General features: G+C 39.7%; 41 protein-coding genes (1 of these 41 only partly in view). 17 read left to right on the forward strand and 24 right to left on the reverse strand.

What is annotated here, in order from left to right:
- The 3 genes from BVC88_RS11905 to BVC88_RS11915 form a co-directional block, all read left to right on the forward strand.
- On the forward strand, positions 1–1,882 hold the 3' portion of the coding sequence (locus BVC88_RS11905; protein ID WP_075350961.1) for an alpha amylase C-terminal domain-containing protein. Its footprint begins 128 nt before the window's first position; the window shows 1,882 of its 2,010 coding nt (coding positions 129–2,010); its start codon lies beyond the left edge, outside the window; it ends in the stop codon at positions 1,880–1,882.
- A gap of 94 nt (positions 1,883–1,976) precedes the next feature.
- Entirely contained in the window at positions 1,977–2,777 is an 801-nt protein-coding gene (locus BVC88_RS11910) for an alpha/beta fold hydrolase (protein ID WP_175574409.1), read from the forward strand.
- Positions 2,778–2,924: 147 nt separating this feature from the next.
- Positions 2,925–3,434: a hypothetical protein gene (locus BVC88_RS11915; protein ID WP_075350902.1), complete on the forward strand. Its 510-nt coding sequence runs from the start codon at positions 2,925–2,927 to the stop codon at positions 3,432–3,434.
- Positions 3,435–3,702: 268 nt separating this feature from the next.
- On the opposite strand, the gene BVC88_RS11920 is transcribed toward BVC88_RS11915, so the two are convergent.
- Positions 3,703–4,164, reverse strand: coding sequence for an Lrp/AsnC family transcriptional regulator (locus tag BVC88_RS11920; RefSeq protein WP_075350962.1), 462 nt, complete (start codon positions 4,162–4,164; stop codon positions 3,703–3,705).
- 376 nt (positions 4,165–4,540) lie between these two features.
- On the opposite strand from BVC88_RS11920, the gene BVC88_RS11925 reads away from it, so the two are divergent.
- Positions 4,541–5,803: a cystathionine gamma-synthase family protein gene (locus BVC88_RS11925; RefSeq protein WP_075350903.1), complete on the forward strand. Its 1,263-nt coding sequence runs from the start codon at positions 4,541–4,543 to the stop codon at positions 5,801–5,803.
- 117 nt (positions 5,804–5,920) lie between these two features.
- Here BVC88_RS11925 and BVC88_RS11930 read toward each other — a convergent pair whose 3' ends face one another.
- Together BVC88_RS11930 and BVC88_RS11935 are read right to left on the reverse strand one after the other, a co-directional pair.
- Positions 5,921–6,994, reverse strand: a complete 1,074-nt coding sequence (locus BVC88_RS11930) for an acyl-CoA dehydrogenase family protein (protein WP_075350904.1) — start codon at positions 6,992–6,994, stop codon at positions 5,921–5,923.
- Between the two features lie 76 nt (positions 6,995–7,070).
- On the reverse strand, positions 7,071–8,360 hold the full coding sequence (locus BVC88_RS11935; protein WP_075350905.1) for a prolyl oligopeptidase family serine peptidase: 1,290 nt from the start codon (positions 8,358–8,360) through the stop codon (positions 7,071–7,073).
- Between the two features lie 185 nt (positions 8,361–8,545).
- Here BVC88_RS11935 and BVC88_RS11940 point away from each other — a divergent pair, with 185 nt between their 5' ends.
- Positions 8,546–8,899 (forward strand): DUF805 domain-containing protein, encoded by a 354-nt coding sequence (locus BVC88_RS11940; RefSeq protein WP_075350906.1) that lies wholly within the window; start codon positions 8,546–8,548, stop codon positions 8,897–8,899.
- A 6-nt stretch (positions 8,900–8,905) separates the two neighbouring features.
- Here BVC88_RS11940 and BVC88_RS11945 read toward each other — a convergent pair whose 3' ends face one another.
- From BVC88_RS11945 to lpxK, 5 genes are all read right to left on the reverse strand, one after another.
- Positions 8,906–10,597 carry a GMC oxidoreductase gene (locus BVC88_RS11945; protein ID WP_075350963.1) on the reverse strand — a complete coding sequence of 564 codons (1,692 nt, stop codon included), beginning with the start codon at positions 10,595–10,597 and terminating at the stop codon, positions 8,906–8,908.
- Positions 10,598–10,704: 107 nt separating this feature from the next.
- A complete protein-coding gene (locus tag BVC88_RS11950; protein WP_075350907.1) occupies positions 10,705–11,949 on the reverse strand; it encodes an ABC transporter permease in 1,245 nt (414 codons plus the stop codon).
- Positions 11,950–12,238: 289 nt separating this feature from the next.
- Entirely contained in the window at positions 12,239–12,850 is a 612-nt protein-coding gene (gene miaE, locus BVC88_RS11955) for a tRNA-(ms[2]io[6]A)-hydroxylase (protein WP_175574410.1), read from the reverse strand.
- A 1-nt stretch (position 12,851) separates the two neighbouring features.
- Positions 12,852–14,804, reverse strand: coding sequence for a putative porin (locus BVC88_RS11960; protein ID WP_075350908.1), 1,953 nt, complete (start codon positions 14,802–14,804; stop codon positions 12,852–12,854).
- On the reverse strand, positions 14,801–15,859 hold the full coding sequence (gene lpxK, locus BVC88_RS11965) for a tetraacyldisaccharide 4'-kinase (RefSeq protein WP_075350909.1): 1,059 nt from the start codon (positions 15,857–15,859) through the stop codon (positions 14,801–14,803). The genes BVC88_RS11960 and lpxK overlap by 4 nt, the downstream gene beginning before the upstream one ends.
- Positions 15,860–15,898: 39 nt before the next feature.
- Between lpxK and BVC88_RS11970 the strand changes: the two genes are divergently transcribed.
- The 3 genes from BVC88_RS11970 (at position 15,899) to BVC88_RS11980 (ending at position 18,296) form a co-directional block, all read left to right on the forward strand.
- On the forward strand, positions 15,899–16,999 hold the full coding sequence (locus BVC88_RS11970; protein WP_075350910.1) for a Nif3-like dinuclear metal center hexameric protein: 1,101 nt from the start codon (positions 15,899–15,901) through the stop codon (positions 16,997–16,999).
- Positions 17,000–17,002: 3 nt separating this feature from the next.
- Positions 17,003–17,773: a zinc ribbon domain-containing protein gene (locus BVC88_RS11975; RefSeq protein WP_075350911.1), complete on the forward strand. Its 771-nt coding sequence runs from the start codon at positions 17,003–17,005 to the stop codon at positions 17,771–17,773.
- Positions 17,774–17,882: 109 nt separating this feature from the next.
- On the forward strand, positions 17,883–18,296 hold the full coding sequence (locus BVC88_RS11980; protein WP_075350912.1) for a hypothetical protein: 414 nt from the start codon (positions 17,883–17,885) through the stop codon (positions 18,294–18,296).
- Here BVC88_RS11980 and BVC88_RS11985 read toward each other — a convergent pair.
- Positions 18,280–18,903 carry a histidine phosphatase family protein gene (locus BVC88_RS11985; protein WP_075350913.1) on the reverse strand — a complete coding sequence of 208 codons (624 nt, stop codon included), beginning with the start codon at positions 18,901–18,903 and terminating at the stop codon, positions 18,280–18,282. The genes BVC88_RS11980 and BVC88_RS11985 overlap by 17 nt on opposite strands.
- A gap of 53 nt (positions 18,904–18,956) precedes the next feature.
- On the opposite strand from BVC88_RS11985, the gene BVC88_RS11990 reads away from it, so the two are divergent.
- The 3 genes from BVC88_RS11990 to menD are packed head-to-tail and all read left to right on the forward strand — an operon-like array spanning position 18,957 to position 22,279.
- Entirely contained in the window at positions 18,957–19,379 is a 423-nt protein-coding gene (locus tag BVC88_RS11990) for a hotdog fold thioesterase (protein ID WP_075350914.1), read from the forward strand.
- On the forward strand, positions 19,380–20,600 hold the full coding sequence (locus BVC88_RS11995) for a chorismate-binding protein (RefSeq protein ID WP_075350915.1): 1,221 nt from the start codon (positions 19,380–19,382) through the stop codon (positions 20,598–20,600).
- Positions 20,597–22,279, forward strand: coding sequence for a 2-succinyl-5-enolpyruvyl-6-hydroxy-3-cyclohexene-1-carboxylic-acid synthase (gene menD / locus BVC88_RS12000; RefSeq protein WP_075350916.1), 1,683 nt, complete (start codon positions 20,597–20,599; stop codon positions 22,277–22,279). The genes BVC88_RS11995 and menD overlap by 4 nt, the downstream gene beginning before the upstream one ends.
- 5 nt (positions 22,280–22,284) lie before the next feature.
- Here the strand turns inward: menD and BVC88_RS12005 are convergent, their stop codons facing one another.
- The 4 genes from BVC88_RS12005 to BVC88_RS12020 form a co-directional block, all read right to left on the reverse strand.
- Positions 22,285–23,400 (reverse strand): glycoside hydrolase family 16 protein, encoded by a 1,116-nt coding sequence (locus tag BVC88_RS12005; protein ID WP_075350917.1) that lies wholly within the window; start codon positions 23,398–23,400, stop codon positions 22,285–22,287.
- A 293-nt stretch (positions 23,401–23,693) separates the two neighbouring features.
- Positions 23,694–24,806: a glycoside hydrolase family 16 protein gene (locus tag BVC88_RS12010; RefSeq protein WP_075350918.1), complete on the reverse strand. Its 1,113-nt coding sequence runs from the start codon at positions 24,804–24,806 to the stop codon at positions 23,694–23,696.
- Between the two features lie 144 nt (positions 24,807–24,950).
- A complete protein-coding gene (locus BVC88_RS12015; RefSeq protein ID WP_175574411.1) occupies positions 24,951–25,736 on the reverse strand; it encodes a helix-turn-helix domain-containing protein in 786 nt (261 codons plus the stop codon).
- A 173-nt stretch (positions 25,737–25,909) separates the two neighbouring features.
- Positions 25,910–26,776: a LysR family transcriptional regulator gene (locus BVC88_RS12020; RefSeq protein WP_075350920.1), complete on the reverse strand. Its 867-nt coding sequence runs from the start codon at positions 26,774–26,776 to the stop codon at positions 25,910–25,912.
- Positions 26,777–26,904: 128 nt separating this feature from the next.
- Between BVC88_RS12020 and hutH the strand changes: the two genes are divergently transcribed.
- From hutH to BVC88_RS12035, 3 genes are read left to right on the forward strand one after another with little or no spacing between them, the layout of a single operon-like run.
- On the forward strand, positions 26,905–28,470 hold the full coding sequence (gene hutH / locus BVC88_RS12025) for a histidine ammonia-lyase (protein WP_075350921.1): 1,566 nt from the start codon (positions 26,905–26,907) through the stop codon (positions 28,468–28,470).
- Between the two features lie 9 nt (positions 28,471–28,479).
- The gene (gene hutI / locus BVC88_RS12030) at positions 28,480–29,727 is read left to right on the forward strand and encodes an imidazolonepropionase (RefSeq protein ID WP_075350922.1); all 1,248 of its coding nucleotides are present in this window, start codon (positions 28,480–28,482) and stop codon (positions 29,725–29,727) included.
- A gap of 10 nt (positions 29,728–29,737) precedes the next feature.
- Entirely contained in the window at positions 29,738–31,744 is a 2,007-nt protein-coding gene (locus tag BVC88_RS12035) for a urocanate hydratase (protein WP_075350923.1), read from the forward strand.
- 5 nt (positions 31,745–31,749) lie between these two features.
- On the opposite strand, the gene BVC88_RS12040 is transcribed toward BVC88_RS12035, so the two are convergent.
- Complete coding sequence (locus tag BVC88_RS12040; protein WP_075350924.1) at positions 31,750–32,358, reverse strand: Uma2 family endonuclease; 609 nt, start codon at positions 32,356–32,358, stop codon at positions 31,750–31,752.
- 231 nt (positions 32,359–32,589) lie between these two features.
- Between BVC88_RS12040 and hutG the strand changes: the two genes are divergently transcribed.
- Entirely contained in the window at positions 32,590–33,546 is a 957-nt protein-coding gene (hutG, locus tag BVC88_RS12045; RefSeq protein ID WP_075350925.1) for a formimidoylglutamase, read from the forward strand.
- A gap of 160 nt (positions 33,547–33,706) precedes the next feature.
- Here hutG and BVC88_RS12050 read toward each other — a convergent pair whose 3' ends face one another.
- The 3 genes from BVC88_RS12050 to BVC88_RS21345 all read right to left on the reverse strand — a co-directional run bounded on the left by BVC88_RS12050 (position 33,707) and on the right by BVC88_RS21345 (position 37,520).
- Positions 33,707–36,649 carry an FAD-binding and (Fe-S)-binding domain-containing protein gene (locus BVC88_RS12050; protein ID WP_075350926.1) on the reverse strand — a complete coding sequence of 981 codons (2,943 nt, stop codon included), beginning with the start codon at positions 36,647–36,649 and terminating at the stop codon, positions 33,707–33,709.
- Positions 36,650–36,878: 229 nt separating this feature from the next.
- Positions 36,879–37,304, reverse strand: coding sequence for a hypothetical protein (locus BVC88_RS12055; protein ID WP_075350927.1), 426 nt, complete (start codon positions 37,302–37,304; stop codon positions 36,879–36,881).
- Positions 37,305–37,355: 51 nt separating this feature from the next.
- On the reverse strand, positions 37,356–37,520 hold the full coding sequence (locus BVC88_RS21345) for a hypothetical protein (protein ID WP_175574412.1): 165 nt from the start codon (positions 37,518–37,520) through the stop codon (positions 37,356–37,358).
- Positions 37,521–38,077: 557 nt separating this feature from the next.
- Here BVC88_RS21345 and BVC88_RS21165 point away from each other — a divergent pair.
- Positions 38,078–38,239 (forward strand): hypothetical protein, encoded by a 162-nt coding sequence (locus BVC88_RS21165; protein ID WP_175574413.1) that lies wholly within the window; start codon positions 38,078–38,080, stop codon positions 38,237–38,239.
- Positions 38,240–38,313: 74 nt separating this feature from the next.
- Here BVC88_RS21165 and BVC88_RS12060 read toward each other — a convergent pair whose 3' ends face one another.
- Genes BVC88_RS12060 through BVC88_RS12070 form a run of 3 tightly spaced genes read right to left on the reverse strand, consistent with a single transcriptional unit; the run spans position 38,314 to position 41,053 of the window.
- Entirely contained in the window at positions 38,314–39,657 is a 1,344-nt protein-coding gene (locus tag BVC88_RS12060; RefSeq protein WP_139316564.1) for a hypothetical protein, read from the reverse strand.
- Positions 39,611–40,771: a DUF4221 family protein gene (locus BVC88_RS12065; protein WP_075350929.1), complete on the reverse strand. Its 1,161-nt coding sequence runs from the start codon at positions 40,769–40,771 to the stop codon at positions 39,611–39,613. The genes BVC88_RS12060 and BVC88_RS12065 overlap by 47 nt, the downstream gene beginning before the upstream one ends.
- A gap of 60 nt (positions 40,772–40,831) precedes the next feature.
- Complete coding sequence (locus tag BVC88_RS12070) at positions 40,832–41,053, reverse strand: hypothetical protein (RefSeq protein ID WP_075350930.1); 222 nt, start codon at positions 41,051–41,053, stop codon at positions 40,832–40,834.
- Between the two features lie 387 nt (positions 41,054–41,440).
- Between BVC88_RS12070 and BVC88_RS12075 the strand changes: the two genes are divergently transcribed.
- Entirely contained in the window at positions 41,441–42,211 is a 771-nt protein-coding gene (locus BVC88_RS12075; RefSeq protein WP_075350931.1) for a YdcF family protein, read from the forward strand.
- A 193-nt stretch (positions 42,212–42,404) separates the two neighbouring features.
- On the opposite strand, the gene BVC88_RS12080 is transcribed toward BVC88_RS12075, so the two are convergent.
- The 4 genes from BVC88_RS12080 to BVC88_RS12095 all read right to left on the reverse strand — a co-directional run bounded on the left by BVC88_RS12080 (position 42,405) and on the right by BVC88_RS12095 (position 48,966).
- Entirely contained in the window at positions 42,405–43,706 is a 1,302-nt protein-coding gene (locus BVC88_RS12080) for a type II toxin-antitoxin system HipA family toxin (protein ID WP_075350932.1), read from the reverse strand.
- On the reverse strand, positions 43,700–44,035 hold the full coding sequence (locus BVC88_RS12085; protein WP_075350933.1) for a helix-turn-helix domain-containing protein: 336 nt from the start codon (positions 44,033–44,035) through the stop codon (positions 43,700–43,702). The genes BVC88_RS12080 and BVC88_RS12085 overlap by 7 nt, the downstream gene beginning before the upstream one ends.
- A 203-nt stretch (positions 44,036–44,238) precedes the next feature.
- On the reverse strand, positions 44,239–48,144 hold the full coding sequence (locus BVC88_RS12090; protein WP_075350934.1) for an AAA domain-containing protein: 3,906 nt from the start codon (positions 48,142–48,144) through the stop codon (positions 44,239–44,241).
- The gene (locus BVC88_RS12095) at positions 48,145–48,966 is read right to left on the reverse strand and encodes an SDR family oxidoreductase (protein WP_075350935.1); all 822 of its coding nucleotides are present in this window, start codon (positions 48,964–48,966) and stop codon (positions 48,145–48,147) included.
- Positions 48,967–49,712 lie beyond the last annotated feature (746 nt).

The following is a 49,712-nucleotide window of genomic DNA, read 5'->3' on the forward strand; positions in this document are numbered from 1 at the left end:
CATAACTGAATTTGCCGGCATGCATCATTACTACGGAATTCATTTCGAAGCCTGGCGTAATGGCTGGGTCTATCGGGAATGGGCTCCCGCTGCCAATCAACTCTATTTTATCGGTGACTTCAATGGCTGGAATCTTTCCTCCCATCCAATGCGAAGAAATCCGCGTGGCGATTGGGAAATATTCTTGCCTTACGAGGAATACAAAACTCGCTTTGTTCACAAAGGAAAAGTAAAAGTACGAGTGGAATCTGCCAAATTCACCTTGGATCGGATTCCTGCATACATCACACGGGTAGTCCAAGATCCTGAAAATCATGATTTCGCAGGGCAACTTTGGTTTCCTGAGAAATTCCAATGGAATGATTCTAAGTTTTCTCCCAAATCGAATTTCAAGCAACCGCTAATCTATGAGTGTCATATTGGTATGGCTCAGGAGAAGTTGGGAGTGGGGACCTATTCGGAATTCGAAGAACTCACTTTACCCCGCATTAAAGCAGCAGGATACAATACCATTCAGATGATGGCCATCATGGAGCATCCATATTATGGTTCCTTTGGCTATCATGTATCTAATTTCTTTGCTCCTACTTCTCGATTTGGCACGCCTGAAGAACTTAAATCCTTAATCAATACTGCGCACAAAATGGGAATTGCAGTGGAGATGGACATTGTACATTCGCATGCTGTAAAAAATGTAAATGAAGGGCTCAACGAGTTTGACGGAAGCGAAAATCAATATTTTCATCCCGGCGAAAAAGGCTATCATGAAGGCTGGGATTCCAAACTTTTTGACTACGGTAAATTTCAAGTTCAACAGTTTCTACTTTCCAATATCCGCTATTGGCTGGAAGAATTCCATTTTGATGGATTCCGTTTTGATGGCGTGACCTCAATGATTTACAATCATCATGGACATATCTCCTTTGGAGACGCTGCTGCATATTTCGATGAGGGGGTGGATGAAGATGCCCTTCTTTATTTGCAATTAGCTAATACACTTATTCATGCGGTGAATCCAAATGCAATTTCTATCGCTGAAGAAGTAAGTGGAATGCCAGGGCTTTGCAGAAAAGTCGAAGATGGCGGAATCGGTTTTGATTTTCGATTAGCAATGGGAATTCCAGACTTTTGGATCAAGACACTCAAGCACAAGCTCGATGAGCAATGGGACCTCTTTGAGCTTTGGCATGAACTCACCAACCGGCCGAAAAAAGAAAAATCCATCGCTTACGCAGAAAGTCACGATCAGGCTTTAGTGGGTGATAAGTCCATAGCCTTTTGGTTGATGGATAAGGATATGTATTTCAATATGTCTATCCTTCAACCCAGCTTGGTCGTGGATCGAGGAGTAGCGCTTCATAAAATGATTCGGATGATCACCCTGACATTGGGAGGTGAAGGTTATTTGAATTTTATAGGAAATGAATTTGGCCATCCAGAGTGGGTAGATTTCCCAAGAGAAGGTAATGAATGGAGCTATCAATACGCTCGAAGACAGTGGTCACTCGTAGATGACCCTCTATTACGCTATCAGCAGCTGGATGCTTGGGATAAGGTGATGATCAAGCTAGCCACTGATTATCAGATCCTTGCTTCCCCACCTGCGGTACAACTTCATTTGGATCCTGATAAGAAAATTCTGGCCTACGAACGCGGAGGACTCATTTTTATCTATTCTTTTAATCCAACTGAGTCATTTTTTGGCTTTTCAATTTATGTGCCTAAACCCGGAAGCTACCAAATCATACTAGACTCTGATGAAAAGAAGTTTGGAGGGTTTAAGCGATTAGATCCATCAATCAGCTATGCTACCGATGATTCCCAACACCTCCAACTTTATATTCCTAACCGGGTGGTCATCGTACTCGAGCGAAAAAAATAAATTGGGTAAAACCGTGTCTATTGGTCCGATAAAGGAAAGTATATAAGGAAAAACCATAACAATAAAGAAGTTATGCACAATTATGAAAATGAGAATGTATAAATTATTGATTATCGCCATTTTATTTTTAGTCTCTTGTAAATCACAAGAAGAAAGTAAAAATGATTTCATCTCATTTGACGGAACAAAAATTGCGTATTCTGATAATGGCAATGGCGAAGTTGTTTTACTAATTCATGGTTTCATAGTTGATGGAAATTGGAATTGGGGAAAATCGGAATTAAAAAAACAACTGATTAAACAAGGCTACAGAGTTATTATACCAGATTTAAGAGGAAATGGAGATTCTGATAAACCACAAAATGAAGATGCATATAAAAATAATGCGGAAGTGAAGGATTTAATAGCTCTAATTGACCATTTAGAAGCTGACAACTATATGGCCGTTGGATACTCAAGAGGTGCAATTTTACTTGCAAACTTAGTTACTAAAGATAAGCGAATCACCAAAGCTGTATTCGGAGGAATGGGAATTGGATTTACGAATCCAAATTGGCACAGACGAATTGAATTTGGAAATGTCTTTTCTGGACGGACTGAACCTAATCAAATGACGAGAGGAGCTGTAGAATTTGCAGAAGATCTCGATGTGAACTTTAAAATAATGGGTTATTTACAGGACTATCAACCTGAAACGACGGTTACTGAACTTAATAATATTGAGATGGAGGCTTTGGTAATTTGTGGAGATGAGGATATAGATAATGGAAATCCGAAAGAATTACAAGAACAATTACCGAATAGTAAATTAAGTCTCGTTAGTGGAGACCATATGAGTACACCTTTTTCAATGGACTTCGCCGAATCGATTATTGAATTTCTTAATGAAAAATAACTGTGGCCAGAATCGACTATAGCAAATGCGGACTGACTGCTGAAAATGAAGATATTACAACTAAATAACATTCGGTATGGCGGGCAAAGAATCGGTTTCAAAATCCCGAATTTGCCATGGCCAGGACCGTTTTTAAAATTAAGATTTATGAAAAGGTCCATACTTTTTACTCTCACATTTTTAGCTTGTTCTTCAATTTTTGGACAAAGCCTTGATGAAAAATATGGGAAAGATGTCAAATCACTGGATGCAATAATCGCTGCCTATTATGATGTGATTTCAGGGTCTAGCAATGACCCATGGCAGTTTGAAAGAGACAAGTATATTCATGCTGAAAATGCAGTGATAACCAGATTAGACGAAAATGGAAAGGCTGAATCGCATTCTCTGGAAGCAGAATACGTCCCATTGGCCTTATCACCAAAATCGGATTTTTACGAGATAGAGTTAAAAAGAAAAGTAAATCAGTTTGGGAACTTGGCTCAAGTATGGAGTGCTTTTGAAATCAGAACTGATCCAAATATTGTTTCAGATATCAGAGGCCTGAATAGCATCCAACTTCATTTTGAAAATGGGAGATGGTGGATTGATAGTTGGACATGCGAAATGGAGTCTGATAAGAGCGCTGTAGTTGCGGATTTTTTGAAGAAAGAATAAAACTTTTGCTTGAAAGTAAATTCATATTTTCTGCTTTGACGGCCAACAATTTAGGTGTTCAAAAAATATTGGTAAAATCTTAACCAAAACTTTTTCGCTCCCGGTCAACATCCACTCACGCAAAGGAGAAATGGCAACTAGGATAATCGTGTCAAACCAAATTAAAATTACCAAGGCATATTTACAGAAAAAAAGCCCAATAGAATTACCCCTCCAAAAACCTATATTAAATATTTCATCTTATCAGATTTTATCAATTTTTCAACTCCTAATAAATAGGTAGGATAGTTGAATTTTTGATTTCATGGAGTACGAAGGAACTCTGGATTTTTGAAATATTACTCAAAGCCGCCAGCTTTCCTGATGAGAATAAATGGTAATCATTCAAATCCTTTACAATAAGCTTTAACAGAAAATCATTGGCCCCACCCATAAGGTAGCATTCTAACACTTCGGGGAATTTCAACACTGCATCCCTGAAGGACTCTATGGATTCTAATTTCTGACTTTCCAAAGAGACCGAACAAAATATAACCATGTAGGAAGGAAGCATGGATTGCTCAAGAACCGCAACATACTTTTTAATCATACCACTTTCCTCCAGCCTTCTCACCCGGTCATAAACAGGAGTCTTGGTCAATCCAAGTTTAGAGGCTAGATCCTTTACACTTACTTTCGAATCTTCCTGCAGTAGCTGGAGAAGATTTCTATCGATGTCATCTAATTTCACGTGTTTATATTTTTTTTTAGAGGTCACGTGGAATCTCGCAGAATATAATCATCTCAGTGTGTGACTTTTTAGTCATACTCGATTTCATGTGTTTGTAATTTGATTTTTAATGGCCACATAGCCTGTCCCGTCCCGATACATATCGGGATTGCTTCGGGAAAATCTCGCATGGGTACTTATCACCCAAGGGAATGAACCTTCATCCATGCGGAATTTTATAACGTAATTCTTCCTGATTAAATAAAAAAGGAGAATCAATAAAGTGACTCAACCCTTAATAGCTTAAATATACAGGAAAATTTCCTGAAATATTAATCTAATCAGTTTCTGAATCTAGGACTATGTATTTTTGTCAGGACAATAATACCCTACTATTATGAAAAACAGCCTGCAACCAGAAAGCCAAATGATGTCTTTTGGCTATAAACCAGAACTCTCAGAAGGAGCGATTAAACCACCGATGTTTTTGACCTCAACATTTGTGTTTAAGACCGCTCAGGAGGGAAAATCATTTTTCGAAGTCGCGTACGGACTCCGGGAGAAAAAAGACCAAGAAGATCTAGGTTTGATTTACAGTCGAATCAACAATCCTAATCTTCAAATATTGGAAGAGCGGCTTTGCCTCTGGAACAGGGAAGACGATTGTGCCATGTTCGAAAGTGGAATGGCGGCAATCAGTACTGTATTTTTAGAATTTCTTAAGCCAGGTGATTTGCTTGTCTACAGTATGCCTACCTATGGTGGCACAAGTCATTTCATTGAAGATTATCTCACTCGTCAAGGCGTACAAAGCATCGCCGTAAGGGCAACTGACTCTTTTGAAGAAGTGGTCGCCAAGGTGGAATCGAGTGGCCGGAAGGCGCAGTTAAAACTTATTTATCTGGAAACTCCAGCCAACCCAACCAATGACCTCTTTGATATCAGGCTTTACAAAAAGATTGCGGATCATTTCAGCACGAAAGAAGCCACTGTCTCACTGGCAGTTGACAATACCTATATGGGTCCACTTTGGTCAAACCCAATAGAACATGGAGCAGACCTTGTGATTTATTCCGCTACAAAATTCATTGGTGGACATAGCGATGTGATCGCTGGTGCGGTACTTGGAAAAGCAGAATTGCTTCATCGCTTAAAAGTTATGCGCACGTTTTTGGGAAATATGGCCAGTCCTCATACCTGTTGGTTGCTGATCAGGAGTCTTGAGACCTTGAAAGTAAGACTGGAGCAACAAGCTAGAAATGCCCAGAAGATTGCAGATGCCTTGAAGGATGACCCTCGAGTTGAAAAGGTAAGCTTCCTTGGACATCTAGAACCTGGAAGTAAATCTCATACTATTTATTCTCAACAATACTCCTCAGCGGGTACAATGATCTCTTTTGAATTGAAAGGTGGAGAGGAAGAAGCATTTCGATTCTTGAACAGTCTCAAGTTGATCAAGTTGGCCGTAAGTCTGGGTAGTACTGAAAGTTTGGTACAACTTCCAGCTGCAATGACGCATATAGGAATGAGTAAAGAAGCAAGGGCTCAAATGGGAATCTCGGACAAGCTTATACGACTCTCAGTAGGAATAGAGCATGCTGATGACCTGCTTTTGGATATACTCAATGGGATCAGTCAAAGCTTTACAGAGGTCAAATAAAACCAGGTCTTTAAAAAGATAGAAAAGTTTATTTGACCACGAGCGGAGTCTAGCAAAGCAATCAAGAGATTGGCAGTTTTGTAAGGCTCCGCTCTTATGCTAAAACAAAGGCCCAGCCTAAAATGGAAAAGTCAAGAGCGCATGCTGGCTTACGGTATTAAAGTCCCGCCAGACCCGATTCAGTTCAGTATGAGTTCTTGCAGCTTCTAAACCAGCAAATGGGAAAAGTTTAGCATTCGACAGTCGGCAAGCCTGAGTGAGTTTTCTGCTTATTTTACTGACTTTTTTCAAACCTGATGCAGAGGTCTCTCCTTCTTCAATCAGTTCAGCCCAAGAGCTTTCGATAGCTTGGTAAAAGTCACTTCTCAACGACTGAATCCCTTTCGATTCTTTGACAAAGACCTTTTGAAAATAGTCCAGCTGCTTTTTATCATAGGATCGGATTTCATTCCGCTTCCAAAAACTTTTCTCAATCAATTCCTGAAAATGAATGCTGATTCCTAAGATATTCACTGCTAGCGTTGCCTCGGCAAACTGCAAAAATGGATAGCGAAAGATCGGGTCTGGCAGTTTAGTTTTGTCCGGAAGTATCTCAAAGTATCGGTTAGACGGAACCACCAAATCTTCACATCGAAACGCATGACTACCTGTTGCAATCATCCCCATGTAATTCCAGCTATCCAGAATTTCCACTTCAGATTTTCGAAGTATAAAAGCTTTGATTAGGGGTTTTCCATTTGAATCTAAGATAGGTTTCCCATTTTCAACCAGCTCACAATTAGCCGTGAAATGACTGGCATGCAAAGCTCCAGAGGCATAAGTCCAATTTCCACTAATCCGGAATGAGTCACCTATTTTTTCTGCTTTCCCACCTACGAAGCCACTTCCTGCGAGACAAAGCTTGGGTTCTTTTGCTAGTTCTTCTCGCATTTCATTTTCCATAAAACCAACAAACCATCCTGCTCCAGCACAGAGCGTCACTGTCCAGCCTAGACTTGCGTCATGAGAAGCCAGTTTTTCCTCTTGTAAAAGCCCTTTCGTCAATTCTAAACCTAACCCTCCCATTTTTTTTGGGATAAAAAGCTTAAACCAATTTTGATTGTTGATCTCCTCTAACCACTCATCTGGAAGTCTGCCAATTTGCGCAGCTTTTTTTGCAAATTCTTCACTAAAAATTTCGAGATTTTCCATCAAACAAGTTTACGAAGAGATCAAGAAAAAATGCCCAATACTAAAATGAAAAAAGCCGGGATTTCCGGCTTTTAAATTATTTCTTTTTTCGCTGAGCGGCCATCCACTCCATAATCGTCACCGGCCGACCGTCAAGAAGAACAGGGCTTCCGTCCAACTCTGTTCGAGCCATATTGGAATGCGAATAGATCCAAGACCAGTGACCGCTGTAGTAATAGTCATCTCCTCCATAAAAACCCGTAATATCCGTCACGTGATCGTAAAATGAGAAGTGCACATTCTTGGCACCAGCTTTCTTCAAGCGATCGAAAAGAGGCACAACAGTATCTGCGGGCTTCGTCGTTTGATCATCCTTGGAATGAATAAACCACATTGGTACATTCTTAATTTTTTGGAGCTGTGAATCTGAAATAAATTCATTTCCATAAGCAAGCGCGCTAATAAAGCCTGCTGCGAAATAGTCTGGGTGCTCAAGGATTAATTTAAGAGACATATAACCTCCATTAGAACAGCCACCTACATAGATTCGAGTTGGATCGATTTTAGGGTTTTTAGCCACATAATCTTGAATTAAACCAAAAAGAGCCTCGTTATAAATATCATTAGTTTGCCCACGAGTCATCCCTTCGGCTGCTTGCATCCAGAAAGTTGGGGCCTGAGGAACCAGTACATAGGCTCCTCCGAATAACATCTGGATTTCAGGAGAAGCATAGTTAAATGCCTTATTCCCCATAAGTGCGATGGTAGGATCTGATCCTCCTTCTCCTCCTCCATGTAGCCAGATAATAAGTGGTGCTTTTTCGGGACTTGATTTAGGTGTAAAAGCAGCAAAAGTCAATGTGGTATTGTCCTTTGTGAATTTTCCCTCCAAAGCAAAATCATCTACAATCGGGCGAGACCTCCCTGATTCTTCATTCCAAATATTACCAGTTTTGGTATCCAAAATTGTCATCTGATAGTCAATCCAGAAATTACCGCCTCGACTTCCAGTTCGCATGTATTGAATCGGAGAGCCCAAAGGCATTACAGGGCTCACAGCGAGAACTAATGTCGCATAGCTCCCTTCTGTTACTCTATTACCAAACTCATCCGAAGGATAGCCTAAAATGACAGATCTTTTACCTGCCTTATGACCGGCCGGAATCTCTCCGATATCTGAAGACCGATTAACATAGATCTCAAAATCAGATGCATTCACTTCTTTTATAGACTGATTCATTTTTATCACCACTTTATTGGCAGCTGGCCCCCAATCAAAGCCTTCAATGATTAGATGATAAGTTTGTGGAGCTTGAAACTCAATTGAATTAGCCTGAGCAAATGATAAAAATGGAAGGTAAAGTAGAAGAAATAAATACTTTTTCATGAGGAGAGTTAGGTTTGATAAGATTGATAAGCGTGATAATAATGATCTTAAAAATACAAATCCACTAGAATTATGTAGGAGGTGAAATCCAAAACTTTTTATAGTCAAAATCTAACTTAGAAAATCAAAAAAGAATTAAATCAAGCAAATTTTAAACATTATCGCATTTAACTTGTTAGATAGTTATGAGTTCATTTTTAAAACCTACCGGCAGAATCACGAGAAGACTTTATCTAGTACTTTTCATGATTTTTTATTTTACAAATATTTTGAGTCTTATGTTGATATGGCAATCCTATCATGGCGAAGCCTGGCCAATATTCTTTTCCTTCATCATTATCCTGATCGCTTCGATTATTTTACTCCTTATCCAAGCAATCAAACGACTGCATGATATAGGAATGGACTGGAAATACGCACTTTATTTATTAATTCCACCGCCTGTCAATTTCATTGGTTTTATTTGGCTTGCGTACAAACCAGGGGAAAAAGGATTAAATAAATATGGTCCAGATCCAAGAAAAACAGATATAGTTTAATCGTTTTTAAGATAGCGTGCCTTTTTTCAACTCCTTTACTGCATAATCTACTGCTCTAGCAGTCAATGCCATAAAAGTTAATGAAGGATTTTGCACCCCTGTAGAAGACATTGCCGCTCCGTCTGTCACAAAGACATTAGGAAGTTCATGAAATTGATTGAATCCATTTAGCAAAGAAGTTTTTGGATCCTTGCCCATCCTTACCCCTCCCATTTCATGAATATCAAGACCTGGATTTTGACCACTATCGGAAGTTCTGATGTTTTTGCAGCCCGCTTTCTCGAGCATCTCCTGACCTTGCGTATAAAAATCAGCTAGGACTTTTTCATCATTGTCGTCGTAGCTTACATCAATTTTCAGCAGCGGCATCCCCCATTCATCTTTTTGATCTTTACTTAGGGAAACTTGATTCGTCTCTTTTGGAACGGTCTCCGCCTGGACCATCATCCAGACATGCCATGGGCCCACTTCCGTATTTGCTTGCTTAAGTTCAGCACCTAATGCTGCATCAGCCACTCCATTTCCTCTACCTCTTGAGGCACTAAAGAAAGGCATATATCCACCCTGAAAATCCATATCCTGCTTTTTGACATTGCGGAAATTCGGCATCATCATCGTCGTAGGCCTTCTACCAAAGTAATAGCTGTCTTCAAATCCTTCGAAATCTGCACTCATAGAACCTCGGTAATTGTGAAAAGCCACGAATTTACCAAGCAAACCAGAATCGTTTCCAAGTCCATTTGGATAGCGCTTGGATGTACTGTTGAGCAAAATCAGGTTGGTATTCAATGTAGCAGCATTGAGAAAGATTACTTTCGCAAAGTATTCTGTGGCTTCTTTAGTGACTCTATCGATCACTCGAACACCGGTTACTTTTCCTTTTTCATCGTCAAATATCAATGAATGTACCACTGAATCTGGTCTAAGAGTTAGATTTCCTGTTTTTGCGGCCCAAGGCAAAGTCCCGGAATTACTACTGAAATATGCACCAAATGGACATCCTCGATAGCATTGATTTCTGGCCATACATTGACCTCTTCCTTGTTGGAGGTGGATTTCCTTTGGCTTGGTCAAATGAGCACATCGTCCACCAATGGGATCACGATCTGGATATGCGGCTTTGATTCGTTTCTGTAATTCCTTTTCCACACAATTCAATCCCCAAGCTGGTAAAAATTCTCCATCAGGAAGTGTATCCAAGCCGTCATAGTTCCCGCTGATTCCCACAAATCGCTCTACATGACTGTACCAAGGCGCGATATCAGCATAACCAATTGGCCATTCAATCGAATAACCATCCCGCCCTGGACGCTCAAATTCATAACGACTCCAACGCTGTGTCTGTCGAGCCCAAATCAAAGATTTCCCACCAACCTGATAGCCTCGAATCCAGTCAAATGGTTTTTCCTGCACATAAGGATGCTCTGAATCCTTCGCGAAAAAATGCTGTGTGTCTTCTGCATAGGCATAGCAACGGTTGACTACCGGATCTGCAAGCTTTTGATCCAGAGGAATTTGGTTACGATGGGGCATGTCCCAAGGTGCCGCGGTCATGGTTGGATAATCCTTCAAATGCTGAACATCCCTTCCCCGCTCCAGAACAAGGGTTTTTAAGCCTTTTTCACAAAACTCTTTAGCTGCCCATCCTCCAGAAATCCCGGATCCTATTACTATTGCGTCGTATTCGTGCGTGTTCATATTTGAAAAATAAGGGATTGTTTTAAGACTTTTATAAAAAAATCGAATTAGTAAAAAAGCCCGAGGATATAAATCATCGGGCTTCATATTTTTTAGAAATTCTTTTTTTATTCGTATCGCAAGGATTCGATAGGATCTAGTCTACTGGCTTTGTAAGCAGGAAAATAACCAGAAAGCAATCCTACAACAATACAAATCAAAAAGGCGACAAACATCCATAACCATGGAATCAAAAACCCTCCGGCCCCAATTACCAGCGAAATTAAATTCCCTATTCCTATTCCAAGAATCATCCCGAAAATGCCGCCAAGGACACAAATCATGATTGCTTCAAACAAAAATTGTTGACGGATTTTTAATGGTGTTGCGCCCAAAGCTTTTCTAATTCCAATTTCTCGGGTTCGTTCAGTCACAGATACAAGCATGATATTCATCAAACCTATGGATGCTCCTAAAAGTGTGATAAATCCAATTCCGAAACCTCCAATTCTCAAGTAGCCCGCAACCTCTTCTAGACTTTCAGCTACAGATTGACTCTTTGTCAAATCAAAAGAATCTTCTTGAGCAACACGATCCTGACGGATTTTTCGCATCATCCCAATTGCTTGTCCCATTTCGTAATCAACTCGCTCAGGACCTGAGGCAACACCAGTTACGTTATAATTAAAAGTACCACGCTGATCCAAGCGACTTGCATTTTCAACAGGAATAAGAATCTGACGATCCGCACCGGAATCTGGTCCTACACTTCCTTGCTTCTCCAAAACTCCAATAATGGTATATGGCCTTCCGAAAAATGAAATCTTCTCTCCAATTGCTTCCTCGTTTGATTCAAATAAAAGCTCCTTCAGTTCCTTTCCAATAATAGCAACGCTATTACCATACCTGACTTCGAGATTTCCAAAGTTTCTTCCTTCCTGAAGATCCATGGCCTTTATACTCATGTAATTCTCGTCTACACCTCTAATTCTAACATTTGGGTTAGTTTTTTTCGATCCTCTTTTCACTTCGGAAGAACCCGTCACAGACACAAAAACCGTGGAAATTCCAACGCTGGAGTAGGCTTGTTTAAAGTCCATAACTTCATCATAGGTAAGCTTTGGATAGATCTTTTGAGATTTACCATCAGTGACAGCACGGCCACCACTGAAACCTTTATTTTTTAATTCGAAAGAGTTTGCGCCTAGGCCTGCAAAACTATCTGCAATCTGGGCCTTTATCCCGTCTATGGCTGTGAGCATCCCCACCAACGAAGAAATGCCGATTGCAATAATAGCTCCGGTAAGGATGGTACGAAGTAGGTTTACCTTTATTGAGTTTACTGCTTCTCGAATATTTTCGATCAAATTCATATTATGTTCGGATTAGAACAGATTAATTTCATTTTTTTAGAAAATGCCTTTAATTATAACCAATTCAGCTTGATTTGGCTATTTAAGACACTAATTTTTAACATTCCTTATTTCAAATTTCTATTTGGCTTCTATCAAAGGAACATAAACTTTTTCAACGGATAGAGCAGAAAATGGATCATAACTAGAATCAAATGTCTCGAATTGATCCCTGCTCAACTGCACTTGTGTAAACCTTCCTACCAAATAGTTTTTTTCGAGAAACCGATAGAAGCAATCCCTATATCTTTTAATGCATTCGATCTGCACGTAATCCTATCTCTTCTAGTACTGAAGCTTCGAAAGTGAGCCATTCCTGCCATCGAGCATTAACTTTCTCTACTTCTTGATAGCTTCTAGCCAACTCAATGAAGGTTACATAATGACCAGCTTCTGAAACCATCAATTCATAATAAAACTTCTTTAGCTCCTCGTCTTGAATATTCTTTGAAAGCAACTTGAATCGTTCACAACTTCTGGCCTCGATTAAGGCATTTAGTAACAGTTGCTCAGTCAATTGCTGCATACGATTTCCCCCTTTTTTCACAAAATTGGTGAGTGCGACTACGTATTCGTCCTTCCTTGGAAAACCAAACTTCAATCCTCGCTTTCGAATCTGTTCCATTACCCTTTCAAAATGCCCCCACTCTTCTGCTACAATCGGAGTCAAAGTATCCACAATCTGATCTAGATCATTAAATCTCAAAATCAAGCTGATACAAGATGACGCTGCCTTTTGTTCACAATAGGCATGGTCGGTCAAGATATCCTCGATTTGCATTTCAGCTATCCCTACCCATCTTGGATCAGTTGGAAGCTTCAAGTGAAGCATTTTCTCTTTTGTGTTTTCCTCCCAACCCATCTTAATCAAATAAATACCAAGTAATTCCCAAGTCTATAAATGATTTGTATCCCGTATAATCCGGCGTAACAAAATAACCCTGTTCTCTCATCAAACCACTATTCAAATGATTGTATTTGAATAAAACACGAGTTCGATTGATTCTGAAATCTAAGAAAAAGTCAGCCACAGGATAAGCATATACATTAAAATCATTTTGCAAATAATATTGCTGAGTAGCTGTAAAGTATGCATTTGCATTATAGTCCGAATGATATCGAATATCCACTCCTATCTGTACATAGACATTTTCGTCAAACAGCGGACTATCAAAATAGATTTTTGAGTTGGCATAAACTGAGGGGATTCGAAACGCATCTGCACCATTGCCTGTCACTTCTGTAAAAATAATCTCATTATCCCAACGGAACTTCTTCCCTATTTGGAAGTTTGCAATCAAACCTGGCTGAAGCATAAATGCCTCTCCAAGTGCCTGAGTGGCTTTTCTACTCTCATCAAAATAGACGTAATTATTAATTCTATTTAGTGTTAATGAAGGTCTGATATGTATTTTTTTGAAATCAAGCTTAAGCGTCCCTTTAATCTGATCAACTCCAATGTTATCAAACTGATTAGACCAGTTCAAAAAGTAGCCTTGATATTCTTGCTGCATGGAAGTAGGTTTGTATAGTGCCTTGGTGTATTCCGCATCCACCCATGGTGAAGAAAACAAACCATGCACTCGAAAAGCACCAGGCAATAAGTATTCTCCATCTGCACTAACTGTCCACTTTTCTGAGATTTTACCGATCAATTCTCCTCCGACAAAAACCTCATTGAATGTCTGGTCAGAATCAAAACGAGGATTTCTCATTTTTCCGGAACGGAATTTTGCATAGGCATTATAGTAAAACCCTCCGAAAGTCCCCTTGAAACCAACCTCATTTTTCCATTCGGAAAAGAAATTCTTGTTTTGAGCTGTATCTCTTGCACTAAGTCCATCGATAGGATAATAGAGCGTATCCGAAGTAGTCATATCGGTTTCAAAAATCAAATCCTGATTTTTCCGATCGAATACATGATACAATTGCAGACCATCTTTGACTTTGTATTCGTGGTAAAAATGATAGTCCTGTCTCAAATCACGAGCTTGAGTGTACCTCAGCCAAACCTTGGCATCCTCATAAGTAAAATACAAGGATGTACTGTCTATTTCAGGAGGTATGATACCACCAATCTCATTGACTACGTGTCGCATCCTCGAAAAATTACCCAAAAACCAATATCTCCCATTTTCTGAGCGGTAATTAGTGTGAAAAGAATATGAATTCTGCTCGACCATATTATCGTCTCTGGCCACGGGATTCAAAGTTTTTTTGGATCGAATGGTATGGAATTCAAGCCCAACGTTCCACCTGGGATTGATATTTCTTGCAAATTCGATATCCAGCATATTACGGTTACCACCTCCGAAAAATGCTGACATGTTGGTAAATGGAGATTTTGTATCAAAGTATTTCCTAGTCTCAGGAGCTCTATAATACAAGTCGTAAGCGCTATAACCAGACCTCGTTCCGATCATCTCCGGAATCTGGTAAAATATCGGCGTGGCTGCCGAACCTATATTTCCCAAATCCTGATACTTCCAACCACTTTTGGCAACTGGATCATAATTATGAAAATTATTCAATGCGGTATCCTGCGGAAAAACCTGAAGTCGATTTCGCTTGATATCTTTTTCAAAAAAGTGAAGACTTGTATTCGGACCATAAACCATTTTTGTGGAGTCGTCCAAAAGTGTCCTTCTTCCTTCCAGTTCCTGTTCTTCACCTTCTTGAATTTCCCGATTTTGATTTGGGTTTTGATTGGTGCTGTTGGTAGGCCGTGTAGTTTTAGGTAATGGTCTTTGCGCAAGCGAAAGCTGTATGCTTGCCAAAATCAAAATAAGAAATAAACCGATTACCTTTTTTTTCACTTATGGTGGTCTTTATTAAAGACTTTTTGTTGGATTAGTCCATCCAAAATGGCTTCATCTGTCAGGGACATGGATACCACTATTGGAAGGACAAAAATCGGAATTTCTTGCAGAAAACCTTCGGGAGCATTGGATTTAACTTTTACCGCATCCTTTTCAGTAGTGAGGATTACTGGCTGAACAGGTAAAAAGCTTTGAAAAACAGTCTTGATTTTTTCAAAATCAGATAATGAATAATCATAATGATCAGGATAGCTTAAGGTTGTCATGAGTTGGTATTTCTGAGAAACATATTCCACCAAAGGCCCATCATCTGCTAAACCTGTCAAAAGAATAATTTGTGGAGAAAAATCAGGATCTCCACAGAGAGGAAATGGCACCCCGTATGAAATGGATGAAAAAATGACTGGGGTTTTTGGTTTGATATACCGATTGATCTTTTGCACCAACTCTGATTTATCATGATCACTCAGAGTCTCGGGGGATTTGGTGACAATCACCATATCTCCACGCTTTGCACCTTTCCTACTTTCTCTTAATCGTCCCATTGGAAGCAGAAAATCAGAACAAAAGGGCTTATGATAGGTAGTCAAAATGATATTCAAATCACCTGAGATATACCGGTGCTGAAAAGCATCATCGAGTATTAAAACCCCTGGGGACTCCTCTCCTGCGCTTATCTTTTCTATTGCAGCAAGTCTATCTTCTCCAACAAATACTTCAATTTCATTTTTAAATTTCATAAAAATCTGAAATGGCTCATCACCTATTTGGCTGGGTGTAGACTGAGAGTTTGCAGCTAAAAACCCTTTGGTTTTCCGACCATATCCCCTACTTAAGACTGCTACTTTAGAGCCTGATTTAAGTTTACCTATCAGGAATTCCACCATTGGAGTTTTACCTGTTCCTCCTACCGAGAGATTACCAACTACAATACTTGGTATATTAGACTTCTGACTTTTTTTCCAACCCAAATCAAAAAAAATATTGCGCAGACTTGTGACTAAATCATAAAGCAAAGCAAAAGGATAAAGAAGAAAATCGTACCAGCGCATTCGTCAGATTTAGTATTTTTGACCAAATAAAAGAAAAATATGGGACACAAGATTAGTCAGGTAATTTCATATCTAGAATCAATAGCTCCTCCAGCATATCAGGAATCATATGATAACGCCACATTGATTACCGGAGATCGCAACTGGGAGGTCAATGGCATACTTTGCTCTTTGGATTGTACTGAGGCAGTGGTGGAGGAAGCGATAGCATTAGGTGCAAATATGATAGTAGCTCATCATCCCATTGTTTTTAAAGGATTGAAAAGCTTAACTGGACAAAACTATGTGGAGCGTACGATAATCAAAGCAATCAAAAACGATATTGCTATCTATGCGATTCACACAAATTTAGATCATGTCGCTCATGGAGTTAATAAACGGATTTGCGATATACTAGAGCTCCAGAATGCCAAAATATTGAGTCCTAAAAAGCATTTGATAAGTAAGCTGGTATACTATGTACCTGTTTCAGACGCCCAAAAAACGCTCGACGCAGTTTTCGCAGCTGGAGCTGGTAAAATTGGGGAGTACAAAGAATGCTCTTTTCAAGTTAGGGGAAAAGGAACCTTCACTCCCTCCGAAAATGCCAATCCGACCATAGGCCAAAAAGGAACTCCCACAGAGGTTGACGAGGTAAGAACGGAAGTTTTGGTGGCATCTCATCTCATGACTCAGGTAGTTCTTGCTCTGAAAAAAAATCATCCTTACGAAGAGGTCGCTCACTACATTGAATCGTTGGAGAATGAAAATCAAGAAGTTGGAGCAGGGATGATAGGGGAATTAACAGAAGAGATGAAGGGAGAGGATTTTTTAGATTTTTTGAAAGACAAAATGAAACTCTCAATGATCAAACATACGGAGATACCTAAAAAGAAAGTAAAGAGAATTGCTGTATGTGGAGGAGCCGGAATTTTCTTGCTTCCCGATGCAAAACGAGCAAATGCAGATGTATTTGTAACCTCAGATATTAAGTATCATGAATTTTTTGATGCAGAAGGAAAGCTTATTCTGTGTGATATAGGACACTATGAGAGCGAAATTTTCACAAAAGAATTACTCCACGAGTTTTTGTCACAAAATTTTCCTAATATTGCACTCTATTTGACAAAAGTAGTTACAAATCCCACATCCTACCGATAGTACATGGAAAGTACAGTAGCACAGAAACTCGAAGCTATACATAACCTTCAACTTTTAGACTCAAGACTTGACGCCATCTTAAAAGTACGCGGAGCCCTCCCTGAGGAAGTTCAGGACTTAGAAGATGAAATAGCAGGTTACAATACTCGTTTAGAGAAGTTTAAATTTGAAATTGATTCTTTTGATGATGAGGTGAAAGCCTTGAAAGAGAGCATCAAAGATTCTGAAAAACTGATCAAAAAATATCAAGAGCAGCAAATGAATGTTCGTAATAATCGTGAATACGATGCCATTACGAAAGAGCTTGAGTTGCAGGACTTGGAGATTCAGGTAGCGAAAAAGAAGATCGCTGAAGCAGGAGCAAGAATCGAACAGAAAAAAGTAGACCTTGAAGAGCTTACTGCTATAATGAAAGACCGTCAGAAAGATCTTGATCAGAAGAACAATGAGCTTTCTACGATTATTTCTGAAAGTGAATCCGAAGAGGCAAAAATCAACAATGACCGAGTAAAAGCTACCAAAAAGGTAGATGAGAGATTATTGAAGTCATATGAAAAAATCAGAGAAAATGCTAAAAATGGCTTAGCAGTAGTAATGGTTAAAAGAGGAGCTTGCGGTGGTTGTTTCAACACAGTACCACCTCAAAGACAGGCAGACATTCGTGAGAAGAAAAAATTGATCGTTTGTGAGCATTGCGGAAGAATCCTCGCTGGTGTTGAAGACGAAATCACTCCTGAGGCTCCAGTAAAGAAAAAAAGAACTACTAAAGCTTAATTAAAGCTTTCAAAATATGAAGACCCTCGAATTAATTTTCGAGGGTTTTTTCATTTTTATACCATTCCACATTTGCTATGAACACTTTAAAAAGACTATATTAGACTCTATGAAAAGAGTAGCAATCCTTATAGTCACCCTATTCTGCTCCCTTTCGGTTTTTGCTAGTGAGAATGAAACCAAAACATTTTTGGTAATATTCAAATCCAAGGAATTAAAATCGCACAAGGTATCTCTCAAAGAGATCGAATCGCAATTTTCTTCTGTTTACAAAACAAAAAGCTACGAGGGAAATTCAGAACCTTCAGTAATGATTGATATCCCGGCATGCGATTTTGACGAATGCTTTCTCGGTGATTTCTTGATTTCATTAGGAAAAGGCGAAGAAATTAAACTTCAAGAAATAGCTTTCCGGGTAATTGACATGACCGAAAGTAAAAAAGCACTTGAGCAGAAGTTATTACTCCTTAGCGAAACTCATAAAAAAGTCTCGAAAACAGAGAAGGTCAACCCAAGACCTTAAGGTGTTCCTGAGAATTATTTTTTCGAACCACAAAAGTTCCATCTTCTAATTGCTCTAATAGATACAAGCAAAGATTTTGGTGTTCGAAGTTATCCATATGGCGAAGGTCAAAATTCAAGATAACACTAAGGAAGATTCTCATAGCCCTTCCATGCATACACACTAGTATGGTTTCACCAGGGCCCTCCAAAATGGTTTTAATGCCTGATCTCATTCGCTTTGCTACCATATTTGGGCTTTCCCCTCCAGCAATCGCATAGTCTAGGTTTCCTTGCCTCCATTGATTAAGCATGTGTTTGTAATATTCCCCTTCCTCAGGAGTCATTGGTGTCCCTTCATAGCTCCCCCATGATATTTCATTTAGGTCCACCAAAGCAGTTGAAGGAATACCAAGGTCTATGAAATTTTGAATGGACTGTTTGGTCCGAATCAATCCAGTATGATAAATCTGATCAAAAGGGACCTGCTCATATACTTTAAAAAATGCATTTGCCTGTGCAATACCCGTCTCATTTATTGGAGCGTCTATTCCGCTCCCTTGAACTACACCTTTTAAATTAAAATCTGTTTGTCCGTGCCTTACGAGGTAAATTTTTTTTCGATTCAAGTTTCTCTATTTTTGTTCTGAGCTCAAATAAACCTCATTTAGCCCAAATTTTAATGGTATTTCTTTCAAAGCCTAGTTTAGATGACTTGAATAACCTCGGAAAAGAAACAATGGTTACTCATTTGGGCATTATTTTCACTGGTATTGGAGATGATTACCTTGAAGCAAGCATGCCAGTAGATTCCAGAACCAAACAGCCTATGGGCTTGTTACATGGAGGAGCAAACGTAATTTTGGCAGAGACACTAGGAAGTTTAGCTGCTTCTCTTACTATTGTTCCAGAAAAACAATTTGTGGTAGGTCTGGAAATCAATGCTAATCATCTTAAGTCAGTAAGAGAAGGCAAAGTAATAGGAACTGCCAAGCCAATCCATTTGGGTAAAACAACCCAAGTCTGGGAAATAAAAATTAAAAATACAGCCGGTCAATTGTGTTGCATCAGCAGACTTACAATGGCTATTTTGGATAAAAAATAAATGATCAACTCTCAGGTTGCAATAAATTATACGCTTAGCGAATTATTGGAATTAATCCTCCTGCATGGGTTTCAGTCTGGTGGTTCTTTTGCCATTTGGCGAAAGCCAAAGTCGAATAATCTGGAACTAACTCTTAATGAAAACCCTAAACCTGAAAGGACGTCAATAAATCTGGAAGAGTTGAAACCTGGATTTATCGTACATCCTTTTGCGGACCAAGAGGATCAAAAAGCATTCTTTATCTCAGCTTCTAAATACTGGAGTTTCAAAATTGGAGCTACCATTTCTGATGAAGAACTCCCCTCTTGGTTGGCAAAGTCAACTGAAGATGACACTTCAGAAAAAGCAATCTTTCGTTATAGTTTTTTCTCTGAAAACAATACTAATAAAGCTAAGGATGCTCGGGAATTTGGTGTTGAAAAAAAACATTTCATCAAACTGGTAAAAAAAGGGATCCTTGCAATCAAAGAAGGAACCCTAGAAAAAGTTGTTCCTGCCCGGACTAAATACATTCCTCTTGAAGAAAGTTTTGACTTAGCGAAAAGCCTTTTCAGTATGCTTGAAGCATACCCAAATTCATTTGTGAATTTCTTTCACATTCCCACAGTTGGCACATGGATAGGTGCATCTCCTGAAATTCTGATAGAGACGAAAGGGAATTATTTTCATACCATGTCTCTAGCAGGAACTCAGCCCGCAATCGGAGAAAACCCATTGAAAACGGCAGCTTGGACGCAAAAAGAAATTGAAGAGCAAGCCTTAGTGAGCAGGTATATAGTGGATTGTTTTAAAAAAATTCGACTAAGAGAGTATGAGGAACATGGTCCAAAAACAGTCTTAGCCGGCACTTTACTACACCTCAGATCTGACTTCAAAGTTGACATGAAGGCTACTAATTTTCCTCAGCTTGGTTCAGTAATGCTTCAACTTTTGCATCCTACTTCAGCAGTCTGTGGAATGCCTAGAAAAGCTGCTCATGCTTTTCTCAAAGACTTTGAGGACTTGGATCGATCTTTCTTTGCCGGATTCATCGGTCCGGTAAATATTGAAAATGAAACCTCTATTTATGTAAATCTCCGAACGGCCTCGCTTCAGAATGGATATTCCATTCTTTATGCAGGTGCAGGTGTCACGGAGGAGTCAGATCCGGAAAAAGAATGGGAAGAAACGGAATTGAAGTGTCAAATCATTGGTAAATTCCTACAAAATCATAAACCTTGATTCTCGAACCTATTATAGATTTAGTGGCAGTTTGCCATAAAAAAGGAATTGAAAATGCAATTCTTTCTCCAGGATCAAGATGTGCTCCTCTGACGATTGCTTTTGCAAGACATAAAGGAATCCATACGAGAACGGTATCTGATGAGCGCTCCGCTAGCTTTATTGCACTGGGGATGGCGCAGCAGCTAGAAAAACCCGTAGTATTAGTATGTACATCAGGTTCGGCTGCTATGAATTATTTCCCTGCGGTGGCGGAAGCATTTTTTCAAGAAATTCCTCTTTTGATATTAACAGCAGATCGACCACCCGAATGGATAGATCAATATGATGGACAAACGGTTTACCAGCATGAATTGTATGGTAAGCATGTCAAAAAAAGCTTTCAATTTCCCGATTCCTTTTCTTCGGAAGATCAAGTCTGGCATGCAAATCGAATTATTAACGAAGCTATAAACCTTGCTAAACAATGCCCAACAGGGCCAGTTCATGTCAATATTCCATTAAGGGAGCCTTTTTACCCGGTAGAAAATGAGGAGATCTCATTTCCTGAAAAACCCAGAATTTTCAATAATCCAATTGAAAGTATCAATCTTTCTGATGAATACTTGAAAAAGTTGAAAAATAGGCTTTCATCCTTCGGGAAAATCTTAATTGTACCGGGCCAACAACGGCCCAATTTCGAAATTCAAGCCATCTTAGATGAATTAGCGAAGGAACAAAAAGTAGTTGTAGTTACTGATGTTATCTCGAATCTCCAGTCTGACTATACGATTAATCTGCATGACCATTGGTTAGGTAATAATCAACCAGGAGAAGATTTAAAACCCGAACTGATCATTACTTTTGGCAAATCAATTATTTCCAAGTCACTAAAAATCTTTCTACGAAATTCAGAAGCTTCGCACTGGCATATTCAATCTACCGGTTTAGGGAAGGATACTTTTCAGCGTCTGACACGGATACTTAGCACTTCACCAATTTCATTTTTGAATTGGTTGAAGGAAAATCTCCCAGCTCAGGATGAACAATTCTTTTTCAATTGGACAGTGTTGGAACAAAAAACTCAAAAATCACTTCCAGAAGTATTTAAATCAGTAGAATTTGGAGAATATCCAGCACTTGAATTTATACTAAAAAAAATACCTGCTTCTTCTAAGATACATCTTGCAAATAGTATGACAGTTCGGTACGCAAATTTCTTAGGGAAGAGAACTCAAGAGATCATTTGCAATAGAGGAACGAGCGGAATTGACGGGTCTAATTCTACAGCAGTTGGCTGCACATTTACCACTAAAGAAACTGTCACTCTGATTAGCGGTGACATGGCTTTTTTCTATGATAGAAATGCTTTTTGGCATAATTACACCATGCCAAACCTCAGAATTGTTTTATTGAATAATCACGCTGGAGGAATATTCCGGTTAATTGATGGCCCATCAAAACAACCCGAACTTCAAGAGTTCTTTGAAACCAAACAAAACCTATCAGCACAATTCTTAGCTCAAGAGCATGGCTTCCACTATATAAAAGTTGTTGATAACGAAGAATTAGAATCTGCCATGACCGATTTTTATTCCCCAAGTATTCATCCTAAAATCTTGGAAGTCGAAACTTCAAGCGAAAAGAATGCTTCAATTCTGAAGTTTATCAAATCCAAAATCAAAGAGAATATTACTTAACTATCTTAATTTTCCTGGAAAATCCTCACGTAGTCCACTTTCATTTCTTGAGGGAATGACGTATTTCCATCAGGATTCCCAGGCCATCTACCCCCTACAGCGACATTGAAAATAAAAAAGAAAGGCTTGTGGAATTCTTCCAACCCACTAGGAGTGATATCAATGACATGATACTGTACGTTATCGAGTAACCAAACAATTTTTTGCTTATCCCAGATAATAGAAAACACATGATATTCGTCATTGAAGATTCCTGTGCTCAACTTTGTTTTTCCACCATAGTTTGCATAGTTGCCTGAATTATCCCAATGAACAGTACCGTGCACAGTTCGGTCACGGTCTTCCACTGATCCGCCAACCATTTCCATAATGTCGATTTCACCGCACTTAGGCCAACCTACATCGGAGAAATTTTCTCCCAGCATCCATAGCGCAGGCCACATACCTTGACCTTTAGGCAAGATCGCCCGAATATCTATACGCCCATAAGTGAAAAACTTTTTCCCTTTAGTAATCAATCTTGTAGAAGTGTAACTTTTTCCACCTATCGATTCGCGCTTTGCAGTGATTGTCAGTTTTCCATCGGAAAGAGAAGTATTTTCTTTTTTATAATACTGAAGCTCGTCATTTCCCCAACCACAATTTTGAGGACAACCATCTCCAATCTCGAAAGTCCAGTCATCAGTTAAAGTCGATGAATTAAATTCATCTGCCCATACTAATTTATATCCATCGTAATTCTCTGGGCTTTTGAAACCTGCATCAGGATCCAATCCCAATGCAGCGGCATTCATATTAATGGTTTTAGAATCTACCACAAAAAGCTGCTCATCTGCATGAGCTTGAAGTGTAATGGTATAATCACCCTTTACTTTATATGTATAGGAAGCAGAATTACCATCGACCCTTTGAGTTGTTTCACCTGGAGTTCCAAAGTTGATTTTAAAAAAAACCGCATTGTCTGCAGTAAAATTGGCTTTAACAACTCCATTACCAAGTGATTCAATTTCAAGGATTAAGTTACTTGGTAGTTTAGTTTGCTCATCCGAAGCATTTTCGGAACAAGATGAAATTAAAATTGAGCAAAATAAAAGGCAGTAATAAAAAGTGGATTTTAGCATGAGTTAAGGAAATTTCCTTAATAATACTTTTTTTTTTCGAGTCTGGAAAATATAAAAATTTAACCATAGGAAATTTGAATAAAATCAGACTTAGTGAAATACTAAGCTTGCAATTCCAATTTTGGCTATTGCCTGAACGCTATTAAAAGCAAGTTGGTAATATTTATTTTTTAGCATTCCTTATAGTCTGGGACGCAAATCAAAATATCTCTTGTTTTTAAACTAGAATTTAATAGTTTAAAAACAAGAGACACTTAATAGTTACATAGAAAAGGTTTCTATCCTTTTTGAGACTACTTTTTCTGAAACACACGGATATAATCCACACTCATTTCCTGGGGAAAAACAGAAGTCTCGTCAGGTGATCCTAATGTTCTCCCTCCTACTGATAAACTTAAAAGAAAAAAGAAAGGCTTTTGGAATTCATCCAATTCTGACGGAGTAATATCAAGAGAATGATATTGGACTCCATCTAGTAGCCAAACGATTTTCTGAGCATCCCAGACAATTGAAAAAACATGAAACTCATCATTTAAAATTCCAAAAGGTAAAGTGGTTTCCCCTCTACTAAACTCTTCCCTATTAGAATCATCCCAAAAGGAAGTACCTCTTACAGTGGCATCACCGTTGTCGGTACTTCCACCGACCATTGACGCAACACTAATTACTCCGGACTTAGGCCAACCTACCTCTGGAAGACTTTCTCCCATCATCCAGATGGCCGGTCCAAAACCTTTTCCTTTTGGAAACTTTGCTCTAACATCGACTCTTCCAAAAGTAATAAATTCGTTTCCTTGAGTGGTCATTCTAGAAGACGTATAATTACTTGTTCCCTCATTTTCTTTCTTGGCAGTGATAATAAGATTTCCATCGACCAAAGTGGCATTATCTTTCTTATAATACTGCAACTCTTCGCTTCCCCAACCACAAGTAAGCGGACAACCATCTCCAAGGTCAAAGTTCCAAACATCTGAAAGTTCTGTACCTGAAAACTCATCAGCCCAGACCAAATCATATTCATCATAGCTAGTTGGACTGGTGAAACCTGTATTTGGATCAAGACCTAGAGCAGCCGCATTCATCCGTATCATTTCAGTACCAGAAATAAAATCTTTCTCATTGGTATGAGCTTGAACTTGAAGCGTAAAATCGCCTTTTGTAGTAAAAGTTTTGGTAGCTGAGTTTCCATTTACTCGTACCAGCGATTCACCCGGAGTACCAAAACTTACTTTATAAAAGGCAGCTTTTTCTGCTGTGAAATTGGCTTTTACAACCCCATCTCCAAGATATTCAACTTCAATCGATAAGTTGGTTGGAAGGACAATTTGCTCATCTGAGGAGTTTTCAAAACAGGAAGAAACCAAAAATGAGATAAACAAAAGACAAATAATAGATGTTGATTTCATTAGTTAATTGATTTATTTGCTGAAAAATAGAACTTTTTTTTGGTTGAAAAAATCATTGTCATGAACCTGTTTTTACTGTATTTCATTAACATAAATCAATATTTGAAATCCTTTGATTTTCAAAAAAATATTTTGAAAAATCCACTAGGTAAACTCAGGGGAATTTCTTCCCCCGATTTTTTGAATTAAATAAATCATTAAAGCGATTTGGACTATTTCTCCTAAAGTCCAGGGAATCAACGCTAGAAAAGCTCCTATTCCTGTAAACATCAGAGCTCCTGCCACCATCAGTAAGGCACCCATAATCGTGGCAATGGAGGAAAACTGTTTTTTGTATCCTAAGTATCCCAAACCAAGAAATGCATATAGGAATCCAAATGAACTTACTTTGATCATGTAATAATCTCCCAAATTGAAAGCCGTGGTAAACATGGCGATCAAATCCACCCCATACCAAATCACATTGGCTCCAATCATAATCCAAAGCGCAATTTTTAGAATTCCATTTGGAAAGGATTCCGTCAATTTCACCCAACCCAGCAGGAAAATCACATAGAAAAGGTAAGAGCCTGTTTTAATCCATGCGAAAGCACCTGTATTTATGGAGGGTTCTCCTGCGATAAATTCAGTTTCTAAACCGATCTCAAACATGGAAAGGAAAAAGTAGAGGATGGAAGCTCCGATTGCCGCATACAGAATTGGAGATGGTTTCGCTTTGACTCCTTCCGCATTTTCCTCTTGATTTTCCCATTGATATCCCAAAGCCTCAAACAAGGTCTTGATGGTATAACTTCTTGGGGTCACTTCACCAGCTTCTATTCGCTGTACCGTTCGCACATTCAGATTGCACTTTTCTACAAGTTCCTCCTGAGTCATTCCCTTTGCTTTCCTAAGCTCAGAGATTTTTTTGCCTAATTCTGGTTGTTTCATAAGTAATGTGAGTTTTTGATTAACCATGGCAATTTCTCTGATAGGTATTAAACTTAAGACGAAAAAGGCTCGGATTTAACCCGACATTAGCCCGACAAATTGATCTATGGGCTAAAATAGCCCAATTTGAAAATTTCTCAAGGAGTATGGAATAAGGAATTCTCCGAAAGAGATCAAATCAATTCCAAGACTTGGCCCAAAACTGGATTTCGATTGCTCGTTTTCCAGATGATGGCCAACTCCGTAAACTGTGAAATATTGGGAATTTCCATAAAACGGACGTTTGTTTCGTATCCTTCCTGAATGGAAGTAGGGACGATGGCTACTCCCAATCCATTTTCTACCAGTCTAAAAATGGTCAAGGCATGCACTGACTTATGCTGAATCTTTGGAGAAAAGCCAGCATCACGGCAAATTCCTATAATCTGCTCATAGTAGTAATTGCTGTAATCACTTGAAAAAAGCACGAATGATTCATCTTTGAATTGATCCATAGAAACAAAATCTGATTTTTGAATCGGATGATTTTTTGGCACAACCAAAGAAAAACTATCTCTGGAGACTTTTCGCATCTCCAATCCTTCCGGTACTGAGGCTAGCCGGACAAATCCCAAGTCGAGCCTATCATTTTGCACCATTTCTACTTGAATAGAATTACTTAATTCTTCCAAGTTGACGCTAATCAAAGGCTGGTGTGTATTTAATCGGGATACTAATCGAGGAATAAGTTGATTGGAGGCAGATCCTAAAAAACCAATTCGGAGCTCCCCTATTTTCCCTGCCTGAATTTGACTCAATTGACCTTTTATAGTATCCAAATGATTTAGCACAAAATCAACCTCTTCCTTAAGATAGCTTCCAGCTTTGGTGAGACTGACACTTTTCTGGTCCCGATCAAAAAGTCTCACTTGGAGTTCCTCCTCTAGTTGGCGAATCTGCCGACTAAGCCCTGGTTGCGATATAAATAATCGATCTGCAGCTCTTCGAAAATTCAATTCCTCCGCAACAGCTTTGAAGTAAGTTAAATGTCGGATTTCCATGATACCTTAAAAGTATCAATTATTGATAAATATAGTATCATAAGGTATCATTCAAAGCAGTTAAATTTGAGAATGAACGATTTGGAGAAATCCTCAATCGATTCAGGAGAAAATATATCCAGCACAAAATGATAAAATTCCATTACGGTCGAGATCACCTGACTAGTTCTATAGCCTTGAAGATTGCTCGAAAAAAGATTGCAGGTATTTTTCATCCCGATACTCAGGAAAAAGTGATTGCATCTGCTAAAGCCGTAGCGAAAATCGCTAAAGGCGGACAGGCAGTTTATGGGATCAACACCGGTTTTGGACCACTCTGTATAACCAGAATCTCTGAATCAGATACGCGAACGCTACAGGAAAATCTATTAAAAAGCCATGCCGTCGGATTGGGCGAACCTATTCCTATCGAGATTTCTAAGTTGATGCTAATCCTAAAAATCCATGCTTTAGCGCAAGGATTTTCGGGGATCCAGTGGGAAACCTTGGAGCGCTTGGCATGGATGCTAGATCATGACATCACACCAGTCATTCCTATGCAAGGCTCCGTTGGTGCCTCGGGAGACTTGGCTCCGCTTTCTCATTTAGCATTGCCACTTATCGGTTTGGGGAAAGTTCATTATGAGGGAGACATCATCAGTGCCGGTAAAGCATTGCATCATTTCAATGTGAAACCATTGGCATTGGGACCCAAAGAAGGCCTTGCCTTGATCAATGGAACCCAGTTTATGGCAGCTTTTGGTGTCACAGTAGTGGATCGGCTAAGCAACGTACTAAAAAATGCGGATATCACAGGAGCAATGATGATTGAAGGGCTTATGGGTTCCATCAAGCCTTTTTCACCTGAACTACACGAACTCAGACCATACACAGGGAATAAACATGTCGCTCAAACGATACTCAATCTTTTGAAAGATTCTGAGATTGTAAATTCTCATTTGGATTGTGCACGAGTTCAGGATCCTTATTCCTTGCGATGCATGCCTCAGGTACATGGTGCCTCTCGAAATGCTTGGCTTCATTTGAAAGAAATCATTGAAATAGAAATCAATTCGGTCACCGATAATCCGATCGTTTTGTCCGAAGACCATACTATTTCAGGAGGCAATTTTCATGGACAGCCGATTGCCTTGCCTTTGGATTATGCTTGCTTGGCTGCCTCTGAAATCGGAAATATTTCTGACCGAAGGATTTATCTTTCCATTGAAGGAGATACCCCAGGAGTTCCAAAATTACTTTTGAAAGAAACTGGGCTCAACTCTGGCCTAATGATACCGCAATACACCACGGCGGCATTGGCATCAGAAAACAAAGGACTTTGTTTCCCCTCCTCCGCAGACAGCATTCCAACCTCACTAGGTCAGGAAGATCATGTCAGTATGGGAAGTATAGGAGCTAGAAAAGCACTCCAGGTCATTGGTAATGTTGAAAAAATCTTAGGAATTGAATTATTCTATGCTGCTCAGGCGATGGATTATCATGCCCCACTGAAGTCAGGAAAAATCATGACCGCCATCTACGAGCGAGTGAGAAGTGAAATCGAGCCAGTCACCGTAGACCGAGTCATGACTGAAGATATTGAAGCAGCTATCAAAATGGTCGAAAGTGGCGAACTAATTGAGCTTGCTGAGGCGATTGCAAAAAAAGAGAATCTAAATTTTGATACGCCATGGAGTCCTTTGTTTGAATATTAAATTAAGCCTATGAAAACGCCAAAACTAATCGGACCCCTGGTACAAATGATTACACTTTCGGGACTTCCAATAAAAGGAGCCTTGAAAGATGAGCAGCTTGAGGTAATCGAGAATGCAGGAATTCTAATTCTGAATGATAAGATTATTGAAATAGGCGATTACAAAACGCTCTTGAGAACTTATCGAGACAGAAGAATAAAGAAAATTGAAGTGAAAGGAGCTATGGTCGCTCTCCCATCTTGGATAGATTGCCATACCCACATTTGTTTCGCAGGAAGTCGGGCAAAGGATTTTGCTATGCGAAATGCAGGTAAATCTTACCTGGAAATCGCAAAAGCTGGAGGAGGAATCTGGGATACCGTGCAATCCACAAGGGCAGCAGATATAGCTCAACTCAAAAAACTTACTGCTTCCCGAATCCAAAGACATCTAAAAGCAGGAATAACCACCATCGAGATCAAAAGTGGCTATGGATTGATGCCTAGTCAAGAATTGAAGATGCTGAGTACAATCCAAATGCTGAAAACTCCAGCTGATCTGATCCCCACTTGTCTGGCAGCACATATGAAACCGAAGGATTTTATAGGTTCCAATGAAGCCTATCTATCCGATATTCAACACAAACTTTTCCCAATGCTCAAAACCCACCACTTGAGTAATCGAGTGGATGCTTTTGTAGAACAAAGCGCGTTTACACCTGAAGAAATCACCCCTTACCTGCTTGGTGCAAAAGCTCAGGGTTTTGACATTACCATTCATGCTGACCAGTTTACTACCGGTGGCTCAGCACTTGCGATAAAACTTGGAGCCAAATCGGCAGATCACCTCGAAGTTTCCGGTGAAAATGAAATTCAGGCCTTGGCAAAATCGGATGTAGTGTCCGTGGCTTTACCCGGAGCTTCTTTGGGAATTGGATGCGCTTTTACTCCTGCTCGGAAAATCCTAGATGCTGGTGGTGCACTTGCCATTGCCAGCGATTGGAATCCTGGCTCTGCTCCCATGGGCAATTTGATTGCACAAGCATCCGTGCTGGCGGCTTTCGAAAAACTCAGTACCGCAGAGGTCTTCGCCGGACTTACTTTCCGAGCTGCCTCAGCTTTGGGACTTTCTGACCGTGGAGTTTTAGCTCCAGGAATGCTCGCAGACTTCAACTTATATGCCGTGGAAGATTATCAGGAAATTCTTTATCAACAAGGACAACTCGCTCCTGTTCAAGTTTGGAAAAAAGGGGCCTTGGTCAAATTTAAAGAGGCCTAAATTATTTATTATGGATTTTAAAAATCAGATTTCACAAGGAATTCCACTTTCACTTCCTGCGCCAAAAAAGCAGGATCCACTTTTAAGCCATGCTCCAAAGCGAAAAGATCTATTATCGAATGCTGAAAAACAATTAGCTCTGAGCAATGCACTTCGGTACTTTCCAAAAGATTGGCATCAGACCTTAGCGCCGGAATTTTTGAAGGAATTACAGGATTTTGGAAGAATCTACATGTATCGGTTTCAGCCGGATTATGCGATGCATGCCAGAGCGATTCATCAGTACCCTGCAAAGTCAACCCAGGCAGCAGCGATCATGCTGATGATCCAAAACAACCTAGATCCAGAAGTTGCCCAGCATGCGCAAGAATTAATCACTTATGGCGGAAATGGCGCGGTCTTTCAAAACTGGGCACAATACCTGATCACCATGAAGTATCTCTCAGAAATGACAGACACTCAAACTTTGCATCTGTATTCAGGTCATCCCATGGGGCTTTTCCCCTCTTCCGCAGCTGCACCGAGGGTAGTAGTCACAAATGGAATGATGATCCCAAACTACTCCAAACAGGACGATTGGGAAAAATTCAATGCCTTAGGCGTAACCCAATATGGACAGATGACTGCCGGTTCTTTTATGTATATCGGTCCTCAGGGAATTGTCCATGGCACCACCATCACCGTGATGAATGCTTTCCGGAAAAAGTTGAGAAAAGGCGAAAGCCCAAATGGAAAAATTTTCTTGACAGCTGGTTTGGGAGGAATGAGTGGCGCACAACCCAAAGCAGGAAACATTGCCGGTTGCATTACGATCTGTGCGGAAGTCAATGCTTCCGCAGCAAAAAAGCGGCATGCGCAAGGCTGGGTGGACGAGTTGATTGATAATTTGGACGAACTGGTAGTTCGAACTCGAATTGCAAAAGCAAATCAAGAAGTAGTTTCACTCGCCTTTATCGGCAACATCGTAGACGTCTGGGAGCGATTTGATCAGGAAGAGATCTTCATCGAATTGGGTTCAGACCAGACTTCACTTCACAATCCCTGGGCTGGAGGATATTACCCCGTTGGACTTTCATTTGACGAATCCAATGCACTTATGGCTTCCAATCCGGCTCTTTTCAAATCAAAAGTTCAAGAAAGTCTTCGGAGACAAGTTGCTTCGATAAATAAGCATGTTGCAAAAGGCACTTATTTCTTTGATTATGGAAATGCCTTTTTATTGGAAGCTTCACGTGCAGGAGCAGCGGTTATGGCAGAAAATGGCATCGATTTCAGATATCCTTCCTACGTGCAGGACATCTTAGGACCAATGTGTTTTGATTGTGGGTTTGGGCCTTTTCGATGGGTTTGTACTTCTGGAAAAGCAGAAGATCTTCGAAAATCAGATCAAATTGCTGCTCAAGTCTTGAAAAAAATCATGCAGCAGGCCCCAGAATCAATCCAACAACAAATGCAGGATAACATCACTTGGATCGAAGAAGCGGAGCAAAATAAGCTGGTAGTAGGTTCACAGGCACGAATCCTGTATGCAGATGCAGAAGGTCGGGCAAAAATCGCCGAAGAATTTAACCAAGCCATAAATTCTGGAGAAATCTCAGCGCCAATCGTCTTAGGACGAGATCATCATGATGTAAGCGGGACGGATTCGCCTTACCGGGAAACGAGCAACATCTACGACGGCAGTAAATTTACGGCGGACATGGCTATCCAAAATGTGATCGGCGACAGTTTTCGGGGCGCTACTTGGGTATCCATCCACAATGGTGGCGGAGTAGGTTGGGGAGAAGTCATTAACGGCGGATTCGGAATGGTCTTAGATGGCTCTCCCGAAGCCTCAGAGAAGTTGAAAAGTATGCTTTTCTACGATGTAAATAATGGAATCGCAAGAAGAGCTTGGGCTCGGAACTCAGGTTCCTTGGAAGCTATTCAACGGGAAATGGCTCGAACGCCCGAATTGAAAGTCACCATTCCAAATATGGTCGATGAAGAGATTTGGAGATCCTTGGTAATCGATTGAAAAAATCACAACACCTCCTCCAAATCCAAACGAAAACCAGGAAGCACAACAGATTTAATTTGATCACCTGAAGTGAAAAGTCGAGAAGGTTGATACTTTCCATCGATCAAGGTATAAACCAAAACCGTGCAGTCTGTAGGATGAACTATCCAGTATTCACGAACACCAAATTCCTCATACAACTCATATTTATTCTGGAGTTCTACCCGACTATTACCCGGAGAAATAATCTCCACAATCAAATCCGGCGCACCAAAGCAACCTTTATCATCCAATTTAGATAGATCGCATATTACAGATATATCCGGCTGGACTACAGAATCTATTTTTGCATACGCTGGATTTCTTGAAAAACGTACGTCGAAAGGGGCCGAATAAACTTTACAAGAATGGTTTTTAAGAAAATTAAAAAGTGTAGCAAATAAATTCCCAGAAACCTCCTGATGCCTGCGGTTTGGTGCCGCAGCTTTAGTGAAAATCTTTCCTTTGATCAGTTCCACTATTTCCTCAAAGTCCCATTTAAGGTAATCGGCATAGGTATATAAAGATCCTTCGGGTTCATTAAAAGCATCCAAATTGATTTTCTCTTTTTGAGGGATTCGATATTCTTTCATATGATTAGAATTGTTTTTTTTAAAGGACATATGGAATCTCGCATGGTTTTACCGATGCTTTCTGGACATCCTAGTGTGTGACGCTTGCGTTCTTCCTGACTGACTCAGGTAAGCTCGATTTCATAGCTAAGATACTTTACGCAAACTTCAGGTATGAATTTACTAAAAAACGAAATACCTTGTTCAATTTAGAAGTTTCATAAACTCTTCGCAATCAAATAAAAAGATATAATGCCGCATCAAAATCCTTCCCCCTCGCTCTGGACTGGCCGCTCCGCTGAAACCATCGAATATTGGCATCAGGCGGTCATTTCGATCAATGACTTGTCCTTTAACGAGGATATTGACCTGCGGAAAATTGGGATTTTGGGCTATGCCGGAGACGAGGGAGTCCGGAGAAATGGCGGCAGAATTGGAGCAGCTTTGGCTCCAGATGCGATCCGAAAAGTGATGGGAAGTACTGCTTTTCATCTAAAAACAGGCACACATATTTTTGACTACGGGACCATCCAAACGGAGAAAAACGACATTGAATCAAGCCATGCGCTTATTTCCAAGTCTGTCATTAGACTACTTCAGACAAAGCATTTTCCAGTCCTCTTCGGAGGCGGACATGATTTAGCCTATGCACATGCCTCCGGAATCTATGATTACTTGAAGGAAAAAGATGAAAAACTAGGAATCATCAACTTGGATGCGCATTTCGATTTACGCCCAATGCAGAATAGACAAGGACATTCCGGATCGCCATTTTTTCAACTTTCGCAGGAAAACCCTTCCCAATTTCACTACCTCTGCCTTGGAATTCAGCGTGCAGCCAATCCCCGCTCACTTTTCGAAACAGCCGATCTGACCCAAACGAAATGGATGGCAATGGAAGATTTCCGAATTAACAATTGGGAGGTCATTCAGGAGAAAATTCTCTGGTTTTTAGACTCTGTGAATAAGGTCTATTTAAGTATCGATCTAGATGGATTCTCATCGGCTTTTGCTCCGGGAGTATCGGCTCCTTCCCCGATGGGCTTCAGTCCGGATATCGCTTTCAAAGTTTTTGAATTGATCGCTTCCAGCAAAAAACTTATCTCCTTGGATGTAGTCGAACTGAATCCAACCTATGACCAAGATCAAGCCACTGCTCGGTTGGCAGCCAGGTGCACTGAGTATATCCTGAGAAAGGTTTTTGGCTAATTAATTATAGATTTTAAATTTTTTGCTCGCGGCCTCGATTTGTGGAGACACAAACCGAAACTCTGTAAAAAAAATTCTGCTTCTAGAGTAGCGAGTTAGCTTGTTGAAACCTTCGAGGAGATTTCTCGGTCGTTCCTTCCTCGAAATGACACCTCAAAGGTTAGGCAAGCGCATCAAATAAAATCTCCACCGGGTGCATCGCTTTTCTTCCTGTCCCATCAGCAATCTGATGACGGCAAGAAGTTCCTGGTGCAGCAATCAAGGTAGTCGATTCTGCATTCCGAACAGCCGGGAATAAGATCAACTCTCCGATTTGTTGAGAAACTTCATAATGCTCAACCTCATAGCCAAAACTTCCAGCCATGCCACAGCAGCCGCTTGGAATCGTTTCTACGGTATAATTTTCCGGTAAAGAAAGGATCTTTTGTGTCCAACTCATAGCGGAAAGGGCCTTCTGATGACAATGACCGTGTAGCTTGATTTTCTTGATTTCCTGAGTAAATGAACTCGCTTTGATATTTCCAGCAGCCAACTCCTGTCCCAAAAACTCATCAATCAACTTCACATGAAACTTCAATTTCTTTGCTGCTGGCACCAAATCAGTGGATACAATTTTAGGATACTCATCTCGGAAACTCAAAATCGCTGAAGGCTCCAAACCGATCAAGGGCGTATTTCCATCAATCAGTTTATCGAAAATCTGAACATTCGCTTCAGCATGCTTTTTAGCTTTAAGCAAAAGGCCTTTGGATAGCGCCGATCGACCACTCTCTTCGTGCTCGACAATCTTCACATCGTAGCCCAGTTTTTTCAAAAGTGAAATCGCCTTGATTCCAATGGCAGTATCGTTGTGATTGGTAAATTCGTCAACAAAGAAATAGACTGATTTAATAATTTCTGCAGCTCCCGGAAGTAGGGCGTAATTCTTTTTATACCAAGATCGAAGGCTGACTTTGCTTATTTCTGGAAGATTCCGCTCCGGCGCCACACCAAGAATCGCCTTCATTATTCCACCGGTAAGTCCATTTTTCAGGAAGAAATTAGCAATAGCTGGAACTTTAGACCCGAACTCATTCAATTCATTGATATACCCAAAAGCCTTGGAGCGCAAAGGCACCCCATGCGTTTTCTGATATTGGTAGAGAAATTCTGCCTTCATACTCGCCATATCCACATTGGATGGACACTCGGAAGTACAACCTTTGCAACTCAGGCAGAGATCAAGGGCTTCCTTGATTTCCGGATGATCAAAGGCATTCTCTTTTTTATCTAAAGTTAAGAATTCCCGAAGGACATTAGCTCTACCTCTAGTGGTATCTTTTTCATTTCGAGTGGCCATGTAGCTTGGGCACATGGTTCCACCCGATTCAGGAAGCTTTCGGCAATCGCCCGTTCCGTTACATTTCTCCGCCAAGCGAAGGATTCCACCTGCTGCGGAAAAATCCAATACAGTTTCATGTTCTGGAGTCTCCATTTCTGGTTCATAGCGCAAAAACTGATTCATCGGCGCTGCATCCACGATTTTGCCCGGATTGAAAATATTTTTGGGATCCCAAGTGGACTTGATCCTGCGGAAAAGTTCATAATTCTTCTCCCCCACCATCATCGGGATAAATGCCGCTCGAACTCGCCCGTCTCCATGCTCTCCGGAGAGTGAACCCTGGTATTTCTTAACCAACTCAGCAGAGGCTTTGGAAATCTGATAAAACTCTTCTATATCCTTTGATTTTTTCAAATCCAAGATCGGTCTCAAATGTATTTCTCCCGCACCGGCATGTGCATAGTGCACTGGCTTTTGATTAAAGCCATCCATCATCGCATCTACTTCATCGATGTAATCTGCCAGATCTTCGATATCCACCGCGGTATCCTCAATACAGGCAACCGCTTTTGGATCACCTGGGATATTTCCCAATAACCCCAAACCTGCAGCCCGTAGTGCCCATGCCGATGCTACCATGGCCGGCTCGATAATAGGATAAGCATAGCCATAGCCTCCAGCTTTCAATTCAGCAATCAGTGCTTCTCCTTTTGCCGTAGCCTCTTCGAGTGTTTTTCCCCGAAACTCAATCATCAACAAAGCTTCAGGATCACCTTCTACGAAGTATCGATTTTTAGAATATTCGATGCTTTCCTTAGTACAGTCTAGAATGATCTTATCCATAAGTTCCACCGCAGTCGCAGGATGCTTCATCGCCACCTGAGCAGACTTCATACTTTGATGGATGCTTTGAAAATGCGCGGCCACTACGATCTCAACCGGTTCAGGAAGTGGATCCAAGCTGATTTTGATTTCAGTGGTAAAAGCAAGCGTTCCTTCTGAACCAGCCAAAAGGTTACAAAAATTGAATTTTTCTTTTCCTTCAAAAAGCTCAGATTTCAGCAATTCATCCACTGCATAGCCTGTATTTCGGCGATGAATGGATTTTTTGGGAAACTGCGCATGAATCTCCGCTCTTGCAGCGGGATCATTCAATTCATCAAAAAGTTGCCGATAAACTTTCCCTTCCAAAGTCTTTAAGCTACACTTTCGATCAAAATCATCCTGAGAAATATCCCCAAAAACCACTTCGTTTCCATCACTCAAAATCGTAGTCAGGGAAATCACCTTATCCCGGGTCACACCATAGACGATCGAAGTCGTCCCGGAGGAATTATTCCCCACCATTCCCCCGATCATCGCACGGTTGGCCGTGGAAGTGATCGGACTAAAGAACAACCCATGAGGCTTTAGAAAGCGGTTCAATTCATCACGAACTACTCCCGGCTGCACCCGCACCCAGCGTTCTTCTTTTTTGAATTCCAGGATTTTTGTGAAATGCTTGGACACATCCACCACAATCCCATTGCCCACACACTGCCCAGCAAGGGAAGTGCCAGCCGTTCGGGGAATCAGCGAAGTTCCGTGCTCAGTTGCGAAATGAATCAATTTCTGGATATCTGAGGCAGTTTTGGGAAAAGCAACCGCCAAAGGCATTTCCCGATAAACAGAAGCATCGGTGGCATAAAGAGTCTTGGTAAGCGAATCAAAATGAAGACTCCCCTCCAATTGAGTGGAAAGGGTCTGCAAAAAAGGCAATAAGTTGGTCTGGTTTGAAGGCATAGTCAAAAATAAACCTTGACTTTGTAATTAAAGAAAATAAGGAGAAAAGAATTTGAGATTATCGCTCTTTAAGGTTTCTAATCTCGAAGCCCGATACGAAGATTTAAAGTCTCAATTACCAGCTCGGAACCTAAATCGCATTTAATTCAGATTAAAATTCGATGCTAGAAGTTCAGAATTACGAAGCCTGAGTAGCAAATAAAATTCTAAATTTTTACATTAAGGAATCTTATTTAACCTTTCCAAAAGTCATTTCAGTTGGTCCAATCTCTCCTCCATCTCTGACAAATGTCAACTTTAATTCATCCTCTTTAAGGGAGTTTATAAAAAATTTAATAACATTAACTTTTCCTGATTCAAAAATTATTAAAGTATCTGATTTCATCAAAAATCTACCTTTCTTTTCAGTTACAGAATAATCCGGAGCCGCATTAGTGAAATTTACAGAATCACCCTTAAAGGAGTAAAAGGTATTGTCACGAACGAATTCCCATCCTTTCAAAACCTCTAATTTCCGATCCTCTGGTAAGTTTTTGAATACGTCATTTTCTAACATTATTAAAAACCCTGAATAATCTTTCAATTTCCATTTACCTTCAATGTCAGTAATATGAAACTGAAGAATTGAGAACAAAATTATATATACAAATGTCATAATTAGATAATTAAAAATCTGCAGGATATAATCCTGCAGATCTGGTTTGAGTTACGCGATTGACCCGTTACAGTTAGCAACCCACGAGTTAAAAAGGATCATATAAAGTTCATTTGAACCTTGAAATCCTCCACCAAACTGGAGTAATTCAGCTGTATCGCAATAATCATTTCCACCCACCAGATTTTCCATCTGGTCAATTGTTAATCGTTCCATAATAAATTTGTTTTGATTGTTAAAAATTAAATTGTTGGATGATTTTAAGTGTTTTAGTTCAAAATTCCTAATCTCTCATAATCAAAACCTTACGATTCTTAGAAAAGTACAAGCTGAAAAACGGCTTTTTTCGGAATAAAATTTTGAATTTGGATAAAAAAAAACAGAAGTTTAGTTTGAAATTTAAATCAACTACAAAATATTTTCTCGAATTTCAACTAATTTAAAAATATTCATCAAATCTTGGAAAGATCTAACGAATATTTTAGCAATAATTAAATTCTAGGTTCAAGGATTCCACCCACTTGGTCATCGACCATTGAGTTGGAAAACTTATCCTTACCGTCTTTGCCTCGGGCTGTGTCTTCACAGACCGAAATTCCCTCTCAAGTAACAGTCTCTTACGACTGCCCACCCTCAAGTACATTAAAGACTGAATTCTCAATCTCAAGACTCAAGGATTCCACCCACTTGGTCGTTGACCATTGATCCTTGAGCTTTGAGTTTGATAATTGCCCTTTTCCCTCCTTTCTTTGCATACCACGATCTAAAATTTCATGTTCTTCTACCTTTCTCAGTTTCTAAGTTTTTTGGCAATGCCATTTACGATCATCTGTATTTTGATTTTAGTGGGAGCGATTTATTTGAATAAGAAATGGAGAAAACGAAGCCTCTGGATGGGAATGGTATTGCTATTTTTACAAATATTACGTGAGTAAAAGATTTATTTCCTCTTCAAAACATCCGCTCTACTCACTTTAAACTATTTAAATTCCCAAGGTCAAATACCTATTTAAAACTTTTTATAAAATAAATAGGTATTATCTATACTATCTTTCAAAAAGAAATAACCACTTGCATAAATTTGAAAACCATGATAATCATCTATCCTTCGTAGGTCTGAACTATTTTTCTCGAAATCATAAACCAAAAGCATATTTTCAGAATCAAATCGATTACCAATTGAATCTGACATTAAATGATAGGATAAGTATAGTTTATCTGAATCAAGCGTAAAATTAGAAAAATAATCACTTAAAAGCCTATTTTTAGAATTACCTATTTCATTAGAATACAAGACCTCATTATACCTTACATTGTACTCAATCGGAAGTTCAAATTTCAAAGTATCGCATATTTGAAGTTCAGAATTCAATTTTAATAAATAATTCTTATCCATTGACAGCTGATAAAAAAAATCATCTATTTTCTTTGTTAAAAAGTATGGTACCGGAAGATTAGAAAACTCAATCTCCTTAATTAACCTACTCGAGCCAGAAGCCAACTTCACCGAATAAAAAAAAGCTCGACTTTTCTCCTTTTTAATTTCATAGAGAGTAATCAATAATGATTTTTCATCTAAAAATACAACCTGACTCTCCGGTAGAATTGGTGCTGGTAAATTCAAATCAATATCACTCTCTTCCAAGTCAAATAAGTTCAATTTCACAATCTTACTAGCAAAAATTAAAAGAACAGTGTCCTTCTGAACAATTACTTTTCGTATACCATCAACAATCATTGTCCCCGAACGACTACTATAATACGCTTTATGAAAAACAACTTCTGAGTCTGAATTCATGATAAATATTTCAGAAGAAAACTGGCTAAATAGAATTAAAAAATCTTCGGAGAAAAAAAATTCTGGTTTAAATGGATACTTCGAATCAATCGACAATCCTGGAATCTTTTCATAAATACCTGTCAAATTAAATAAAAAATTGTCCTTCATATGGTAATCTTCTTTTATCGATGGATGCAGACTATGAAAAACTAGCAACTCCAACCCACTATTAAGGATTAAATCTTCAGTATCGTGAAAAACAAATTCATTCATACTAATCTGATCCTTAAAAATATTGTACTTTTTATTTGACTTAGTTGACACTAGCACGGAGAAAGCTTTGGAGTCCAAAGCATCATTGATCATTTGAATTGTATTGGACATACAACTACTACAAAGATCAAGGTTTACCAAAAGGAGATTATTTTCTTCTGGGATATCTAAATTGTCATAAATTTGCTCCAGAGTCACAGAGCTATTGCTGTTTGATACACATGCAGACATTATAAGGCTCCAAAGTAAAACTCTAGAAACTGAAAATATCATATTCAAGCCACTCATCATTGAGTTCATTATAAAAATGATTAATTTTTGGAAGCAATAGGCCCTTTGGAGACACTAAAGCTGAATAATTATGATAGATTTCACCTGGAAATACAATTTCCTTTAATTTCTTATAATCAGAGTCAGTTACAATAATCGAAAAATGATTCTTATGACTAGACTTTGGTTCTAAAATTTCGCGGTCAGAGATTTCCCTACCATGCAAAACAAACCGGTAATACAACTTCCTAAATGGATCATATAATATTCTTCCATATGAAGCTTGTGTTACAATAAATTCTACTTGTTCATTCTGAGCAGTATTTTTTGGAGTTTCTGAGAAACCTTTGAAGTAATCACTTGAGACAGATACAGACTTCAAAAAATTATACTCTTTATCGTATATTTGAAGGCTATCTAACAATGGGTAGCTATGCACCCAAAGGCTATCACTTACAAAAGTTCTTGTTAGAAATGCATGATGATTAGTAACCGACCTCCCGATATACAACGATGGATAGCCAACCTTCGAATTCATGTACACAGTCTCACTCTCAAGATCCGCTACAACAATGGCCCTAAAAGCATCGCTAATTCCTTCATTTTTGGAAGTATTTGTGAGTGTGGCTGTTGATGCATATAGCTTATCTTTTACCAAAACTGTCTCTGAAGATGGAGAAGATACATGATTCAGAGCTTGAGATATTTCTGAATTTTCAGGAATCGATAATCTATATTTTCTATGTACAGTTCCTTTTCCATCTATCAAAGTAGTGCCGTTTAAAGTGAACTGTGGAAAAAGAAATATAGAATCAATATTATGAAAAAAGAAACCCTGAACAGGCGTGCCACTAAACTTATCTGGACTGTTTAAGGGAATTCTTTTCTCAAGAAACCCTTTACTTAAATTTGAATCTAGTGTATAAAAGTCTAGCGAGTTTATAACTTTATTTAGATTTAATAACGTAGACTTGTTCTCATGATTAATTAGTTGAGTCCAATAGAATTCATAACTGGAAACAGAGTCAAGAGAAATGACCAAGTTTCCCTTTTTGTAATTCATATATTGCAAATCTGGCGTAGCTTTTCTCTCGGTACATGAAAAAATTACTACAATTATTGCTATGATGAAGTTGAATTTCATATAAGGCGAAATTTCTTCCTCTGATAAAAATTATCAAAGGAAGAATTGACAAGGGTTAAATTAATTGGGGTAAAAACCCTGACAATGATTAGGTGCTCCAGAACATGCTCCGAAGTCAGTAAAACTACTCACAACGATGGTAATACCATCACAGACAATAACCCCGGCATCTGAGCCCGAATCGCCTGGTCCAAAAGTTTCACATTCAAATGCCGAAACAGCTGAGGGAAAAGCAAATACGATCAAAGCCAATCCACAAATCACTAATTTAAAATTTTTCATAATTGTTTTTGGTTAACAGTTGATAAGAATTAAATCATTTGTTGATTTTACGAATTCATCTTTAAATTTCCAAATCACTCATCTTCAACATTTTATGATTCTACGAAAAATACAATTCTCAGAACTATATTTTACGAAATAATATTCTGAATTCTACCTGCTCCCCCCCCCATTAAAACAGTAGTTTATTTGGCTTGAGAATAAACTAACAAAATATTTCATCGAATACAAACTAATTTAATATTTTTTACCTGATCGTAGAAAAATACAACGGAGGAAGTAATTGTCAAAGGTTAATGATCAGTCATCACGAATTTGAACTGACTTGATCATTGAGTTTGATATTTGTTCATTTGCCCTTTCTTTGTGTACCCGATCTCAAGTTTCATGTTTTTCTACCTTTCTCAGTTTCTAAGTTTTTTGGCAATGCCATTTACGATCATCTGTATTTTGATTGTAGTGGGAGCGATTTATTTGAATAAGAAATGGGGAAAGCGAAGCCTTTGGACCGGAATCATTCTTCTCGGTTTTTTTTCCAATTCGTTTATCGCGAATCAGGCTATGCTGGCCTGGGAACCTGATTTCAAAGATTTTAATGAAATCAATAGCCATGAAATCGGAATAGTATTGACTGGTGTAACTAACCTGAGCAAAACAGCTTACGACCGTACCTTCTTCAATAAAGGCGCCGACCGAATCACCCACTCACTCCAACTCTATCGCCAAGGAAAAATCAAAAAAATCCTGATCACTGGAGGACAAGGCCTCAATCCTGTGAATCCTCAGTCCGAAGCCGAAGTATTGAAGCGATTTCTCCTGATGACCGGTATGCCTGAGGCGGATATTTTGATCGAAGATCAAGCAAAAAATACTGCAGAAAATGCCAGTTTTACCAAAGCTTTTTTAGAGAAAAATGGGTTTGACACCTCACAGGGATTTATCCTAATCACCTCGGCATTTCATATGTATCGAGCCAAAGGCTGCTTTGACAAGGTAGGCTTGAAAACTGAAACTTTCCCAACAGACTACTATAGCAACGATACCAAATACGATCTTCCCACGCTACTTTACCCCGATCCATACTCGATTTTTATGTGGCATAAATTGGTAAAGGAATGGATTGGAATTACTATCTACAAGCTTGTTGGATATATTTAAATCCCTTGCCGACCTGAGTGTCTCCACTCGAGTTATGTCAATAATGGATTCTAAATCGCATCGCGTACCCACACCGACCCCATTTGTATCTCACGTAAAGGTCTTCTTGATTCTAAATCAAAGCGAATGAAGACAACGCTTAGGCTGTCTAGTTGACCAAATCAAGATTATAGATCTTTTGTGATGTAAAAAATCAAACCAAAAGCGTTCCCTTAATCCCATCCCGAAGTGCTGGATCCACTCCCACTTCTTCTGCAAATTCAACCCATCTCCTGACAGCTGATCTTACTTGCTCAATCTTTTCCTCCGGCTTTTTGATATTCATTTGTCGGGCTACTTCAAGGAAATCAGCATCTCCGATATTCTCACGCTTTCCATTGACCATCAAGGACTGCGAACTCACCCAAACGCTTCCGGGTCGATACGCATAGCAAATATCATAAGCTGGAGAAAGTGACCATTTTCCATTTTGATCCATCAAAAAGGCAAAATTCTTTGTATGATCATCACAGTTTCTCGCCAACACATTAAACACCATTCGGACAAAAAGCTCCTCTGCCTCGGGATAGGGAAGTCGAAGCATTCGCATCGTCTCAAATACTTGCTCATAACTGTAAAACCCTACCTGATTGAAATCAAAATGTCGGATCCCACACAGACTCTGCATATGGATCTTTTGCCCATTATCCAGTCGATCAAATCGCTTGGTCATAAAGTGAGCTCTTCCATTTTCCTCGAAAAGTCTACATTCATTCATTCGAATACCGGCAGCTTTTGCCATCAGATGATAGGCCATTTCCACCCGACCATAGCCCATCGTCGCACCAAACTGCGAATCATGAACCCCGTCAAACTTAATAATCCAATAGGAAAAACCAGCCGGAGCTTTTACCTGACCACTTTTCACCTCGCCTGTTTTGGGATTAAAAGCAATCACCGCTTTGGCGCGAGCTCCACCAGCGGAAGTTCCGATCTTCAAAATATCCGATAAGGCTGATTGTTCCTCTCCGGTCAAATTAGCTTGGAAGCCTTCCCTCGAATTGAGAATCTTATTGGCAATTCCTACCAAACTATCGATCTCCAGCGTACTTGCTTTGACGGTTTCCTCACGCAACGTAGGCCTGATTTCCAATGCTCCCACACCCCGCTTCCCGATAAAGCAAAGCTGCTCCACCGGATTCAAACTATCCGCAGCTCTTCCATTTTGGACCAGCCAGGTATTGATCAATTGATTGCCATACTTATCCGGAAGCATATCTGCCAAAAGCCCAGGCAAACCTTTAAACGTGTCAAACGCCTCGCCTCTGGTCGGTCGTAATTCGGGAAAAGAATAAATCCGATTTCCTCCGGTCAAAGGCATCTTGATTGGAGAAATATCCAATCCGGAGCGCAGAAATTTTTGATCAAACTCAAAACTGCCCAACTGTTTACTCTCATCCCATAAGATCGCACCAGCCAACTGATCCCAAATCCAGATCTCAGCAGCAACTACCATTCGGATGGAGGATTATCGGCAGCGATGTCTGAATTACGAATCCGCTGACGCTCGTATTTCTTTTGGAGCTTGATGTATTCGATCGGACTGATGGTCTTCTGAACCTCAAACTCAGCTAGCCAAGACAACTTATCCAATACCCGAAGCACCTGAATCAAGGTAATCAGATTGACCTTTTCACCACGCTCCAGCAAACTCAAAGTGGATCGACTAATACCCGCAGCAGTGGCTAATTGCTCCTGTGATTTTTGCTGATTCATACGATGATGCTTTACAAAAGCACCAATCTGCTGCAAAATCGCACTATCCGATAACTGATTGTAATCCATGACTCAAAAATCATTCATTAAGTCCAAATATACTACTTAATGAATGAAATATCATACTAAATATCAATATTTATTTTGAATGAAAATTCATTCATTAAGCATACTAATTGATTTTAATGAATGATAAATCATTCATTAATTAGATTTAAACAGTAAATATAATGAGTCGAAATCCTAGAGATCAAAAAAGAGCTCAAATGCTTCTAAATTTCACCTTTCAAATTTTTCACCTCTGACTTCAAAAACTCCTCCCGACTCCAATGCCATTCCCAATTCCAGCCCTTGGCTTCCAGCAAAATCGGATGATAGGCCATCGCAGCTTTAGCAGAGGGCGAATTAAAAAAACGCTGATCATCCGTCAGTATGGCTATAGGATATTCAGTACTTGTTTTCAGCAAATCCATGACGACAGAAGGGACCTGCTTACTCAGGCTTGAATCAGATTTTACCAAGTGGTTTTTGAGACTCCAATCCAGCTCATAACTTTTAGACTCAATTTCAATCGCTTCAAAATGGGGGTTCTTAGCTTGTTTTCGCACAAATTCTAAAAAATCCCGCAACAATGACAGTCCGGGATTATGGAGTTGACCCGCACGGAAATCTTCAGGCGCTATACTGCTAATCACATGCATGACTTTTCGCGCCCGGGTGATTGCCACATTCAATCGATTTTCGGCACCTGACTTTCCCAGCAATCCAAAATTTGTCACCAGTTTTCCTTCCCGGTTTGGAGCATAGCCCAGCGACAAAATCACTTGGTCGAATTCATCCCCTTGGACATTTTCGATATTCCGCACTTTAATCTCCGCCTGCTGAATTCCTGCTTTCCAAAGCCGCTCCCGAATCAATTCCATCTGAAAGTAATTGCCCGTCACGATTCCAATTGAATCATCAGGAAAAAGGGATTGAATCGCCATCACCTTATCCAGCACCGCATCTGCTTCTGACTTATTCATTTGATTTTCCCAGATCCCCTCAATTTTTTCCCAGGTAAAAGGGGATTTTTCTGCCATCATCGTTTGCAAATCAGGCAAAGCAGCCAGCTTCCCTTCGTAAAAGTTTCGGTTCGAAAAATCAATCAAACCTGGGTGCGCAGAGCGGTAATGCCCTGAAAGCAATGTTTTTTCAAAGAAATTTCCAGCTAATTCCAAAAGCGACTCCGCTTCAAATTCCAGCCCCTCTTCCTCAGATTCCCACTTGACCTGATAAAAATCCGAAGGTCTTAATTGCTGTGAATCACCAGCCACAACCACTTGTTTTCCACGAAGCATCGCCGGCAAACCACGCTCCACCGGACACTGTGAAGCCTCATCAAAAATCACCAAATCAAAATTTTGTCTCATTGGAAAAATGGCCGAAACCGTCTCCGGACTGGCCAGCCAACAAGGAATCAAGCGAAAAATCTCCTCCCCAAACTCCTCATTCAATTTTCGAATGGGCCATTTTTGACGCTTTTTACTCACCTGATGGAGCAGATCTCGGTAAGTCAGTCGATTTCCAAGCCGATTAAATACCAGTGAATCCGTCATCTGCTCGCGAAGGCGAAGCAACGTCATGAATTTTGAAATTTTCCGCTTTTCCAGAATTGCATCTTTCAACTCGCCCATTTCTTGCTGCATCTTCAGGCTACCAGCTTCCGCCAAGACCGGATTCCTTCGCTCCAACTCCCCTATCCAAGTCAAATTCCATGCATTCCAAAACAGCTCGCTTGGATCAGGAGAATCCGGATGGCTGGAAATGGATTTGATTTTCTCAGCAAGTTTGAACTTATCCAAAGTCCATTTTTCCAAGAATCTATCAAAAGCTACCAACTCGGAAAAAGTCTGCAAAAGATTGGAATTGGAAACCTTTGTTTGTTCAAAAAGCAACTGAGAAAGCTGTGAAGAAGTTAGGTAAATTCTCCAACGGGAAAGTTTTCTTTCAAATTCTTCCGAAAAGCCAACTAAGCGTTCCAATTCAGAAATCAATATCTGAGGGTTTTCAATTGGAGCTTCTTGCTCAAGAATCAATTTCAGGCTTGGAATCTTTTCCCAATTACTTGCCAAAGATTTTGCCTCCCGGAGTTCTTGATCAATACCGGATAACCGAATTAAAGACCAATTCAATTCTGGAATTTCCGGAAGTATAAGCATTTCATTTTCCAATGCTTGGATTTGATTTAGGCTGTCCTTGGCCATTTCAATCTGCTGTGAACTCCATTTAAAACCTCCCAAAGCCAACCAGGAAAATACCTTTGGAAATCGCTTTTTCTGGAAGTTGAGTGTTAGCTTACCCCACCAAGAATCCTGAAGCATGGAAATCTCATTCAATTCAGTCTCAAGTTGGTTTTGATTTTCCGGAATTGGCAAATCCAGACTTTGGAGTTTTGAAATCGCATTTTGAATCCAATCTAGAACCAACTCAATGTGCTTCTTTTCTTTTGGGAATCGAATTAATCCAAGGGCTAAATGAGGATTTAAAATCTTTTCAAAATCTGATTTCAAGGATTCAATCGCTTCAGCAGTCAAATTTCCCTGAACGATTTCTTGAGCTAATTTTTGAATCAATTCATCATTCGATCTTTTGGGATTCGTTGATTGAAAGCCTTCCAACTCTTCTAAAACTTCTTGAATTTTTGAAAATTGATCTGATTCAATCGAAGCAAATGAATTTCGATTTTCCCAAAAAGTCCTTTCAAATCTATTCTGATAGCTTATAAAGCTGATCAACTCTTTTTCAAATTCCTTGGCTTGCTCATAGTTTAAACCTAAAAGCGTGGACTTGGAATCCCATTCAGGTCCTTTTAAGCCAACTGCATTTAAGTACATGGCTTTGATCGGGGTTCCTGCTGACCTAGATTCAAAAAGTGCTTCCCGAAAGCTTTCAAATTTCTCAGAAAGTCGCATTATGGTTTTTGAAAGCACTGAAATCTCGCGCTCCAACTGCATGGAATCCAAGCCGCGATTTTCTTCTTGGTAATTTTCTATCGAGCCAATCTGATCTTTCAACTTCTTGAAAAGCAGTTTTTGATCCGCCCGAAAATCATGAACTAGACCCAGAAACTCCCCAAAACCGGCTTTTGCCATTCGCTCAAAAACCACGTCCAAGGCAGCTCGTTTTTGCGAAACAACCAAGACTTTTTTGCCCCAAGCGATGTAGTCGGAAACCAAATTTGCAATCAACTGGGATTTACCTGTCCCGGGAGGTCCTTCGACGACCAAGCTTTTTCCTTGACGGACTTTGACCAACACATTTTCCTGAGTCGCATCCAGCGGAAAAACAGGAAAGAGCTGATCCTCTCTGGGGATAGAAACTTTTTCTTTTGCTTGAAAATGACTTTCAAACAAATTTTCTAAAGTCTCCTCCGAATTTTCAGCCAACAATTCCTCATAATCGCTGAAAAGAAAATTTCCCTTTTGGGCAAATTGACCTAGGAGGCCATAGGTTTTTAGTGCCAACTTACCCTCCTGAAAAGTCCCTCGATCTATCGAAATCTGCGAATTTGGAAAAGCAGTAATCCGATCTTCGAATAGCTTTGGACTCAATTGAATTGAAAAATAAAACTCCAAAAGCTTCACTAATGCCGTCCGGAATTCTAGGGGATCGCTAGGCAATTCCTCAAGAGAAGCGTCAAGTAGATCCGAATCAATCTTCACACCTTGTCCATGAGCATAGGCGAGAAAAAATGCAGAATTCCACTTCCAGGAATCCTGAGTTTGAAGCAGCCAATTTCCGCCTGCTTTTTCCAATTGGCAGGGAATCAGAATGAGAGGAGCGCGGAGCATTTGCCCATTCATCAGCTTCCCTTCTACAAATGGCCAAGCCAAGAAAAGGCTTTGATCACCCGTTTCTTCCTGTGTCAATTGATCTCGAAAAGCAATTTTTGCCAGCGATTTTGAAAGTTGATTGACCTCTCCCATTCGAGGATCAAGCTCCGGAATCAGCTGGATTTTCTTTTTACCAAGGATAGCTTTTCTCAAAATCTCAAAAGCAGGTTCTCCATTCAAAAAATCAAGCTCCTGCAAATCAATTACTCCATTTCCCTCCGTTTTGGGTAGGTAAAGCGATTTATTCCTAGAAGAAAGGTCTGTAAGTTTATGGAGATAATGCTGAAAAATAGAACCGGCCATTTATTTCAAAGGCGAATCAGGTTCATTAGCCATCTCTTTGTAAACGAGACCATCCATAATGGACGGAATCCATTTGTTAAGAAAAACGGCAAGTTTTCCTTGTGTAGTGAGAACCAAATCCCGCTTTCTTTTCAAGGTCGCATTTAAAATCGCCTCAGCGACTTCTTCCGAGCTCATCATTTTAGACTCATCCCGCGGAGATTCTCCCTGAGATTTACCTTCTGCAGTAAGCGCTCCATTTCTGATATTGGAAGCCGTGAAGCCTGGACTAGCTACCAAAATATGTACTCCTTGGTTCATTACTTCGGTACGCAAGGACTCAAAGAAACCATTCATGGCATATTTACTGGCTGTGTAGGCGGTACGGGCTGGCGTCCCTCGGTAGCCATTGATGGAGGAAATTCCGATAATCGAACCTTTGCTTTTCAAAATTTCTGGAAGACAAAACTTCGTCGCATAGACAGTTCCATAAAAATTAGTATCCATCACTTGCTTAAAAACTTTCAAGTCGAGTTCCTGAAAAAGAGCCCGCATGGAAATCCCGGCATTATTGATCAGGATATCTATTCGCCCAAATCTAGCTAAGGTCAGTTCAGGGATCTTTTGGTTATCCGCTTCAGAATCCGCATTAGCCAAAATAGCAAGAACCTCAATATTTTCTCTTGCCAGTTTATCTCTACTCTGCTCTAGTTTCGCCTGATTCCTGCCTGTAATCACGATTTTTGCACCAGCTCGGCCAAATACTTGAGCACAAGCTTCACCAATTCCAGAAGTAGCTCCAGTGATGATTACAACTTTATCTTTTAGATCCTGCTTTTTCATTGCGTATTCAAAGATAAGGAAATAGCTAAAATTCAGATTTGCTAAGCAATTAAATCATCAAATTGCACCGCTGGTGCTCTCGAATCAATTAATTGCTTTTTCCTACAATCAAAATGCGCCGCTGGCGCTTTAAACTAGATTATCTTCGCAAAGAGCTTCGAAGTAGTGTTTTGATTGTGAAAATCAGGGTAAAAAAGCAAAAAGCTTCGAAGAAGCGATCTGATTGTAGAATTAATCAATCGAAATAAAAGAGCTTCGAAGAAGCGTTATGATTGAAGAATCCAAATAATCAATTTCAAGGCGAGCTTCGGAGAAGCGATTTGATTATAATAGACATGATCCTATCGCACCGCTGGTGCTCTCGAATCAATTAATTGTTATTTCCTACAATCAAAATGCGCCGCTGGCGCTTTAAACTAGACTATCTTCGCAAAGAGCTTCGAAGAAGAGTTTTGATTGTGAAAATCAAGGGTAGAAAAGCAAAAAGCTTCGAAGAAGCGATCTGATTGTAGAATTAATCAATTGAAATAAAAGAGCTTCGAAGAAGCGTTATGATTGTAGAATCCAAATAATCAATTTCAAGGCGAGCTTCGGAGAAGCGATTTGATTATAATAGACATGATCCTATCGCACCGCTGGTGCTCTTGAATTAATTAATTGTTATTTCCTACAATCAAAATGCGCCGCTGGCGCTTTAAACTAGACTATCTTCGCAAAGAGCTTCGAAGAAGAGTTTTGATTGTGAA

Source organism: Algoriphagus marinus (assembly GCF_001936475.1).
GTDB lineage: Bacteria > Bacteroidota > Bacteroidia > Cytophagales > Cyclobacteriaceae > Algoriphagus > Algoriphagus marinus.

Bases quoted from the DNA above. Each gene is read 5' to 3' on its own strand.
- BVC88_RS11910 (WP_175574409.1), top strand. From the start codon at position 1,977: ATGTATAAATTATTGATTATCGCCATTTTATTTTTAGTCTCTTGTAAA.
- BVC88_RS11915 (WP_075350902.1), top strand. From the start codon at position 2,925: ATGAAAAGGTCCATACTTTTTACTCTCACATTTTTAGCTTGTTCTTCA.
- BVC88_RS11925 (WP_075350903.1), top strand. From the start codon at position 4,541: ATGAAAAACAGCCTGCAACCAGAAAGCCAAATGATGTCTTTTGGCTAT.
- BVC88_RS11930 (WP_075350904.1), bottom strand. From the start codon at position 6,994: ATGGAAAATCTCGAAATTTTTAGTGAAGAATTTGCAAAAAAAGCTGCG.
- BVC88_RS11935 (WP_075350905.1), bottom strand. From the start codon at position 8,360: ATGAAAAAGTATTTATTTCTTCTACTTTACCTTCCATTTTTATCATTT.
- BVC88_RS11940 (WP_075350906.1), top strand. From the start codon at position 8,546: ATGAGTTCATTTTTAAAACCTACCGGCAGAATCACGAGAAGACTTTAT.
- BVC88_RS11945 (WP_075350963.1), bottom strand. From the start codon at position 10,597: ATGAACACGCACGAATACGACGCAATAGTAATAGGATCCGGGATTTCT.
- BVC88_RS11950 (WP_075350907.1), bottom strand. From the start codon at position 11,949: ATGAATTTGATCGAAAATATTCGAGAAGCAGTAAACTCAATAAAGGTA.
- miaE (WP_175574410.1), bottom strand. From the start codon at position 12,850: ATGGGTTGGGAGGAAAACACAAAAGAGAAAATGCTTCACTTGAAGCTT.
- lpxK (WP_075350909.1), bottom strand. From the start codon at position 15,859: ATGCGCTGGTACGATTTTCTTCTTTATCCTTTTGCTTTGCTTTATGAT.
- BVC88_RS11970 (WP_075350910.1), top strand. From the start codon at position 15,899: ATGGGACACAAGATTAGTCAGGTAATTTCATATCTAGAATCAATAGCT.
- BVC88_RS11975 (WP_075350911.1), top strand. From the start codon at position 17,003: ATGGAAAGTACAGTAGCACAGAAACTCGAAGCTATACATAACCTTCAA.
- BVC88_RS11980 (WP_075350912.1), top strand. From the start codon at position 17,883: ATGAAAAGAGTAGCAATCCTTATAGTCACCCTATTCTGCTCCCTTTCG.
- BVC88_RS11990 (WP_075350914.1), top strand. From the start codon at position 18,957: ATGGTATTTCTTTCAAAGCCTAGTTTAGATGACTTGAATAACCTCGGA.
- BVC88_RS11995 (WP_075350915.1), top strand. From the start codon at position 19,380: ATGATCAACTCTCAGGTTGCAATAAATTATACGCTTAGCGAATTATTG.
- BVC88_RS12005 (WP_075350917.1), bottom strand. From the start codon at position 23,400: ATGCTAAAATCCACTTTTTATTACTGCCTTTTATTTTGCTCAATTTTA.
- BVC88_RS12010 (WP_075350918.1), bottom strand. From the start codon at position 24,806: ATGAAATCAACATCTATTATTTGTCTTTTGTTTATCTCATTTTTGGTT.
- BVC88_RS12015 (WP_175574411.1), bottom strand. From the start codon at position 25,736: ATGAAACAACCAGAATTAGGCAAAAAAATCTCTGAGCTTAGGAAAGCA.
- BVC88_RS12020 (WP_075350920.1), bottom strand. From the start codon at position 26,776: ATGGAAATCCGACATTTAACTTACTTCAAAGCTGTTGCGGAGGAATTG.
- hutH (WP_075350921.1), top strand. From the start codon at position 26,905: ATGATAAAATTCCATTACGGTCGAGATCACCTGACTAGTTCTATAGCC.
- hutI (WP_075350922.1), top strand. From the start codon at position 28,480: ATGAAAACGCCAAAACTAATCGGACCCCTGGTACAAATGATTACACTT.
- BVC88_RS12035 (WP_075350923.1), top strand. From the start codon at position 29,738: ATGGATTTTAAAAATCAGATTTCACAAGGAATTCCACTTTCACTTCCT.
- BVC88_RS12040 (WP_075350924.1), bottom strand. From the start codon at position 32,358: ATGAAAGAATATCGAATCCCTCAAAAAGAGAAAATCAATTTGGATGCT.
- hutG (WP_075350925.1), top strand. From the start codon at position 32,590: ATGCCGCATCAAAATCCTTCCCCCTCGCTCTGGACTGGCCGCTCCGCT.
- BVC88_RS12050 (WP_075350926.1), bottom strand. From the start codon at position 36,649: ATGCCTTCAAACCAGACCAACTTATTGCCTTTTTTGCAGACCCTTTCC.
- BVC88_RS12055 (WP_075350927.1), bottom strand. From the start codon at position 37,304: ATGACATTTGTATATATAATTTTGTTCTCAATTCTTCAGTTTCATATT.
- BVC88_RS21345 (WP_175574412.1), bottom strand. From the start codon at position 37,520: ATGGAACGATTAACAATTGACCAGATGGAAAATCTGGTGGGTGGAAAT.
- BVC88_RS21165 (WP_175574413.1), top strand. From the start codon at position 38,078: ATGTTCTTCTACCTTTCTCAGTTTCTAAGTTTTTTGGCAATGCCATTT.
- BVC88_RS12060 (WP_139316564.1), bottom strand. From the start codon at position 39,657: ATGAACTCAATGATGAGTGGCTTGAATATGATATTTTCAGTTTCTAGA.
- BVC88_RS12065 (WP_075350929.1), bottom strand. From the start codon at position 40,771: ATGAAATTCAACTTCATCATAGCAATAATTGTAGTAATTTTTTCATGT.
- BVC88_RS12070 (WP_075350930.1), bottom strand. From the start codon at position 41,053: ATGAAAAATTTTAAATTAGTGATTTGTGGATTGGCTTTGATCGTATTT.
- BVC88_RS12075 (WP_075350931.1), top strand. From the start codon at position 41,441: ATGTTTTTCTACCTTTCTCAGTTTCTAAGTTTTTTGGCAATGCCATTT.
- BVC88_RS12080 (WP_075350932.1), bottom strand. From the start codon at position 43,706: ATGGTAGTTGCTGCTGAGATCTGGATTTGGGATCAGTTGGCTGGTGCG.
- BVC88_RS12085 (WP_075350933.1), bottom strand. From the start codon at position 44,035: ATGGATTACAATCAGTTATCGGATAGTGCGATTTTGCAGCAGATTGGT.
- BVC88_RS12090 (WP_075350934.1), bottom strand. From the start codon at position 48,144: ATGGCCGGTTCTATTTTTCAGCATTATCTCCATAAACTTACAGACCTT.
- BVC88_RS12095 (WP_075350935.1), bottom strand. From the start codon at position 48,966: ATGAAAAAGCAGGATCTAAAAGATAAAGTTGTAATCATCACTGGAGCT.